The sequence below is a fragment of the Thioclava sp. genome (assembly GCF_048263065.1).
Lineage (GTDB): Bacteria > Pseudomonadota > Alphaproteobacteria > Rhodobacterales > Rhodobacteraceae > Thioclava.
Genome location: NZ_JBLXEM010000008.1, coordinates 53,892 through 109,923, shown reverse-complemented (window position 1 = coordinate 109,923; position 56,032 = coordinate 53,892). Strand labels below are relative to the sequence as shown.

Genomic DNA, 56,032 nt, shown 5'->3' with positions numbered 1-56,032 from the left:
AAAAGGTGAAAATCGAGCCAGCCACCACTCCCGGCAGCGCGAGAGGCAGCAACACCATGCGAAAGCTCTGCCGCGGCGTTGCGCCAAGATCGGAGGCGGCCTCAGTGAGATCCTTGGAGACCCGTTCCAACGCCGCCTGCATGGGAATGATCATGTAGGGCAGCCAGATATAGAGAAACACGAGGAAGGTGCCGATATAGCTGACCGACAAGGAGTTTCCGCCGATCACGGGCAGGGACAGAAACCCGTCCAGCAGCCAAGTCAGATGCAGCTTGGCGAAGATCCAGTTCAGGATGCCTTCCTTGGCAAGCACGAGTTTCCAAGCGTAAACCTTGACCAGATAGCTTGACCAGAGCGGCAGCATGACGCCGACATAAAACAGCGCCTTCCATTTGCCCTTCGCATAGCGGGCGGCAAAATAGGCGATAGGAAAGGCCAGGATCGCAGCGGCGATGGTGACAGATGCGGCCATCGCCACTGTGCGCAGGATGATGTCGAGATTGTAGGGCCGCAGCAGCTCGCCATAGGTTTTCAGCGTGAACTCATGAACCACGACGCCCGAAAACTCGTCGATAGAAAAGAAGCTCTGGATCAAAAGGGCAATGAGCGCGCCAATATAGACGATCCCAAGCCACAGCGTGATCGGCAGCACCAACAGAAAGACGAACATGCGGGGGTGGCGGATAATCCAGTCCACCGCGCGCGCCAGCGGCCCGGAGCGCGGGGCGAAAAGCGCCGCATTTGAGCTAAGATCGCTCATGCTTCTCGCTCCATCAGATGCACCCGCGCAGGATCCCAGGAAATCCGTGCCGCCTCGCCCACATCAGGGGTATCTTCGCGCGCCGGGATCAGGGCCGTCAGGCTTTGCCCCGCAAGATCAAGCGAAAGCTTGGTCACCCGGCCGTGAAAGAACCGGCCCGTGACCGTCGCCTCTCGGCCGGCAGGATCAAGGACCACATCCTCGGGGCGCAGCGAGGCCCATTGGCCCACACCCCCGACTCCCGCAAGATCGGCGGGGAGCACGTTGGAGGAGCCGACGAAATCGGCCACAAAGCGCGTATTGGGGCAGCGATAGATGTCTTCGGAGGTGCCGATTTGCTGGATTTTTCCCTCAGCGAAGACGGCCACACGGTCGGCCATCGACAGGGCCTCATCTTGGTCGTGGGTGACGAAGACAAAGGTCAGCCCCAGCGCACGTTGCAACTTGCGCAGCTCTTCCTGCATCTGTTCGCGCAGCTTCAGATCGAGCGCGCCCAAAGGCTCGTCCAGCAACACCACGCGCGGCTTATTGATCAGCGCGCGCGCCAGCGCGACACGCTGACGTTGGCCGCCCGACAACTCTCCGGCGCGGCGGTGGCCATAGCCGCCCAGCTCGACAAGTTCCAAGGCCTCTTCGGCGGCGCGGTGCCGCTCGGCCTTGCCCACGCCCTTGACCCGCAACCCGAAGGCCACATTTTCGCGCACGTTCATATGCGGAAACAGCGCGTAGTTCTGAAACACGGTATTCACGTTGCGCAGATAGGGCGGCACGCCCTCCGCACGTTCACCGAAAATCTCGATTTGCCCGGCGGTCGGTTGTTCGAACCCCGCGATCAAGCGCAGGCAAGTCGTCTTGCCCGAACCGGACGGGCCGAGCATGGCGAAGAATTCTCCATCACGGATCGAAAGATCGACCTCGTCCACGGCTTTTACGGGTCCGAAATGGCGCGAAACGCCTTGGAAGGTCACGGCATCAGTCATCTTTGGTCTTTCGGGGGGAATGCGCCCGGACCCGAAAAGGGGTCGGATCCGGGCGGTTTATAGCGATCAGCGGCCGCCAATCACACCGATGTAGTCGGACACCCAGCGGTAGTAGGGCACACAGTTGTCTTGGCCGTCACAGTTCGACACCGGAGTTTGCCAGAACTTGATCTTGTCGAAATCGTCGAGACCGTTCTCGGAACAGCCTGCAGCGGTTTGCATCCCCGATCCGTCCGCACAAGCCTCGGGCACGGAGGGCACGGCGCCAAACCACACCGAGAGATCGGATTGCAGGTTCGAATTCAGCGAATGCTCCATGAACATGTAGGCGCAATTCGGATGTGCCGCCTCGGAATGGAGCATCAGCGTATCGGCCCAACCCGTTGCGCCCTCTTCGGGGATCACGGACGCGACCGGCAAGCCGTCGGCTTTCAGCAGATTGACCATGAAGGGCCATGAGGACGAGGCCACCATGCCCTCGTTCTTGAAATCATCGATCTGGATGAAGGCGTCATGCCAATAGCGCGATACCAGCGTGCGTTGGACGCGCAAAAGATCCAGCGCGGCGGCGTATTGGTCTTCGTTAAGCGCATAGGGGCTGGTGATACCTAGCTCGGGCTTGTGGGCCATCAGATACATCGCAGCATCCGCGATATAGATCGGCCCGTCATAGGCCTGCACGCGCCCCTTGTTGCTTTCGCCATCCGGGAGAGCCATCTCCTCGAACACGACGTTCCAGCTTTTGGGCGCCTCGCCAAACACCTCGGTGTTATACATCAGCACGTTCGGCCCCCACATGAAGGGCGTGCCGTAATGCGTGCCCTTGACGGTGTGCCACGGGGCGTCCTTCAGGCGATCATCGACGCGCGACCAGCTTGGGATCAGATCGATATTGACCGGCTGCACACGAGCGCCTGCAATCAGGCGCAGTGAGGCGTCACCCGATGCGGTCACCAGATCGAAGCCCCCTTCGTTCATCAATGCGACCATTTCGTCCGAGGTGTTGGCGGTCTTGATTTCGACCTTGCAGCTTGTCGCCTCTTCAAACTTGGTGACCCAGTCGAAGGCCGGATCGGTTTCGCCGCGCTCGATATAGCCCGGCCATGCGACGATGGAGACGCTACCTTCCCCCGCGCCCAGTTCGCTCAGCATATCGGCGGCCTGCAGCGGAAGCGTTGTGGCAGCGGTGAGTGCAAGGCCAGATACGCAGCCTTTGAAAATCTGTTTCATCATGACTTTCCCTGTTGCAACGAGAGTTGGAACTCTCTTGCGCACGAGCCTGTGAAACTCCGTGAGCTTTCACAAATTCAATTCTCAGGTTTTAGCTATCGGAAAAACTGATACCTAGAAATCATCGCGTGTTTTTATGAACTTGCGCTGCAAGAACAAATTCGCGCGCCACACGCGAAAGGGGGGCGCCTTTTCTCCAGACGATTCCAACCTGCACAACTGGCAGGCTTCCCGATACATCTCTGGACACAATACGGTCACCTTCAAGAGACCAGCGGCGATAAACCATCTCCGGCAAAAGCGCGATTCCCGCGCCCGTCGCCACCAATGAGCGCACCGCCTCTACAGAGCGGGTTCGAAAGGCCACACGCGGGCGCGCCCCAAAGGCCGACAGCAACTTGCGCGTCGCTTCTTCGACCTCGTCGATCCTCAACATGATCATCGGCTCACCCGTGAGATCCTCGATCGAGACGGAGGGCCGCGTCGTCAACTCGTGTCCGTTGGGCAGCCAAAGCTGGTAGGGCGAGGTATCGATGATCTCGGTCTGCAGCGCCATGCGGTCGCGCATGTTGCTCGTCACCATCACCGCCACGTCCAACTCTCCGCCGACCAAGAGATGCTCGAGATAATCGCCTGAATCTTCCGATGCCGTCACCTCAACCTGCGGATTGGCACGCCGGAACCGGGCGAGAATATCCGATAGCACATAGCCCGCCACCAGCGAGGTCACCCCGACATGCAGCGTCCCGGTCAGGTCGTCACTCTCCTGCGTCAGGGCGTGGCGGGCATCGGCGACCCCCGCGAGAATGCCCGTGGCATGGCGCAGAAACTGATGCCCCTTATGGGTGATCTCTAGCCCGCGCGCGTGCCGCGTGAACAATGGCACACCGAGATCGGCCTCCAACTCGCGGATCGCTTCGGTGACCGCGGATTGTGAGATCGCAAGCGTCTGCGCGGCGCCCGACACGGTGCCGGTCTCGGCGACCGCGATAAAGTAGCGAAGCTGTTTAAGTGAAAATGCCATCTCACGTTCTTAGCGTGTCAATCAAAGCGATGTCTATCGCGCGCGGAATTGCTTGATAGATTGCACATCGCTGACTTGGCGCACGAGTTTTGATGTAAAACCGGCGACGTTAGATAAGGCCTTTGACCCGTCGCCCCGCCGTGATGGCACGCAATTGCACTCTCTGGGCGCAATGCTGCCTTGGTGACAAGACCAGCCAATGATCTTGTCGCCCAATCCCTCCTTTGCAGGTCGCCGGGGCCGAAGCGTTCGGGGAAGAGGGTGGCGGTGGGAGCGTCGTGTGCGAGGGGCTGAAGGCGGCGCGTTGCTACCTCCTAGTAAGGCCTTTTGAAGTCGATGATTACGAACAGGCGTTCGACCCGGTCGTTCTGATGAAGCAGATCAAAGACAAGCACTGAAAACAGCCAATATCTCAGCTGAATTAGGTCGGCGATTTGCGGGTTTTTTGTTTGCTGTTTGCGTATCTAGAATTTGCATACTTATACCATCGGAATACATGTTTTTCCAGCCTTCGCGAAGCGACATCACGGTATCATCCTGAAATTCAATGATTTTATTGGGCAATTCTAGGCGCTGACGGCGCCATGCGCACAAGCTTATGCCCCACTGGCACTGAACCCGCATCCGCCTCCTGAGCGCGAGGGGACAGGAACGTCACGTCGCAAACCTTGAGTCTGCGACGAGGTTAGTCCGCACGCCAACCGGTTTTAAGCGCATCAAACTGCTGGCGCAGGTGGCGCGCGATCTGGGCGTATTGTGGGGCCATCGGACTGGATTTGCGCCAGACAAGGCCGATGGTGCGTTTGGGGCGTGGCGCGGGCAGGCGCGCAACTGAGACGTCCGCGGCGCGCATCTCGGTCCGCACGGCCATTTCCGGGATCAGGGTGATCCCGATTCCCGCCCCGACCATCTGAACAAGTGTGCTGAGCGAACTACCCTCCATCAGGTCTTGGGTGCCAAGGCGCGAGGCCTTGCAAAACGACAATGCTTGGTCGCGGAAACAATGCCCCTCTTCCAACAACAACAGGCGCATTTCCAACAGTCCCTCGCGGCTGGGCACGGGTTTATCGGCATCCGCGCGCGGGCGCACCAACGCGAATTCCTCATCGAAAATCGGCTCTTCGTGCAAACTTGTCTCGGAAACCGGCAGGGCGACGACAGCGATATCCATGCGCCCCTCATTCAGGTTAGCGATGAGGGTTTGCGTAATTGCCTCACGCGGGCGGATGTCGAGGTCAGGATACTGCGCGCCCAACTGACGGATCAGATCGGGCAAAAGATAGGGCGCGACGGTGGGAATCACCCCGATCCGCAACCGCCCGCTGAGCGGCCCATGCGCCGCGCGCGCCAAATCGCCCAACTCATCCACCGAGCGCAAGATGAGACGCGCGCGCTTTGCCAAAGCCTCACCCAGACCCGTCAACCGGATCTGGCGCGCCCCGCGCTCAACCAAAGGCGCGCCGAGGATCTCCTCCAGCTCTTTGATCTGAAACGAAAGTGCTGGCTGCGAAATCGCGCAAGACTCGGCAGCACGCCCGAAATGGCCATGACGCGCGAGGGCCTCAAAATAGCGCAGATGTTTCAGCGTCACCGGAATCATAAGCCAGCCTTATATCACACATTAGGAAATCAAAATTTTAATTATGATAAAGCCTGCTATGTTGAAAGCAGAAATTTGGGTTTGATCGGGGCTGCAGGACGCAACCCAGATCTGGCAGGTCAGGGCGCATTGTAGGCCCCCTGCCCACGACACGCGCAAAGGGAGAGCGATCATGGACGGAAATGATGTGAACACGGCTGGCAAATGCCCGGTGATGCATGGCGGCAATACCGCGATGGGGTCGAATGTGATGGATTGGTGGCCCAATGCGCTGAACCTCGACATTCTGCACCAGCATGACACCAAGACCGACCCGATGGGGCGCGATTTCGATTACAGCGAGAGCGTTAAGACGCTTGATTTTGACGCGCTCAAGGCGGATATGCACGCGCTGCTGAGAGACAGTCAAACGTGGTGGCCCGCCGATTGGGGCCATTACGGCGGCTTGATGATCCGTCTGGCGTGGCACGCTGCGGGCTCGTATCGGCTGGCCGATGGTCGCGGTGGCGCAGGCTCGGGCAACCAGCGGTTCGCGCCGCTCAACTCATGGCCCGACAATGCAAGTCTGGATAAGGCACGCCGCCTGCTCTGGCCGCTCAAGAAGAAATACGGCAACAAGGTCAGTTGGGCAGATCTGATCGTTCTGGCGGGCAATGTCGCCTATGAAAGCATGGGGTTGAAAACCTTCGGCTTTGGCTTTGGGCGCAAGGATATCTGGCATCCCGAGATCGACACCTATTGGGGCGCCGAGAAGGAATGGCTCGCGCCGTCTGATGCGCGTTATGGCGATGTCGATACGCCCGACACGATGGAAAACCCGCTGGCTGCGGTGCAGATGGGGCTGATTTACGTCAACCCAGAAGGCGTAAACGGCGTTCCCGACCCGATGAAAACTGCTGCCCAAGTGCGCGAAACATTTAAGCGCATGGCGATGAATGATGAGGAAACCGCGGCGCTGACCGCAGGCGGGCATACGGTGGGCAAATGTCACGGCAATGGCGATGCAGCCAAGCTGGGGGCAGAACCCGAGGCAGCCGATGTGGCCCAGCAGGGTCTTGGCTGGTTCAACCCCGCAATGGACGGCAAAGCGACCAACGCCATCACCGGCGGCCCGGAAGGCGCGTGGACAACCAATCCGCTGGAATTCGACATGGGCTATTTCGACATGCTCTTCGGGCATGAATGGGAAATCACCAAAAGCCCCGCAGGCGCCTATCAGTGGAAGCCCGTCGATATCGCCGAGGCCGATATGCCGGTCGATACCACCGATCCGACCCAGCGCCGGATGCCGATGATGACCGATGCCGATATGGCGATGAAAGTGGACCCGATATATAATGAGATTTGCCATAAATTCATGGCCGATCCCGAGTATTTCAAAGACACGTTTGCGCGCGGCTGGTTCAAGCTGACCCATCGCGATATGGGACCGAGGGCGCGCTATATCGGGCCGTGGGTGCCAAGCGAAGACCTGATCTGGCAAGACCCGGTTCCCGCCGGTTCGACGGATTGGGACGTGGACGCGGTTAAGGCAAAGATCGCGCAGAGCGGGCTAAGCATTGCTGAGATGGTCTCGACCGCTTGGGACAGTGCGCGCACCTATCGCGGCTCGGATATGCGTGGCGGAGCCAATGGCGCGCGCATCCGTCTTGCCCCGCAAAAGGATTGGGAAGGCAACGAGCCTGCCCGCCTTGTCAAGGTGCTGGGCGTGCTTGAACCGATCGCGGCGGCGGCTGGCGCGTCCATCGCGGATGTGATCGTGCTGGCGGGCAATGTCGGGCTTGAGCAGGCGATCAAGGCCGCAGGCTTTGACATCGCGGTGCCCTTCGCACCGGGCCGAGGCGATTGCACTGATGAGATGACCGATGCCGATAGCTTCGACGTGCTTGAACCGTTGGCCGATGGCTTTCGCAACTGGCTCAAGAAAGACTACATCGTCAGCCCCGAAGAGATGATGCTGGATCGTGCGCAACTGATGGGTCTTACCGCGCCGGAAATGACGGTGCTGGTGGGCGGAATGCGCGCGCTTGGCACCAATCACGGCGGCAGCAATCATGGCGTCTTTACGGACCGCAAAGGCCAGTTGACGACCGATTTCTTCGTCAACCTGACCGACATGGCCAATAGCTGGCATCTGGTGGAAAACGGCAGCTATGAGATCCGCGACCGCAAGACTGGCGCGGTGAAATGGACCGCCAGCCGCGTCGATCTCGTCTTTGGATCGAACTCGATCCTGCGCGCATACGCCGAGGTTTATGCCCAAGACGATAACCACGAGAAATTCGTGCGTGATTTCGTCGCGGCCTGGAACAAGGTGATGATGGCAGATCGCTTTGATCTGGCGGGTTAAGCCCCCTCACCTCTCAAAGGTGATCTAAAAACCAAAGCGGCGCGTGGCCCCCCTGCCCCGCGCCGCTTTTTATCTCGCGACCTTAGCCAACGCGTTGCTGTTGCGCTGGCTTGCAGGCGCTATCCAGAAACGCCACCAGCTCATCGCCGTGCGGGCGCAGGGTTTCGCGCAGATCGTGATCACCCGTCACCGCTAAAAGCTGCGCCGCGGGCTGAGCGGCTTGCAGGCGCAACGCGTCATTGAACGCCACGCTGGTATCCTCGCGCCCATGCACCAAAAGCACCGGACATTTGACTTGGGTGATGGTGTTGATCGGCGCGATGTCATCAAACCGCGCGCCGATCACGCGTTCAACATGGCGCAAGATATAGCTGCCAATCACCGTAAACGGGATGTGATACTGCGCCAACCATGCGCGCATCACCTCGCGCGGATGAGCAAAGGCGGACAGGCTGATCACAGCGCGAATATCATCGTGATGCGCGGCATACAGCAGCACGGCCCCGGCCCCCACCGAGTGGCCCAATAGCGCGATGTCGTCGGGATCAATCTCGGGGCGGGTGCGCAGATAGGCCAGCCCTGCGCCGATATCCTCGGCAAAACGCGGCATCGAGGTAAATCGCTCATCATCGCTTTCACCATGGCAGCGCGCATCCACAAACAATACCGCATAGCCCGCCGCCCGCAGCGGGGGCGCGATTTGCAACATCATCGACGCATTCGCCCCCCATCCGTGCATCACCAACACCGCCGGATGGGGCCCGGGTGTGTCGGGTAGAACCAGCCATGCAAACAGCGACTTTCCATTCGGTCCCGCAAGGCAAATGTCTTGCGTGTTTTGGGCCGTCAACCCCACGTCTGCGGGTGTAACCTCATGAGCCAAACGAGGCGCCGCCAGCCCGCGCAGCAGCGTCCAATGCACCAGCCAACGCGCGCCTAAAAAAATGACAAGCGCAAGCGCCAGATAGGTCAGAGTCGCAGTTGTCACGGGTATCACCAATCGCACAGAGGAAACGTGGACTTGATCTAGGGGGCAGGCATGTGCCGGACAAGGCAGCAAGGCGCATGGGCGACAACAAGACGCGGCCCCGCGCTGCGTTAGCTGAGCGCGTCTTTGATGCGATAGTGAAGCAGCGCCATCGGCAGCGACAGACGGCGCAGCGGACCCAGTTCAAACCGCTTCGGCATGCGCTGAAAGAAGTCGGGCAGCTCGGTGGGTTGACCCAGCGCCAGCCGCGCCATCTGATCGCCGCTCCACGAGCCCATCGCCACCCCATTTCCGTGATAGGCAAAGGCGGCATAGGTGTTATCTCCCTGCCCCAACGCGCCCACAAACGGCACCAGATCGCGCGCCATACAGATCAGGCCTGACCAGAAATGAGGCGCTTCAACGCCACGCCACGTGGGGAACATTGCATCGAAATGGGCGCGCGTGGCGGTGCGATGGGCGTGCTGGCTGGCCTGCGTCAAGCGCACAGCGCCGCGCATCCCAAACAGCATCCGCCGATCCGGCATCAGGCGGAAATAATGCAGCAGGTTGCGGGAATCATAAGCCATCAAATCGCTCGACCAACCCTGCGCGGCGATCTCATCATCAGATAACGGGCGCGTCACGATTACGGACGATTGCATCGGCAAGAACCGCGATCGCATCCAGCCCGGCACCGCATCCGAGGAATAACCGTTGGTCGCAATCAGTAGATGACGCGCGCGCAAGGTGCCATGATTGGTGCGCAAAACATGATGATCGCCCTCGCGCGCAATCGACAGAACTGCGCTATCGGCATGGATCGTCCCGCCGCACGCCTGCACCGCATGCGCCAACCCTAACGCATATTTGCGCGGATTAAGCGCAAAACCCAGATCAAGTCGCAAGCCGCCATGCATCCCCTGCGCGTTCAACCCTATGCCCGCCAGATCGCCGGGTGCGATCAGATCGGCCTGAACGCCGTAAGTCGCGCTGATTTTCGCGGCCTCGGCGCGCATCTGCGCAAACAATTTGGGGCTGTGAGCCAGTTGCAGTTCACCTTGTGAGTGGCGATCAACCGACAGTTCAAGCGCCGCGATACGATCTGAGACCTGCTCAATCGCGGCGCGTTCGGCGGCGAAAAAGCGCGTCAATTCCTGCGCACCGTAACGTGCGCCAATCTGCGCGCTACTGGCCTTGGCCCCGCCCACACAGCAAAACCCGCCATTACGCCCCGAGGCGCCCCAACCCGGCGGGTGAGCATCCAGAACGGCGACATCGCCCCCCGCCTCAGCCAGACGCAAGGCCGCTGACAGGCCGGTAAAGCCCGCGCCGATCACGGCGAACTCGACCGTGGCTTCTCCCTCAAGACGCGGATAGCTGGCCGTGTCGGGTGCGGTTTGCACCCAATAACAGCCTTCGAGCGAGCTGGCGCTGTAGGCTGCGGGTTCGTAAATCCGCCCAGCGATTGATGCGTCGCTCACACCCGCTCGCCCTCTTGCTCTTCGCGTTGCTGTTTCAAGATAGCGCGTTTGGACACCAGCGAGGCGCTGACCACACCCACCGCGACAACCGTGATCATCAGGGTTGAAAGCGCGTTGATTTCCGGCGAAACACCAAGGCGCACGGCCGAGAAGATCTTGATCGGCAGCGTGGTCGAGGACGGGCCCGTGGTGAACGAAGCAATCACCAGATCATCAAGCGACAGCGTGAAGGCCAGCAGCCAGCCCGAAATTACCGCAGGTAGGATGATCGGCAGCGTGACCAGCCGGAAGGTGGTCAAGGCCGAGGCCCCCAGATCAAGCGACGCCTCTTCAAGCGAGCGATCAAAGGTCAGCAGACGCGAGGACACCACGACCGATACATAGCACATCGAGAACGTCGTATGCGCCAGCATGATCGTGAAGATACCGCGATCAAGACCGATGGCGATGAACAGCAACAGCAGCGACAGGCCGGTGATCACATCGGGCATCACCAGCGGCGCGTAGATCATGCCCGAAAACAGCGTGCGCCCCGGAAACCGCCCCATCCGTACCAATGTGATCGCCGCCATCGTGCCCAGCACCGTGGCCAACGTTGACGAGCTGACAGCGACCTTCAGCGTCACCCAAGCCGCATCAAGAAAGGGCTGATCATGCATCAGCGCGACATACCATTTGGTCGAGAACCCGGCCCAGACCGTCACCAGTTTCGAGGCGTTGAAACTGTAGAAAATCAGGATCAGCATCGGCAGATAGAGAAAGGCGAAACCAAGCGACAGCGAGGTAACGTTGAACCAGCTCAGACGTTTGTTCATGACTCTGCCTCCTGCTGTTTTTGCTGGTTGCGCTGGAACAGCACGATGGGGACGATCAGCAGCACAAGCAGCACCACCGCCACCGCCGAGGCCACCGGCCAGTCGCGGTTGGAGAAGAACTCATCCCACAAGACCTTACCAATCATCAGCGTTTTCGACCCGCCCAGAAGCTGCGGGATCACATATTCCCCAAGTGCCGGAATGAAGACGAGAAAACACCCCGCAATCACGCCCGGGCGCGACATCGGCAGCGTCACCAGCCAAAAGGCCGACAACCGCGAGGCCCCCAGATCGACCGCCGCCTCATTGAGCGATTCATCCATCTTATCGAGCGCCGCATAGATCGGTAGAATCATGAAGGGCAGATAGGTGTAAACGATCCCGATATAGACCGCCTTCGAGGTGTTCATAATGTGCAGCGGCGACGATATAACGCCAAGCCACATCAGAAACTGATTAAGCAGCCCCTCATCGGACAAAATCCCCATCCACGCATAGACACGGATCAGGAACGAGGTCCAGAACGGCAAAATGATTAGCATCAGCAGCGTCGGGCGCCATTCATCAGGTACACGCGCCATACCGTAAGCAATCGGATAAGCGACGATCAGGGTAAACAGCGTCGACAGCGCCGCGATTTTCAAGCTCGACAGATAGGCTTTCCAATACAGATCGTCCTGCGTGAGGAAGGCAAAATTGTCAAAGCTGAGCTTACTGAGAAAGTCTTTGAACCCAGCCCAGCCTTGCGCCAGATCCAGCGTCGGCGTGTAGGGCGGAATCGCAATGGCCGTGGTCGACAGCGAGATTTTAACCACGATCAGGAAGGGCACCAAGAACAGTGCCGTTAGCCACAAATAGGGCACAGAGATCAGCAGGAGTCGGCGCAGGTTCATATGTTTTCCCCTACTTCGTCAACACAACGCCAGCGGTACGCGTCCAGCTAAGCCAGACCTCATCCTCCCAAGTGAAGGCGCGCCGCTCAAGCCTGCGCGAATTGGTCATCGTGGCCGAGATCAGCTTGCCGCTGGCCAGTTGCACACGGTAGGTCGAGATATTGCCCAGATAGGCGATGTCGATGATCTTACCGAAAGCATGGTTGGCGCGGTCGGGGTCGGGCTGATGGCTGACGGTGATCTTCTCGGGGCGGATCGCATAAAATACCTTCGACCCCTCAGCCACCGGGGTTGTCGCGACCGCCTGCACCGGGTCTTGCCCCTCGGCATAAGCGATAGAAATGGCACCTGCAGGGCCGCCCGGAACCGGTGTGGCATTGCCCTCAATGATATTAACGTCGCCGATGAAATCCGCGACATAGACCGAGTTCGGCTGTTCGTAGATTTCGGCGGGCGTCGCGATTTGCATGATCTCGCCCGCATTCATCACCGCGACGCGCGAGGCGACGGTCATGGCCTCTTCCTGATCATGGGTGACGATCACAAAGGTCGTGCCCGTGCGTTCCTGAATATCCATCAACTCAAACTGTGTGTCTTGGCGCAGCTTTTTATCCAGCGCGCCCAGCGGCTCATCCAGCAGCAGCAGCTTGGGCGCCTTGGCAAGGCTGCGCGCCAGCGCGACCCGCTGCCGCTGACCGCCCGAAATCTGGTGCGGCTTGCGTTTGGCGAATTTCTCCAGCCGCGTGAGGCGCAGCATTTCGCTTACGCGTTCCTCAATGCGATCCTTCGGGGCATTTTCGCGTTTCAGACCAAAGGCGATGTTTTCCCAAACCGAGAGATGGGGGAACAGCGCGTAGCTTTGAAACATCATGTTAACCGCGCGCTTATTGGGCGGCACCTTCGCAACATCGTGCCCGTCGATGGTGATCTTGCCCTCGGTCGGCGTCTCAAACCCGGCCAGCATCCGCATCAAGGTGGTCTTGCCACAGCCCGACGGCCCGAGCAGCGCGAAGAATTCTTTTTCGTAGATATTGAGGTTGATATTGTCGATGGCGGTGAAGTCACCGAACCGTTTGGTGATAGAGCGACATTCGATCAGCGGCTTGGCCTCGGGGTCGTTCCAGGGGTCAAAAACGATTTGCGGCTTTACCTGCGCCATGCGGACCTCGGTGAGTTTGAAGGGGGGAAACGAAAGCCGCGCCGGAACATGTCCGACGCGGCAAGGCAGTGGGTGGCTCAGGTGCCCGATTTCACCTTGGTCCACAGGCGCGTCACGATGCGCTGAACTTTCGGCGGATAGGCTGTGACGGTGTAAAGATTGTCCATCGTCGCCTGATCCGGGTAGATCGCCGGATCATCAAGAACCGCCTTGTCCAAATATTTCTGCGATTCCTTGTTGCCGTTGGCGTAGTTCACATAGTTCGACGCAGCGGCAATGTTTTGCGGGTCCATCATAAAGTTGAGGAACTTCAGCGCGCCCTCGGAATTGGGGGCATCAGCGGGGATCGCCATTTGGTCAAACCACATCAGCGCGCCCTCTTTGGGGATGTGATAGGCGATGTGGACGCCGTTATCGGCCTCATCAGCGCGATCACGCGCCTGCAGGATGTCACCCGACCAGCCAAAGGCCACACAGATGTCGCCATTAGCCAGCGAGTTGATATATTCTGAGCTGTTGAATTTCTGAATATAGGGACGAATGGCGGCCAGCACCGGCTCGGCCTTGGCGATCACTTCGGGGTCTTTGGAGTTCGGGTCTTCGCCCAGATAGCGCAGCGCAGCCGGGATCATCTCGGTCGGCGCATCCAGCATCATCACACCGCATTTTTGCAGCTTTGAGATGTTCTTGGGATCGAAAACCAGCGCAAGGCTGTCAACGGGCGCATCATCGCCCATGATCTCTTTGACCTTGTCGATGTTGATGCCAAGCCCGGTCGTGCCCCACATGTAGTTGATCGAATATTCGTTGCCGGGGTCATATTGCGCGGTGCGCTCTTTGATTTTGTCCCAAAGGTATTTCGAGTTGGGCAGCTTGGAATAGTCGAGCTTTTGGAACACGCCCGCCTGAATCTGGCGTTCAATGAACGAGCCGGTGGGCACCACGACATCATAGCCCGAATTGCCCGACAGCAGTTTGGTTTCCAGCACCTCGTTGGAATCAAACACGTCATAGATCAGCTTGATGCCGGTCTCGTCTTCGAACTTCTTCAGCAGCGACTCGTCGATATAGTCGGACCAGTTATAGACGCGCACCTCTTCGGCGGCTGCCATCGTGCCACACATCGCAAGAAGGGCGGCTGGTATGAACGTTTTGAGCATCTTCATTCCCTATTGGTTATTCTTTACATGACAGCCTTGCGGCATTATTTGATCAAATCAAGCATCTTTCTACGTAAAGGCTCATTCTTCTCCAATGATGCCCCAATTTTTCTAGGAACAGGTCCGTTTTCGGGCAGTTGGCAAATGCGAGGGTGGCAGGTGATAGGTATCGAAACAGAAAAACGACCTGCGCATCTGAACATCTATGACGCGTTGCGCAACATGATTCTATGTGGTGATCTCGCCCCGGGCCAGCCTGTCACGATCCAAGGCTTGGCCGAAATTTTGGGCGGTTCCACCACCCCCGTGCGTGAGGCTATCCGGCGATTAACCTCGCAAGGGGCGTTGCATTTTCAGGGCAACCGGCGGGTGTCGGTTCCCGTGCTTACCCTGCCCCAGATTGACGAACTGCAGTTCGCGCGCATGGCGCTAGAGCCGGAACTGGCTCGCATTGCAGTGAAAAACGTCACCCCGGCGTTGATTTCAGATCTTTGCGCAATCGACGCGACATTGGATATGGCAATCGAGCGCGGCGATGTGAAACGCTATCTGCAATCGAATTGCCGCTTTCACATGACCCTCTATCGCGCAGCGCAATCTGACATCTTGCTGCCTGCTGTGGACAGTTTCTGGCTGCGCTCCTCACCCTCGCTTCGGGTGATTTGCGGCCGCTATGGCACCCAGCACCTACCGGACAAACACCAAGAAACCATCGCCGCACTACGCGCGAATGATGGCGCGGCAGTGGCGCGTGCAATCGCGCAGGATATCGCGCAGGGTATGGATAATATCCGCGCAGTTTTACTTGATAGCAAAGCCACGACCGCGCCCGAAGCGTCGAAGGTTTCTTGACCTCGCAAATTTGATCATATTATCTAAACGCAGACCGTCGCGTCGCGAGTCGTTGTGACCCGCCTGCCCTTTCCCCTGCCAAAGGATGCTCCCATGTCGGAAAACCATCTGCCTACCGCCGAGTTGCAAGCGCTCGATGCCGCCCACCATTTGCATCCGTTCACTGAAGGCGATGAGCTCAATACAAAGGGCGCGCGCATCATCACGCGCGCCAAAGGTGTTTATCTGACCGATAGCGACGGCATTGAAATCCTCGACGGGATGGCCGGGCTATGGTGCGTCAATATCGGCTACGGACGCGAGGAAATGGCCGAAGTGGCCGCGCGCCAGATGCGCCAGCTTTCGTTCTACAACACCTTCTTCCAAACCAGCCACCCGCCCGCGATTCATCTGGCCGCCAAGCTGGCCGAGATCGTTCCGGGCGATCTGAACCATGTGTTCTTCAACGGCTCGGGGTCAGATTCCAACGACACCAACCTGCGCATGGTGCGGGTTTACTGGGCGCTCAAGGGCAAGCCGGAAAAGAGCGTCGTGATCTCGCGCTGGAATGGTTACCATGGCTCGACGATGGGCGCTGCCAGCCTTGGCGGCATGAAGGGGATGCACAAGCAGGGTGGCCTGCCAATCCCGGGCATCGCCCATATCAACCAGCCTGACTGGTGGTCCGAGGGCGGCGACATGACCCCCGAAGAGTTCGGACTGCAACGCGCCCACGAGCTTGAGGAAAAGATCCTCGAAATCGGCGAGGATAAGGTCGCAGCCTTTATCGCGGAACCCGTGCAAGGCGCGGGCGGCGTGATCATCCCTCCCGATAGCTATTGGCCCGAAATCCGCCGTATCCTTGATAAATACGGCATCCTGTTCATCGCCGACGAGGTGATCTGCGGCTTTGGGCGCACTGGAAACTGGTTCGGTAGCCAGACCTTCGATCTGCGCCCCGACATCATGACCATCGCCAAGGGCCTGTCCTCGGGCTATCTGCCGATTGGCGGCTCGATGGTGTCTGATGCGGTCGCCAGCATGGTCAATAGCGATGAATTTGCACATGGCTACACCTATTCCGCCCACCCGGTCTCTGCGGCAGTCGCGCTGGAAAACCTGCGCATTATGGAAGACGAAAAGATCGTCGACACCGTGCGCAGCGATACCGGCCCTTATCTCAAGGCGAAATGGGAGGCGCTGGCCAATCATCCGATGGTCGGCGAGGCCAAGATCGTGGGCATGATGGCCTCGATCGCGCTGACGCCGGACAAGGCGAGCCGAGCTAAATTTGCCGCCAAGGAAGGCACGGTCGGCTTGATCTGCCGCGAGCGTTGTTTTGCCAATAACCTTGTGATGCGCCATGTCGGGGACCGGATGATCATCTCGCCGCCGCTGGTGATTTCACGTGCCGAGATCGACATGCTGATCGAACGCGCGCGCAAGGCGTTGGATGAAACCTATGAAAAAGTGCAGGCGCAAGGCATGTGGGAGGTCGCGCAGGCCTGAGCTTTGCAAATCGCTTGAAACATGAACCGCGTGCCCAATTTTGCGGCGCGCGGTTTTCTTTTCGCTTTTAGCCGCCGATCAGCATCAGTAGCCCCAACCCCAGCCCCACCAACAGCACCAGCGACAGCGTCACAGTCGCAATCACCCGCGGCCCCGCCGCTGCCACCGCGCGCGCATCGACCCCCAGCCCCAGCGCGGCCATCGCGATCACCGTAAAGATCGAGGCTGCCTGCTCCATCGGAGCAAGTGCAACTTGCGGAATCGCTCCGAACGAGCGCAGCGCAATCATCGCCAGAAAGCCCAGAATAAAGAGCGGCGGCATAAAGTGTTTACGCGTAGATGGCGGTGCTAGATCAGAGGTGTCGCGCATCCGGCGCCCCTCGGCTGGCAGCCCCGCTGCGAGCAGGGACAGCACCACCGTAATCGGCCCCAACATCAGCACGCGCACCAGTTTCACCAGCGTCCCGATCTGGATCGCCGCCGTCCCCATCGGCGCGGCAGCCGCCAACACCTGCGGCACCGCATAGACCGTCAGCCCAGACAAAACGCCGTAGTGAAAGGCGGGCAATGTCAGCGCATGGCCGAGAAACGGCAGACCAAGCACGACCGCGACGCCCAGCACAGCAGTAAACGCGATGGAGGCGCTCACATCATCGCTATCGGCCTCAATCACCGGCGCAACGGCGGCGATCGCGGAGTTGCCGCAAATGCCGTTGCCGCAAGCGATCAGGAGCGCCATGCGCGCAGGCAACCCAAGCGCGCGCCCCAGCAGGTAAGAGCCGGGCACAACCAGCGCCACCACCGCCACGATGCCGATCAACAGTTCGGGGCCGACCGCCAGCAACGTCTGCGCGCTTACTGAAGCCCCAAGAAGAACAATGGCGATTTCCAGCACGGTCTTCGCCGAGTACCGAATGCCTGCGCCGAACCGTGCACCGGGTGCCCATAACGTGCGCAGCACTGCGCCAAACAGAATCGCCAGCACCAGCGGCTCTAGCCATTGCGCGCCAAAGAGCGCGCTCTCAAACCCTCCGCCCAGCACCGCCAGCGCGCCAACGCCCGCACTCAAGACCACACCGGGGCCAAGAATGCGCAATTGCACATGGGGGTGGCGCAGCATTTGGGGCATGGAAAGATCGAGGGCCATCGGAGGAGTCCTTTTATCGACGGGCGTATAGCTTGGTCTGGCCTAAATCGCGCGGTTACACTCATTGTTCAAACAAAATGTTTTTGTTATTATGATCGAAATTTCTGATTAATGAGGCCATGATGACCCCCGAACAACTGCGCGTCTTTGTCACCGTTGCCGAGATGGAGCACATGACCCGCGCCGCGCAGGTCTTGAACATGACGCAATCGACAGCCTCGGCTGCGATTGCCGCGCTTGAAAATCGCCATGAGGTCAAGCTCTTTGACCGGGTTGGGCGCGGCATTGCGCTCACGCAAGAGGGGCGCGCCTTTCTGCCCGAGGCGCGCGCGGTGCTGGCTCGGCTTGCGGAAGCCGAGGCGGCGCTGGCCGAGACTCGTGGCTTGGCGCGCGGCCACATCCGCATGATCGCAAGCCAGACCATTGCGGGCTACTGGCTGCCGCCCCATCTGGCGACGTTTCGCGCGCGCTTCCCGGGTATCACCTTTACGCTGGCGATCGGCAATAGCGAGGAAGCCGCCGCGCAATTGCGCGCGGGTCGCTATGATCTAGCCTTTGTCGAGGGAGAGATTGACGAGGCGCAACTGGTGCGCCGTCAGGTCGGCGCGGACCGGCTGCGCCTTGTCTGCGCGCACCCTGCCCCCGAGCAGCCCGTGCGCCAAGCGAGCCTTGTGGCACAGCCTTGGGTGCTGCGTGAGGAAGGCTCGGGCACGCGATCGAACGCGCAGGCTGCGATGGCGGGGCTTGGGGTGTCATCTGAGATGGCCGAGGCGGCACTGGTCCTGCCCTCAAACGAGGCGGTGATGAGCGCGGTTGAAGCGGGTGCAGGGCTGACGATTCTGTCGGCGCATGTCATCGCGCGCTCGCTTGCCACGGGGGCGCTGCATGATTGGGGCGTGACGCTGCCACCGCGCGCTTTTTACGCTTTGCGCCATCGCGACCACCACATCAGCCGGGCGATGCGTGCCTTTAGCGACCATCTGGAAAACCAAGAAATCTAGGGGCTAACCCGACAACCCCGCCTGCACGCGCGGTTGAGAATGGGCGTGCAAAACGCCCTCCAGCTTAGCCTCGATTTCTGACGGATAGGTAGGCTTGGGACAAACCGAAGCCTTGGGATAGCGCGCGAGCAATTCTGCTGGATCGGCATGACCCGAATGAAACACCAGCGCCACGCCTGCGTCGCGTAAGCGGTCGGCCAGCTCATACACTTCGCCATCCGCAAGCATGACATCAAGAATCGCCGCGTCGGGCAGATCTTGGGCGATTTGCATCAATGCGGCGCGCGTTGTGGCACAGGGGCCCAGAACGTGCGCGCCCAAATCCTCAATCATCATTTGCAGATCAAGAGCGACGATCGCCTCGTCTTCGGCAATCAGCACTTTGCAGCGTTTACATTCGCTGCCGATGTCAATCTGACGCGCTACTGTCAAAATCGGTCCTATCGTTTCACAATTCGGAGACGCCGACCCTGACGTCAATATATTTCCAATGTTCATATCATCGAACCCGGATGTGAATATTTCGTTCCCTGCAAGCGTCATATTTCGGTCATACGCGCGGTTAAGCGCCGTTTTTGATGCCAATTTGACACAGCTAACACGCTGCAAAGCCTGAGCAACCGCGCGCCGGGCCTGCCGAACAATGAAAGACGGGGGTAATGGTACCGCCTCCCCGGCTTGAACGGGGGACCTCTGGATCCACAATCCAGCGCTCTAACCAACTGAGCTAAGGCGGCATTGGCGGCGGGGATAGACCGAGTGCGCGAAGATTGCAAGCCCGGTTTTTGCGGAAAATGCGTGCGGGGCTTGCGAGATTGCGCGCGCGGCGTTACCTGAGATTTCCGTTCCGCAGACGAGGAGTAATCGCATGGGCATCGACAAACAAAGCGACACCGCCGCCAATATCCAGATCGGGCCGACCTCTTTGGGGATGGTGCGGCTATATGTCGAAGGCGATGGCATTGAATTGCCACTGGATTTCGACCCCGATGAGGCCGAGGAAATCGCCGAGGAACTGCAAGCCGCCGCGCAAGCCGCGCGCGAGATGTCAAACAAAGGCAAGCGCTAAAGGCCGACGATCCCCGGATCGCACAGGCGTTGCAACCGCCGCGCGCTGGCGCGTGCGAAATCAAGCGTGATTGTGCGCCGCCGAGCGGGCGCGAGTTTGTGAAACGGGGCCTCGCGGATCATCTCGGCACCGTAGCCGTCGGCGACGAACAAGCCCGTCCCCTCGGGCAGCAGATCGGTCGGAAAATTGCTATCTACCGCCCAGAAATAGCGATCACACCACTCCAGATAGCCTTGCCACTTCTTGTCGGCGCGAAAATCCGCGCGGCTAGATTTACATTCGACAATCCAAATTTCGCCCTTATGACCCAGCGCCATCAGATCGGCGCGCAGGCGGGGCCGCAACTTCATCTCGGGCAGGCTGTCATAGCGTAGATCGGCCAGCGCGCGCGCCATGCCACGCGCGAGAACCTGACCGGGCGCCAGATCGGAAAGGGGCGTTTGCATCATCATTGCACCAAGATGAACAAACAATGAACATTTGTCCAGACTCGCCGCCTGCGGCAGACCTAGCTGATCAGCACCCAGCCCAAAAGCAGCACCACACAGCCGCGCAGAATCGCCGAGCCTAGGCCTGCCCCGCGCGCGATGACTGCAGCCTGCGCCAGCCCATCGGGGGGTATCATGAGCAACAGATCCTCCGATAGCGTGCGAAACATTTCAGCGGCAAAAAGCGCCGCGACCAGCAACACATAGAGGACGTAGTCGATTGCGCGCGCATGGCCCGCCACCAGCACCGGCAGCAACAAAAACGCGGCTAGGACTTCATAACGCAGCGTCTCAACGCGCCAGATCCGCTCAAATACCGCACCAATTCCGGCACGCGCGGGCGCGGCCTGTGCTGTCTCAATCTCGCTCATGTCAAAATCCTGTTCGCTAAACTTGAAGGCACGAGGGTAAGGCGCAAAATCACCGTGCCAAAGCGCCAAGGTGTCGCAGTGGCACGCCTCCGCTGACCGTGCGCGCATGCCCCCTTGTCGGATCGCGTGCGCGCGCCTATCTGTGGGAGCGACGGTTACTGCTCGATGCGTGATAGACCCTTTTCCAGTGGCCTATACCATTCCTGAGGGGGCTGGCTCTGTCGTGGCCCTGGCCTCGTTAACTGGCGCCCACCTGACATTTCAGGTCTCCGGGAACTCTCGTCTCCACGGTTGCTGCGGTTTCCGTCACCCAAATGCGCAGCAAAAAGCCCCGCCGGATCGGTCGGGGCTTTAGCATATTTGAGCGCTTGCGCGAGCGGTCAGCGCGGGCGCTTGATTTGCTGATCTAACTTGCGCCGTGTGCGCCCCTCTTCAACCGGGACTGGAATGGCCAAGCGTTGCGCGGCCTGCATCGTGGGAATCGCGTCGCGCTTGCCCCCCGATGATCCCTCATCATCAGACCCCATACGCATCACCGCAATCGAGAACTGCACGCCCGAAAACACAACCGTGTTGAACACAACCAACAGCGCCACCGCGATATAGCCAATGTCGGAGGTAGAAATCAGGTGCCACAGATTGCCAACATTGAACCAAAGCAACATGCCCACGAAGGCAAGCGCGATGAAAAAGCCGAAGATGACATTCTTGATATAAAGGCGGACGAGTTCAGGCATGTTTCATTCCCTTTGCTAACCCTAAGAGTAGCGCAGATTTGATCAATTCATAGAGGGAACTCGTGTAAATCCCCTTAATCGGCGGCAAATAGCCCGTGGCATGTGGTCGCAAATCGCGCGCGAAACGGCCTTAGAACGCTTCGGGGCGCAGCGCATGGGCCATGTGATCCAGAACCGCATTCACGAATTTCGGCTCTTTTCCATCGGGGAAGAAGGCGCGCGCAACATCGACATACTCAGTAATCACAACCTTGGGGGGCGTTGCCGGCGTCACAAGTTCTGCCCCGGCGGCACGAAACAGCGCGCGCAACACCGGGTCGATGCGATCAATCGGCCATTTCGCCACCAAGGCCAGATCCGTCGCTTTATCGATCTTACCTTGCCACGTCACCGCATCGTCAATCAGGCGGCGAAACAGGTTGGTATCGCCCTCGGCCATCTCGCCCTGATCTTCGTAGGTCGCGCCAAAGCGGTGGTTTTCAAACTCGACGCGCACGCGATCTGCGCCCTGCCCCGCAGCCTCCATCTGAAACAGCGCCTGCACGGCATAGAGCCGCGAGGCAGATTTCATCTGGCGCTTTTCTTCCAGCGTAGGTTTGCGCGGCTTCGGGGTGTCTTGGGCGCTGTCTTCAGTCATGCGTTGCTCGATCCGTCTGGCTCGCCGGCGATGCGAAAGGACTCGGCGGGTTTGAACCCGATGCCCTTCGTCCGGCGCGCCCATTTGCGCGACAATGAGATGAGATGCAAGGCCGCAGCCGCAGCACCGCCACCTTTGTTTTGATCTTCCGGGTCGGCGCGCACGGCCGCCTGATCGTAGTTTTCGACCGTCAGGATGCCATTGCCGATGCAGATTCCTTCAAGCCCAAGCAGCGTCAGCCCGCGTGAACTATCGTTGCAGACCGTGTCGTAATGCGTGGTCTCGCCCCGGATCACGCAGCCCAGTGCGACAAAGCCGTCATAATCGGCCATGCGCGCAGCCATTGCGATCGCCGTAGGGATCTCCAGAGCGCCGGGCACTTCAATCAGATCGACATACGCGCCCGCCTGCTTGGCCATGGCGCGCGCGCCCGCGACCAGATTATCGGCGATGTCCTTGTAGTAAGGCGCCACGACGATCAACAGGCGCGGCGCGCCGTCAAATGTTGGCAGATCAAGGATGTGATGAGTTTCGCTAGACGCCATATTTCAGCCCTCCGTAATCGGGCGCGTGCCCACGATGCGCAGCCCGTAAGCGTCAAGGCCGACATATTTCGTTTGCGGGTTATCGGTCAGCAAAATCAGGTCATGCAGCCCCATCGACGACAGGATCTGCGAGCCAAGCCCGATCTGCTTGATGGTGCGGGGCCCCTGCTCTTCTTCGCGCAAAAGCTTGGCAGACGGGTCGCGGAACAGGCAAACCGCACCGCGCCCCTCGCGCGCAACGATCTCCATCGCGCGGCGCACCTCGTCTGACGGGCCTGGACCGATGCCCAGCACGTCATCCAGCACATTCAGCGAATGGGTGCGCACGAGCACCGGGTCAGGCGTGGTGATGTCGCCCTTGACCAGCACGATGTGATCCACGCCCTCGGCCTGATCGGTAAAGACGCGCATTTCCCAATCGCCACCGTGGCTGGAGGTGACAGGCTGGCGCGCCACTTCGCGCACCAGATTGTCGTGACGACGCCGATACGCGATCAGGTCTGAAATTGTGCCGATTTTGAGGCCGTGTTTCTGGCCAAACTTAATCAGCTCCGGCAGGCGCGACATGTGGCCGTCATCGCCCATAATCTCGCAGATCACACCGGCGGGTTTCAACCCCGCCAGACGTGCGACATCGACCGCCGCCTCGGTATGACCAGCCCGCACCAACACTCCGCCTTCGCGCGCGCGCAGCGGGAACACATGGCCCGGCGTGGCCAGATCCTGCGCACCCTTTGCAGGGTCAATCGCAACGGCAACGGTCTGAGCGCGGTCAAAGGCTGAGATACCGGTCGTAATGCCCTCGCGCGCCTCGATACTGACGGTGAACGCGGTCTCGTGGCGCATAGAGTTGGCGCGCACCATCGGGGGCAGTCCCAGTTGATCGACCCGTTCTGCCGTCAGCGGCAGACAGATCAGACCGCGCCCGAACGTGGCCATGAATTTCACCGCCTCGGGGGTGCATTTTTCGGCGGGAATATACAGATCGCCCTCGTTCTCGCGATCCTCATGATCGACCAGGATCACCATGCGACCCGCACGGGCCTCTGCGATGATTTCCTCGGTGGGCGAGATTGCGGCGCGCAGGCTTTCCTCCACTGCGCCGGGAACATCATGGGTGCCGGATTTATCCACTGGTTTGGGCGTTGTCATGCCTGCCACTCCTGAAGCCGCGCGACATAGCGCGCAAGCGTGTCAATTTCTAGATTGATGCGGTCACCGGCCTTGGCCTGACCCCAGTTCGTGACCTGCTTGGTATGGGGAATGATGTTCACGCCGAAGCTGTCGCCATCAACCTCATTGACGGTCAGCGAGGTGCCATTGAGCGCAACCGAGCCCTTGGGCGCGATATATTTTGCCAGCCCGGGCGGCGCGCGAAACGTAAACCGCGTGCTGTCGCCCTCATCCACCATCGCCTCGATCAGCGCCAAGCCATCGACATGGCCCGAGACGATATGCCCGCCGAGTTCATCACCGACCTTCAGCGCGCGTTCAAGATTGATCTTTTTACCTACCTGCCAGCCGCCGCTGCTGTCGTTGCCGCCCCCGCCGATATTGGTTTTGCTCTGGCTCTCAGCCGAGATCTCCACGTCGAACCAGTTCTGCGGCGCGCTGCCCGTGGCGATCACGGTCAGGCAACAACCATCACAGGCGATCGAGGCACCGATCTCGATGCCCGCCACGTCATATTGCGTGCCGATGCGCGCGCGCAGATCGCCGCGCTGCTCCAGCTCCAACACCTCGCCTATATCGGTCACGATCCCGGTAAACATCGGTCTCTCCCCTCAGATTGCGGCTTTCAACTAGCCCGCGCGCGGCCCCGCTGCAAGGTTGCGCACGCACAGATGCCCTGCAGCAATTAACCGCATCATCGCTTTTATGCCCAAATATTGCCGTAACACGCCGCGAAAATACGGGATTATCCGTGACATCATAGTGAGAATGCGCGATTGCCTACGGAACGCTAAGGACTCGACTGACGATGATCGACGCGACGGACCGCCACTTCCTGCTGCTGCAAGGGCCACACGGACCCTTCTTTCACCAACTGGGCAAGATGCTGCGCGCGGCGGGGTCCACCGTGTGGCGTGTTAGTTTCAACAAGGGCGATGAAAACTTCTGGTTCGATCGTGACACGTTGATCCGCTATAAGGGAGCGCCTGAAGACTGGGCTGCGCATTGCTCCAAGCTGATTGCAGAAAAGGGCATCACCGATCTGGTGCTTTACGGCGACACGCGTCCGATCCACGCACAGGCAATAGCTACGGCGCGCGATGCGGGCGTTACCGTGCATGTGTTTGAAGAGGGGTATTTGCGCCCCTACTGGGTCAGCTATGAACGCGGCGGTTCGAACGGTCATTCGCGTTTGATGGAGATGGGCGTAGCGCAAATGCGCGCGGCTTTGGCGCAGATGGAAATCGAGTTTCCCGATGCCCCGCCGCGCTGGGGCGATACCCGTCACCACATTTTCTACGGCGCGCTCTACCATTTCTTCGTGATGGCGCGAAACGGCCCCTATCGCAAGTTCCGCCCCCATCGCAGCCTCTCGGTTATTGCGGAATTCCGACTCTGGCTCAACCGGCTGATGTTGCTGCCCGTTCACATGATGGAACGCAAGATCGCCACCGCGCGCGTAAAATATGGCGGCTTTCCCTATCATCTGGTGCTGTTACAACTCGAACATGACGCAAGCTTTCAGATGCATTCGCACTTCAGCTCGCAAACCGAGTTCATTGAAACCGTGATGGAAGGCTTTGCCAAAGGTGCGCCGCGCCATCATCATCTCGTGTTCAAGGCCCATCCACTGGAAGATGGCCGCGCCCCGATCCGCGCCGCGATTTTGAATGCCGCAGACCGGCTAGGCCTGCGCGAACGGGTGCATTTCGTACGCGGCGGCAAGCTGGCGGGGCTGTTGTCGCAGGCGCGCTCGGCAGTGACGGTGAATTCCACGGCAGCGCAACAGGCGCTCTGGCGGGGCCTGCCGGTGAAGTGTTTCGGCCGCGCGGTATTTGACAAGCCGGAATTCACCTCGGCGCAACCGATTGCGGCGTTCTTTACTGCCCCGACCCGCCCCGATGCGCGCGCCTATCGCGATTATCGCCACTATCTGCTTGAAACCAGTCAGGTGCCCGGCGGTTTCTATTCGGCGCGGGGGCGGCGTGCATTGCTGCGTCAGGTCGTTGACATGATCCTCGCCGCCGAAGACCCCTATGATGCCCTATCGCAAGGCAAAGCGGCAGCTCGGCAACAGTTGCGGGTGGTCGAATAGTTTAACTGGTTTTTTTTCAGCTTTTTGAGTAGCGTGGCTGCAAAACAACAAGGCAGCATCCCGAAAGAGGAGCTCGAGCAGTGACAGGACATACAACCAGAAGGGCCGTCTTGACGGGCCTTTCCGCAACGCTTTTTACAGCATCTTGTAGTTTGCCGCGTCCCGGCCCCAATAAGCGGGAAATTTTTGCCGGATCCGTGATGCGCAAAGGCGATGCCTTTGTCGTCAAGGTAAATGATTTTGTGACCCGTGAAACGGCTGTGCAACCCTCCCTTGGGTTCTCGTCAAGCTTCATCAATGCCGGGCCGATCGGGTCTGACACCATTCGTCCAGGCGACACGCTCAGCCTGACGATTTGGGAAAACGTCGATGATGGTCTGCTGGCGGGCCAAGGGACGAACGCCACGCAGCTGCAACAGGTGCAGGTCGATGGCGCAGGCTATATTTTTGTCCCCTATGCCGGTCGGATCAAGGCCTCAGGCAACACGCCCGATGGGCTGCGCCGCATCATCACCTCGAAACTCGACGCGCAAACACCCGATCCGCAGGTGCTCGTCACCCGCACGGCGGGCGATGGCGCGACCGTTTCAGTGATGGGCTCGATTAACGGCCAAGGCGTGTACGCGATCGAACGGCCCACGCGCACGCTCTCGGCGATGATCGCGCGCGCAGGTGGCGTTTCGATCCCCGCCGAGGTAGCGCGGGTTACTGTTAAGCGGGGCAGTCTTGCAGAATCGGTCTGGCTTAAGGATCTATACGACAACCCGAAAATGGACATCGCACTGCGCGCCAATGACGTGATCTTGGTCGAAAAAGACCAGCGCGCGTTTACCGCCCTTGGCGCAACGGGCAGTCAAGCACGCGTCCCGTTCGAGACGCAAACGCTCTCGGCGCTTGAAGCAATCGCGACGGTCGGTGGCTTGCAATCCAACCTTGCCGATCCGACAGGCGTCTTCGTGCTGCGCAATGAACCGGCTGATATTGCTATGAAAGTTCTGGGGCGCAGCGATTTGACCGGTGATCAGCGCATGATCTATGTGCTCAATCTGACCGAGCCAAATGGCATGTTCATGGCACGTGATTTCGCGATCCGCGACGGCGATACGGTCTATGTCACTGAGGCACCCTTCGTGCAGTGGCAGAAAACACTGTCCGCGCTAACGGCACCGCTTGGCACGGCCTCAACGATCAATAGTCTCGCCGGGAACTGATGGGCACATCCCACTATTCAATAGCCGCCGGGCAAATATCCCGGCGGCTGTTCTTTTACAACGGCGGCGTGCTGCGCCAGAAGCGCCTGCGCGCAATTTTGCGCGCGTCAGGCTATCAACTGCGCATCGGATTTCCCACGCCCGACGATCAAGTCATGGTCTGGGGCCGCTCGCCCTATGCGGCGCGTGGAGAAGCAGTTGCTGCGAAATACGGCGCGGGACTGGTCCGGCTTGAGGATGCGTTTTTACGTTCGATCCATCCCGGTCGCTCGGGCGAGCCACCACTTGGCCTGCTGATTGATCCCGAGGGAGTCCACTTTGACAGCGCCACGCCATCGCGGATAGAGCGCCTCCTTGCGACCGCGCCCCTTGATGACAATGCTATTTTACAACGTGCACGCGATGGAATTGCCCGCCTTCAGGCATCAAACCTATCAAAATACAACAATTTCGACCCTGACCTACCAGCCCCTATCCCCGGTTATGTGTTGGTGATCGATCAGACGCGCGGCGATGCCTCGATCATCCATGGGGGCGGTTCCGACGCGATGTTTCGCGAAATGCTTGCGGTCGCGCGGATCGAAAACCCGGGTGCGCCGATCCTTATCAAGACCCATCCCGAAAGTCGTGACGGGCATCGAGCGGGCCATTTTGATGCCCAAAGCGGCGACGCCAATACACAGATATGCGACGCCCCTATGTCGCCTTGGGCGCTACTTGAAGGCGCGATCGCGGTTTATACCGTGTCATCCTTGATGGGCTATGAGGCGATTTTGGCCGGGCATAAACCGCGCGTCTTCGGCCAGCCATTCTATGCCGGCTGGGGCTTGACGCAGGATGAAAACCCTGTCGCGCGCCGTGAACGCAAACTGACGCGCGCACAGATTTTCGCGGTTTCCCATATCCTTACACCAACATGGTTTAGCCCCTGCAAAGGACGTATTTGCAGTTTTGAGGAAGCCGTAGATCACCTTGAGGCCGAGGTGCGTGCCTGGCGCGAAGATCGTGCGGGCTATGACATGGGCGCAATGTCTTTGTGGAAGCGTACACATTTGCGCCAGTTCTTTGGACGTCACGGCCCGGTGCGCTTTGGCACATCCGCTGCCCAGTATCGCCCCTATCTTTGCTGGGCCTCGCGGTTAAGCGACGCGCAAGCAGAGCGCCCAATAAAGCTGGAAGACGGCTTCTTGCGCTCACGCGGGCTTGGCGCCGATCTTATCGCGCCAATTTCGCTGATCCGGGATCACAAAGGAATTTATTATGACGCGACACAGCCAAGCGACCTTGAAGCCCTTATCGCGCGGGAACCTCCACCCGGCGGGCGGGTGCGCGCCGAACGACTGATTGCGCGCCTGCGCGAGACGAGATTGTCTAAATACAACCTTGGCGGCGATATCCCGGAACTCCCCGAGGGGCGTCTGATTTTGGTGCCCGGTCAGGTCGAAGACGATGCCTCTATCCGCTTTGGAGCGGGTGCGATTTGCACAAATGCGATGTTGCTGGCGAAAGTACGGGCGGAAAACCCCAACGCAGTTGTTCTTTTCAAACCTCACCCAGATGTTGAGGCCGGGCTCCGTCCTGGCCTTCTGAGCGAGGAAGACGCGCTGGAATTTGCCAACGTCGTCTTGCACAAATGCGATCCCATCAGCTTGATCGACGCCGTGGATGAGGTTTGGACGATGACGTCACTTCTGGGCTTTGAGGCGCTGCTGCGCGGCAAGGTCGTCACTACAACTGGCGCACCATTCTACGCAGGCTGGGGGCTAACGCGCGATTTTGGGGACGTCCCTGCGCGTCGCACCGCGCGCCCAGACTTAGTGCAACTTGTCTATGCCGCGCTGATCGCCTATCCGCGCTATCGCGACCCGGTTAGTGGTCTGCCTTGCTCGGTCGAGGTTGCGGTCGAACGTTTGGCGACAGGGTCATTGCCGCGCCCCGGTCCGCTCAACCGGAGCCTCGCGAAACTGCAGGGGCTCTTTGCTTCTTATGCTTGGATGTGGCGCAGCCAACGGTGATACAGATCGCCACCGATCAGGTGGCTTTCCGCCAGACGGAACCGTGGCGCATCACTGAGATGATCAAGCCCAAGCGCGCCCAAGCCCGCCCGTCCCTCTGATCCCAAAGCAACCCCAGCAGTGTAACCGATTAACTCATCGATCAGCCCCGCGCGCAACAACGCTGCACCAAAAGCCCCGCCGCCTTCGCAAAATACCCGCGTGAGGCCACGCTCACCGAGGGACGCCATCGCCGTATTAAGATCAAGCTGTTGTTCGGTAAGAGAAATCTCAATTAACTCCGCCCCGACCTCACGCCAGAAACTGCGTGCATCGATCGGCGCATCCGGCCCGTGCAGCACCCAAAGCGGTGCCTGATCAAGCGAGCCCGCGAGCACCTTGCGCGGCAGATCAAGCGCCTTGCTTACCACCACACGCACAGGCATGCGCTTGGGTTGAAAGTGGCGGACGGTCAACAGTGGATCATCGGCGCGCGCCGTTCCGCCGCCCACCATGACCGCATCGAACTGCGCACGCAGCGCATGCACATGTTGACGCGCCTGTGGGCCAGTAATCCATTGGCTTTCACCGCTGGCTGTCGCGATCCGACCGTCAAAACTTGTGGCCAGCTTTAGCGCAATCCAAGGACGGGCCTTGGCGATCCGGGTTAAAAAACCGGCTTGTGCCGCGCGGGCTTGCGCCTCAAGAACGCCCTCGCTGACCGTGATACCTGCTGCGCGCAGCTTGGCGTGACCTGCCCCTTTCACACGCGGATCTGGGTCTTCCAGTGCAGTGACGACGCGCGCAACTTTCGCCGCGATCAGGGCCTCGGCGCAGGGCGGGGTCTTGCCGTGATGGGCGCATGGTTCAAGCGTGACATAGACGGTCGCGCCTTGCGCCGCAGTGCCCGCCTGTGCCAGCGCGCGAATTTCGGCATGGGGGCGACCGCCGGGCTGTGTCCATCCGCGCCCGACAATACGACCCTCTTTCACGAGCACGCAACCGACGGCCGGGTTTGGCCAGACATTGCCCAAACCCCGCTTCGCAAGTCCAAGCGCAAGGCGCATGAACCGAGCGTCGGCCTCGCTCACTCGCCGTCACCACCGATCGGCGGGCGCAGTTCGGAGACGAATTTATCGAAATCGTCCGCTTCTTGGAAGTTCTTGTAAACGCTAGCGAATCGCACATAGGCAACAGTGTCGATCCGGGCCAGCGTTTCCATCACGATCTCACCGATGACCTTGGAAGAAATATCGGTTTCGCCCATGCTTTCCAACCGACGTACGATGCCCGAAATCATCTGATCAATGCGTTCGGGGTCTACCGGGCGTTTCTGCATCGCGATCCGGATCGAGCGTTCCAGCTTGTCGCGATCGAAATCTTCGCGCTTGCCAGAGGTCTTGATGACCACCAGATCGCGCAGTTGCACACGTTCGTAGGTCGTAAACCGTCCACCACAGGCCGGACAAAACCGGCGCCGACGAATGGCAACATAGTCCTCAGCAGGACGCGAGTCCTTCACCTGAGTATCAGCATTTCCGCAAAATGGGCAGCGCATCGCGTCCCCCTTATTCTGTCCTGCCACTATCTAGGGTCTTTACGCCCCGCTTATCCACTAGACCTTAGCGCAGCCCCGAAGATTTGGGTAGAAAAAATGTGAACTCTCTAGATATGGCGGCAGGATGTGGCCGGGCGGACTCAGCGCAACAGGGCCACCACCTCACGGTGATGCGGGGCGGCTCTATGTTCGAAAAGGTAAATTCCTTGCCATGTTCCAAGCATTAGTCGGCCAGAAATGACGAGAATCTGCAAGTTGACGGGCAGTAGCGCAGACTTGATGTGGGCGGGCATATCGTCTGGTCCCTCATAGGTGTGGGTCAGATAAGCCATCGTTGGATCGCTTGTAGGCGGCACAAGGCGATGGAAGAATTCTGTCAGATCGCTGCGCACTTCGGGATCGGCGTTTTCTTGGATCAGCAAGCTGGCTGAGGTGTGTTGTACCATCAATGTCAGCAAGGCCTCGTCACACGTGTTGTGCGAAACCCAAGCAGCGACGTCGCGGGTGAACTCATATAAACCCGGCCCGCGCGTCGCGATCTCAAAACGGGTGTGCATCAGCCAGCCTTGGCGACAGCCTTGGGTTTTGGGGCGGGGCGCGCTTGCGTGCGATCCGTCGCAAGGATCGCCAGACATTCAGGATTGATATCCATTGTCTTGCGCTCAATCGCCCAGCGCGCATCGAGCGCCGAAGCGGTAAGGCCCTTTTTCACCGTCGCTTTTGGCGTGGTCGTGCCGTCACCAACACCCGACACCAGAGTGTAACGCTCATTGCCCTCATCAAGCACGTAAAGGAAACAGGTGCCCTCTTGATCCATACGCGGCGCGCCGGCGGGGGATGTGCCGTCCATCTGGCAAGCGGCAAGAAGGAAGGGGGCAACAAACAAAAAACGTGTCATGAACGGGCTCCGTCTGGATTTTGGCAAGCGTAGCAGCGGCGTGGGCATTGCGAAAGACGGATCATGCCACTCCGCTTAGGGCATGTGCATCAGCCCGTCCATCTTGCAACCAAACTGCGCGAGATCAGCGTCAAGATCATGTTTATGGGCCTTAAAGCGCTTATCATGAGCGGACATTTCATCTTGGCTTGGCAGCTTACCCGTTGCCCGCTGCGCCTTGGTTTCAAGCTCAAGCTTGGCGGCTGTGTCGCGATGTTTTCTCTCAAAAACGACGCGAGCCTGTGCCCAGTTTGTAGCCGCCTCATCTTTGGACGTGGCCTTGCAAGTAAACAGGTAGATCAAGCCCGCTGGCTTGTCGGGGATGTAGAACTGCTTTTTTGCCTCAGCTTGCGCGATGCCCGCGAGCGATGTGCAAGCCAGCGAAACGGCAACCATCAGAGATTTCATCTCACCCTCGAGAACTGAAAACGCCCCCTCACGGGGGCGCAATTCTTATTGATCCAAGAACGAGCGCAGTTTGCGCGAGCGCGAGGGGTGCTTGAGCTTGCGCAACGCTTTCGCCTCGATCTGGCGAATGCGTTCGCGGGTCACGCTGAACTGCTGGCCGACCTCTTCCAGCGTGTGATCCGTGTTCATACCGATACCAAAACGCATCCGCAAAACACGTTCCTCACGCGGGGTAAGGCTGGCAAGAACGCGGGTCGTGGTTTCCTTCAGGTTTTCCTGAATCGCGGAATCCAACGGCAGAACGGCGTTCTTGTCTTCGATGAAATCACCAAGCTGGCTGTCTTCCTCGTCGCCGATCGGCGTTTCAAGGGAGATCGGTTCCTTGGCGATCTTCATCACCTTGCGGACCTTTTCCAGCGGCATTTGCAGCTTTTCGGCCAATTCTTCGGGCGTCGGTTCGCGGCCGATTTCATGCAGCATCTGACGTCCGGTGCGCACCAGCTTATTGATCGTTTCGATCATATGGACGGGAATACGGATCGTGCGCGCCTGATCAGCGATAGAACGCGTGATCGCCTGACGGATCCACCACGTCGCATAGGTGGAGAATTTATAGCCGCGACGATATTCGAACTTATCGACGGCTTTCATCAGGCCGATGTTACCTTCTTGAATGAGATCAAGGAATTGCAGGCCACGGTTGGTGTATTTCTTGGCGATCGAAATCACGAGACGCAGGTTCGCCTCGACCATTTCTTTCTTGGCCTGACGGGCCTCTTTTTCGCCCTTTTGCACTTGGTTCACGATGCGGCGGAATTCGGAAATGTCGACGCCGACATATTGCCCGACCTGCGCCATCTCGGCGCGCAGTTCCTCTACCTTTTCAGGCGAGCGTTCGAACAGCATTTGCCAGCCGCGACCGGATTTCTCCTGCATCCGCTCGACCCAAGTCGGATCAAGTTCGTAGCCGCGATATTCCTCAATGAATTCGCGACGGTTGATGCGGGCTTGGTCAGCAATTTTAACCATGCCAGAGTCGATCGACATGATCTTGCGGTTGATGCCGTAAAGCTGGTCGATCAGCGCCTCGATGCGGTTGTTGTGCAGGTGCATCGCGTTCACCAGCTCGACAATCTCAGAGCGTAGCTTTTGATAGGCGGCCTCGGCGTTCACCGAGAATGAACCATCCTCATTCAGCGTTGCCGACATCCGCAGATCCTGCATCTCGGCCAGCTCGCCATAATGATTTGCGATGATTTCGAGCGTTTCAAGGACACTCGGCTTCAGCGCGGCTTCCATCGCGGCAAGCGACAGGTTTGCGCCCTCATCCTCGTCGTCATCATCATCTTGGATCGGATTGCCATCGGCATCCAATTCTTGCCCAGAGGTTTTTTCCTCTTGTGAGGGGGCGGCACCATCTACCACGGGCGCGGCGGCGGTGCCCTCTTCCTCTTCGTCAAGCGAATTGCCGAAGGTGGTTTCAAGGTCGATCACATCACGCAGCAAAATTTCTTCGTTCAGAAGTTCGTCGCGCCAGATCGTGATGGCCTGAAAGGTCAGCGGGCTTTCGCACAGGCCCGCGATCATCGTGTTGCGACCCGCCTCAATGCGCTTGGCAATCGCGATTTCGCCCTCACGCGATAGCAGCTCGACCGAGCCCATCTCGCGCAGATACATCCGCACCGGATCATCGGTGCGATCCAGCGCTTCGGTGCTTGTGGTGGAAACAGCGACTTCACGCGATCCCGCGTCGGTCGTCGCGACCTCCCCACCGCTGCCCGCAGTCTGGTTTTCTTCTTCCTCGGCCTCGTCGGCCTCGATCACGTTGATCCCCATTTCGGAGAGCATCGACATCACATCTTCAATCTGATCGCCTGAAACATGTTCAGGCGGCATCACCTTGTTGAGCTGGTCGTAAGTGATAAAGCCACGTTCACGCGCCTCGGCAATCATCCGTTTCACGGCGGCTTGGCTCATGTCAAAAGAGGTGGCGTCGTCGCTTTGCGCGTCGGATTTTGTGTCGTCGGTGTCTTTGGCGGCCATTTGGGCTCCTCGGTCAGGGCTTGCGTGCACTCAAGCTATGACGAAAGCGAATCATATTTCATCTATGTAGCGAATCGTTGCGGCGAATCACAGGGGCGCGAGACATCTGGACAGAAAGTTGATGACCACTGTGACAGCAATGATTCGGTTTTAAGTGGTCAGAGCGTGCAAACCCCTGACCGTTCAGTGTTTCTTGCGCCAGATTTGCCCGTCAATCATGGCTTGTAACTGCGCTGAAAGGGCAGCGCGGTCTTCGCCAGTATCCGAGTTATCCTCCAGTTTCGATTTCTCAGCCTGATGGCGCAGCGTTGCAGCTTGTGCAAGTCGCCACGTTACGCCCTCATCGGCCAAACCCTCCAAATCCTCCATAGCATCGGCGATCTCATCGCGCATCGCACGCACGGCTGCCAGCTTGGCCAGTTCCTCGGCCAGACACATCCGCGCCAATTCGATATCGTCGGCTTTGACGATCGGGGGGGCAGATCGCAGGTGGGGCAGCGCGAGCAGTTTTTCAAGGTCACGCCCCGCCTGCGCGCGCAGTTTTTCTGAAATCTCTTCGGGCGGGGTCAAAGCGTGACCCAGCATGAGGTGGCGCAAACGATCATGCGTTGGATCGCGCAGATCAACCGATTCAAGCTGCGCCTCGAACGGGGCGATCAAGGCGGGATGGATCGTGCAAATGCCAAGGATCATCGCCGCGCGCAGATGTTCTGACACATCATCCCCTGTCGCCCCCAGCAACGAGGCGCGCGTCTCGGGCAGGGCATTGGGCGGGGGCGTGAAACGCCCCTTGCCGCGCGCGCCGGGTTTGAAATCAGAGCGCCGCTGGCCGCCCTGCCCCGCACCCGCCCCGCCGCGCTGGCCCGTGCCAAACAGTTCCCAGCGCAGGCGTTTGATTTCCTCACCGTAATGGGACCGGATTGAGGGGTCGGCGATGCGCTTGATCGCCGCGCGCAGCGATTTATCCAGCGCCGCGCGTCGCTCGGGGCTGTCAAACACCTTGCCCTCGATCTCGCGCTGCCACAGCAGGGACACCATCGGCTTGGCCTCGGCCAGCACCTTTTCCATCGCGCCCTTGCCTTGGCGCTGGATCAGATCATCGGGGTCTAGCCCCGCCGGCATCACCGCAAAGCGCAGCGCCTTGCCCGCTTCTAGCAGCGGCAGGGCCAGATCAACCACCCGCAGCGCCGCGCGCATCCCCGCCGTGTCGCCATCCAGCGCAATGATCGGCTCGTCATGAATGCGCCACATCAGGCGTAGCTGGTCTTCGGTCACCGCCGTGCCAAGCGGGGCCACGGCGCCGCCAAAGCCCGCCTCGACCATCGCGATCACGTCCATATAGCCCTCGCACACCACCAACGGCGCGCCCTTACCGCACGCCTCGCGCGCAGGCCCGTGGTTATACAGCGAGCGTCCCTTGTCGAACAAAGATGTTTCAGGACCGTTAAGATATTTCGCCCGCGCGTTCGGGTCCATCGCGCGCCCGCCAAGGCTAATCGCGCGCCCCCGCCCATCGCGGATCGGAAAGATGATGCGACCGCGAAACCGGTCATAGGGCGCACCGCCATCATCGGGCTTGGCGCAAACCCCGGCTTCAACGATCAGATCAGGGGTGAACCCCTTGGCCGTGAGCGCCTGAAACAGAGCTTGGCGCTGATCAGGGGCAAAGCCTATCTCGAAGAGCTTTTGCGCCTGTTCGTCCAACCGCCGCCCCGCCAGATAATCGCGCGCCCCCTGCCCTGCGGCGGTGGACAGCATCAGCCGGTAGTGCTGCACCGTGGCCTCCATCACCTCGGCGAGCTGCGCGCGGCGATCCGATTTCTCCTGCGCCTTGGGATCGCGCGCAGGCATCGTCATCCCGGCCTCGCGCGCGAGAATCTCGACCGCCTCCATGAAGCCGACATTTTCGGTTTCGCGAATGAAAGACAGCGCATCGCCCTTCGCATGACAGCCAAAGCAATAGTAATAGCCCTTGCGATCATCGACGTGGAAGCTGGCAGATTTTTCCTGATGGAACGGGCATGGCGCCCACATGTCACCCTTGCCCTGATTGGACTTGCGCATATCCCAAATGACTTTGCGCCCCACGACCTGAGCGATCGAGGTGCGGGTGCGCAATTCGTCTAGAAATCCGGGTGGCAGGCTCATGCCCCCTATATTGGGCGGCGCGCGGGCGGAGTCGAGAGGGGGAATGAGAGAACCCCGCCGCCGATTCGCGAATTGGGGTCATCAGAGCGGCAATTCGCGCCACATTTCGGGAACTTACCCCTCGAAACCTTTCCAAGAGGTAAAAGAATTTGCGTCGATTGTATGTATTTCAGAAACCATGACGCCCCGCGGCGCCGGTTCCCCCCGCAACCGGCGACAATCGCTACACCTTTGCCTCATCCTCGCCTTATTTCCGCCCGAAGCGTTAGTCAGTTTAGTCCCTTGAATACGTCCGTCTTACGAGATCGGGCGACGCGCCCATTGTTGGGCAAGGAGTAATAATGATGAAGATGCGTATGTCTGAAGTGTTTGCGAAAGAAGTGGTCGGACGAAAGTCTCGGCTGCGCCGGTTCTATCGTGAAGAAGATGGCTCGCTCATCGTTATGAGTTTGTTCCTGCTTGTCGCGATGATGATCATAACAGGGATCGCGATTGATCTTGAACGTGGGGAAGAACGGCGCACCGTGATTCAGGCCACTCTTGACCGCGCCACACTTGCTGCGGCCGATCTTGACCAAGCTATGGCCCCCGCAGAGGTGGTCAAAGATTACATGAAAAAAGCGGGACTGTCCTATCTTGACGTCGTTCCTGTCGTGGAAGAGGGCGCGCATGGCGAATATCGTCGCGTCACCGCACAGGTAGTCGACAATATGCCCACAATGTTTGGCGCGATTACGCACATTAACTCGCTGACATCCAACAGCAAATCCCAAGCTCAGGAATCCATCGGCAACGTCGAAGTCTCGATGGTGCTCGATATCTCGGGTTCGATGGGTGACCGCGTGTCGGGAAGCAAGACCCGCATGGACATGCTCAAACCTGCAGCGACGAACTTTGTCACGAAAGTTTTCGATCAGGTCCAACCCGAAGGGGCACCCGAAGGTCGGCTTTCAGTGTCGATCGTGCCCTACAACCAACAGGTGACGCTGGGCTCGACCCTAGGGGGAATTTACAATCTTAGCACTGATCACACGAAAAACACCTGTGTGGATGTGCAGACGCTTGGCTTTAATGCACTGTCGATTTCACCTACCGCGACGCTGCAGCGCACGATGTTTGGCGATAGTTTCGACTATTGGGGGAATAATTTCAGCCTAAGTTCCACCACGGGCATCAACAATTGCCCGAACAGCTCTTACGCCTCTGTCTTGGCTTTCGAGGATGACGAGGATCATGTGATCGATAAAATCGACGATTTGGAACCGGGCGGTGACACTGCGATTGACGTCGGAGCGCGTTGGGGGCTGGCACTTCTAGATCCTTCGGCCCGGCCGGTCACGCAGGAGTTGATCGACAAGGACAAAATCGGCTCGGCTCAGTCCGTACATCCGATGGATTATGCCGTCGACGGCGCACCAGCGGACGAAACCGCGCTTAAAATTCTGGTACTTTTGACAGATGGTCAGAACACGCGCTCGTTCTCGACCAAGATGGCCTATCGTCAAGGGGCGTCAGGGTTCTACTCAGCCCGTAGTAGTTCGTCTTTCTCGACATCAAATGACGATTACTACGCGTTGTATTGGCATTCCAGTGAGCGCGAAGCCTCTGGCAAAGATGACTATTACAGCTTCGCTACCGGTGACTGGGTCAAGGAGAACGAGACAGGATATTGGTATTACAAAAATGGATGGAGATTTAAGAACGCGGATGCCGAATCCATCACATGGCAGACAATCTGGGGTAAAAACTACACCCTGCAATACTTCGTTCAAAAGTTCCTATATCCGGCGCGTAAAGCGGAGAATAACAACACTTCACAGTCAGACATCTACGATGAGATGGCGATCCAATCGCAGTTTTCGACGAAAGACACGAACCTGAACGATATTTGCACCTTAGCCAAATCAAAAGGTATCCGCATCTTTACTCTCGCGGTGGACGCCCCAGACAGTGGCGCGGCAGTTCTAAGCAGTTGTGCAACAGGTCCGGGCTACGCCTATGAGGTCACGTCCGACGATATGACCGACGCGTTCAGCTCAATCGCCTCGTCGATCAATGCGCTGCGTTTGACCAACTGATACCTGACTGGGCCGCGCAACCGGCCCAGTCCCTCCTTCCAAACCCAATGCGGACAAATACAATGACCAGCACCAGCCCAGTCAAGAAACACCGTGTCCGCCCCGGCGCGCGCACGCGGTTTCGCCACGACGAAAGTGGCGCGGTCACCATTCCCTCGTTGTTCTGGATCGTCTTTCTGTTCTTCATTCTCCTCAGCACGATTGAGATGTCAGTGATGTTCATGAAGAAGACACTGCTTGAGCAACGCGTCGCTATGACCTCGCGCGTGATGCAGCTTGGGCTAGATGGCAAACCTGACGAAGAAATCCTGAAGACATCAATCTGTAGCAATCTCACCTTCCTATATGATTGCAAGAACAACCTTACCGTTGAGACGTTCTCGATTGATCAATCCGACTGGAGCTCTACGCTGGATGGCAAGGCTGTAAATTGCCAGATCAGCAAAGACAGCACCGACCCTCTACCGGCCAAGAACGTCGAATACGGGGCGGATGATCAGATGATGATTATGCGTGTCTGTTTACGCGTGAAGCCGATAATTCCGGCATCTCCTTTTGCCAAGGCGCTGACGGCGGCCTGGCCGTGGGGGGATCAATACGCACTGGTTACCACCACGGCATATGTAAACGAGCCGCGTGTAGGAGGTTGAGCATGAGTTATATCAGCAAAAACTGTGATCGCGCGAAACGCAGGGGCCTTATGAGGTTCCGCCGTGACGAAACCGGTTCAGTCGCGGTCGAAGGTATCTTCAGTACGCTTTTGCTATTTGGCTGGCTGCTTGCTTCATTTCAAATATATGAAGCCTTTAGCATCCGCGCTGACGCCACTCGCTCCACCTATATGATTGCCGATATGCTTTCGCGCCAGCGGTCTACGATCGGACCGAAATATGTGAACGGGCTGCAAAAGGTTTTCAATTATCTCACGAACGCCAAAACGGACAACCAAACTTGGCTGCGCGTCACCTTTTTTAAATGCAAGGCCGAAGACGACGATCCTGAAAATGCCTATTGCGATGGCGTCAATAAGAAGTTCACGCTGATCGAAGATGCTGATAACAATCCGGCTTCCTATGCGACGCCGGGCGCCGACGACATCACCTTGGCACAGCCCTATACGCAAGCAGGGTTGGACGCGATCTCTGATCGCCTTCCTGTTATGGCTGTTGGCGACATGGCAGTGATTACCGAGACAATCTATCGTTTTAAACCCTTTCTCCACATCAGCGACGTCAGCTTGACTCACACCACAACCGACAATGATGGCAATAAGACCGTTGGCGCGTTGGTGCATAAGCAGGGGCTGTATACAGGCCTCCCCTTCGCGACCTTCGTTGTAACCCGCCCACGCGAGCCAAAGCTCGTTTGGAACGAAGATAGCTAAACGCGCGCCCAAGTCTGTGCGCGCATCCAGAGGATCTGTGCCAAGGCGCGGAATTGCGGCCCTGTCACGCGCTCTTATCTAATACGGTGTTAGCGACCTGCGTCTTGCGGGTCGCCCGACCAGGGAGAGCGCTTATGTCGATCAGACCCGTCTTGGAAACCCGCCAATCGCAACCCTTCGTTGAGGGGGCCGGTGTGCATCTGCACCGCGCATTTGGCTTTACCAACCCGACCGAGGCCGATCCGTTCCTGCTGTTTGACGATTTCCGCGGCGATGACCCGGCGGATTATCAGGCGGGTTTCCCGTGGCATCCCCATCGCGGGATTGAAACGATCACCTATGTTTTGGCCGGTGAGGTCGAGCATGGCGACAGCCTTGGCAATCGCGGAACGCTGGGCGCAGGCTCGGTGCAGTGGATGACCGCTGGCTCGGGGATTTTGCATCAGGAAATGCCGCGCGGGAACGTGGCTGGGCAAATGCATGGCTTTCAGCTTTGGGCCAACCTACCCTCTGATCTCAAGATGACCGCGCCGCGCTATCAAGATATTTCCGGCAGCGACATCCCCGAGGTGACCGATGATGATGGCACGGTTGCACGCATCATCACCGGGCAATTCTGGGGCCAGCGTGGCCCGGTCGATGGCATCGCCGCCGATCCGCAATATCTCGACATTACCATCCCGCCGGGCGTGAAAAAGCGTCTGCGCGTTGATACGTATCGCCAAACCTTTGCCTATGTATTCGAGGGCGCGGCGGCGTTTGCCGAGGCTTCCGCCCCTCAAGGCGTGTTGTTGGAGAAAGAGGTCGGCGGTCAAGATGTCAACATCCGCGATATGTCGGGCAATCGTACCTTGGTACGCTTTGGCACAGGCGATGAGATCGTCGTGCAGGCGGGCGAAGAGGGCGTGCGGTTTCTGCTGATCTCGGGCGCGCCGATCCGCGAGCCGGTGGCTTGGCACGGGCCGATCGTGATGAACACCCGCGCTGAGCTACAAACCGCAATGGCGGAGTTGCGCAATAACACGTTCATCAAGCCCGCGCATTAAGCGGGCTTGGCGCGGCGGATCGGGGGGCTACCCTTTGACCGCCGCAACAGCCTCAAGAATAGCCGTAGCAATATAGTCAAGATCCGGGCGGGCCAGACGCGCAGGCAAACGCGTGTCGCAAGCGCGCATCAACATCGCGCGGGTTTTTGGCAAGTCGGGCTGCGCGCCCAAGAATTCCCAGTTCCAGAATGCGCGCGCGTTGTCCTCGCTCAGCCCAAAGACCTGCACGCCCACACCGCGCGCCTTGGCCTCGGCCTGCAACTTGCGCGCCTCGTCATCCGACCACTCCCCAACAAGGTTGAATTGCAGCGAATCCGGTGCGCGGGTTTCAGGTGCCAGCGCAGGCGGCACATCCAGCCAATCGCTACCATTGAGCTGCTCGGCCACATAATCGTGGTTCGCGCGCCCGTCATTGACACGGCGTTCCACCTGCGACAATTGCGGACGGATCACGGCTGCCGATAGGTTCTGCATCCGGCAATTATACAGCGGCAGTTTATTTTGCCAGTGCACAAAGCTGTTTTGCAATCCGGGGTGCTTTTTCCAGTTATGTTCGTAAGCACCCGACATGATCACCGCGCGCGCAGCCAGTTCGGGATCATCGGTCAGCAAAATACCGCCCTCGCCCGCATTCACCAACTTATAAGATTGAAAAGACAGGCAGCCGATCTGGCCAATCGTGCCAATCTTGCGCCCATGCCAAAGCGTGCCAAGCGAATGCGCCGCATCCTCAATCACCGGGATATGACGCGCCTCGGCCATCTCCATGATCACATCCATATCCGAAGTGTGACCGCGCATATGACTGATCAGCACCGCGTCGATGCTGTCGTCAAATTTGGCGCGGAAATCGTCCAGATCAATGCGGTAATTGCTGCCCACCTCGACCAGAACCGGCACGCAATCGGCATGCACGATCGCCGAGGGCACGGCGGCAAAGGTAAAGGCCGGCACCAACACCCGCGCTCCACGCGGCAAATCCAGCGCCTTAAGTGACAGGAACAAAGCCTGACTGCACGACGACACCGCCAAAGCGTATTTCACGCCCATCATCTTAGCGAATTCAGCCTCAAGCAGCGCAACGGGGGCATCTTGCGAAGTGTAGCGAAACAAATCCCCGCTGCTCAGCAACCGTTCAATCTCGACGCGCGCGGCGTCGGGGATGGGTTCGGCATCATAGCAATTGGGGGCGATCTGTCCGTCACGCGGCATGGCAAGAAATCCTGAAACTGACTTTCAGCCTTTCTTTACACAGCGGGCGCAAATTAGGGAAATGAAACTTTCATGACCACGTGAGCATGCGCGATGCCTCGCCCAAATACGATTTGCGATCAGTGCACTATGCGCAACGATTCTAACGCGGGTTTATTTGGGCAGTCAGCGGGCAACGCATTTGGGGCAGGTCCGCGCTCAGACAGCAGCGCCAGACAGAACTCACTCCGCCCGCAGGTGCGACAAGCGGTGACCATAGCGGCGACATCGGCTCGCGTCAGATCGCCTTCCTGCACCCCCTTGGTAAGGTTCACGCCCATCCGGCGCGCCATCCCGCGCGTGATCCAGAAATGCAGATCAAGATTGCTTTCAATACCCATCGGTTTCCTCCTTATGATCCGATTTTCAACGCCCGTTCGGCGGCAACTTCGGCGCGCAACTGCTTAATCATCAAACGGTTTTCGCAATAAGGCGGGGGGGCAGCCACTGAAGGCTTATATTCAGGATCATGCTCGGACAGCCATAGCGTGCAGGCCTTCGGTTGCGTGCAGCCAGTGCAGCGCACCAGTGCGTCTTTCCAATCTTCCCCCGACATACGGCCCTGCGCCATCTCGGCGGTCAGATCGACCCGCATCACCTGTGCCATCCTATTCATCATCGCGGCATGGCGGTTCAGACTTCGAGCATTGGACACGACACATCTCCCGAGATTTTAGGGCGAATTTTGCCCTTTGTGGCGCGTATCAGCTATGATTCAGATCAAACGAGCACCCCAAGCGGGAAATGCCACCCCACAAGACAGCCTATGCGGGTCGTGACACGCCGACATCTTGCGCCAACGCGGCTGCGGCAGCGGAGATGCGCGCGCGGTTTTCAGCCAAAGGCAGTGCCGCCTCCGATTGCAGCGCAGCCCGAAGCGCCTCTTGCGCGGCGGGTTTAGCAAACTGTTCAGGCGCCATCTTTGCCAGCGCGCCCAGCACAACTTGCAGGCGCAAAGCCACCTCGAACAGCCCCGCCCCATCGCGCGCAATCGCTGAAAACGCATCTTCGATCAACTGCTCCGGCGGAATACTGCGCGCATAAACGCGATCATGGCGCAACGCAAACTCGGCTGCCGGATCCCAACTGGCTAGCACGCGGGTCAGACGGCCCAAAATATCAATGCCGGTACCCGGATCATTGACGGCTGGCGAGAGCGCGCGCGACGCGATCTCGGCCAAGGCGATGAGGCCAAATTGCGGATCCTGCTCAAAGTCGCGCGCGTGATCGACGGCAAAGCTGTCGAGAATCGCTTCCTCCATCTGGGTGCGCGTTTGTGCATCCACAGGCAGCCCGTCACACACAACCAGATCAGCGGCAGGATGCACAAAATTGCCCGGCGGTGCGCACAGCCAGATCCGGCAATCATGAGCTTGCGCAATCTCTTGCAACTGCGAAATATCAACGTGCTGAACATTTCCAGTACGCCGCGATTTCACCGGCCAAACACCCGTGGGCGGTGCCTCCCAAGGCTGAGCGCCCAAATACGGGTCCGCAGAGCGGTTTTTGAGCGCGTTCGCAGCCGAGTCCTCAACGCGCGAAATCACATCGCCAAGCCGCCCGAATTCGCTGAGATGCTGTACCCAGCGCAACAGTGAGACCACCACGATCGCTACGACGCCAATCGTCACCACCAGAAGCAAAAACCGCCCCGAGGCCCCGTAAATCTGCGTCTGCAGCGCGATAAGCCCCACCAGCGCGAACACAAACGAGCCGATAAAACTGGCCAACACATTTTGCGTGATCCGGTCGGTCTGCATCAGTTTGATCGCGCGCGGCGTCGCACTGGTTTGCGCCGAACCAAAGGCGGTGATCATGATTTGCAGCGAAAACGTCGTGACCGTCAGCATGGCCGTGGCCATGATCGTCAGGATCGGCTCGACCGAATCCGCCCCCATTTTAAGACCGAACTCGTCGGGGATCATATGGCCAAACCACGCCGAACTGAGGGCCGTCAGAATACCGAGCACCCCAAACGCGGTCACGCGCACCCAAATCTCGCGCAAGATGATCCGCAACCGCCAACGCAAATTGGATAAGCTCAGCATCCGTCCCCCTTTATCAGCGCCGTCATCCCGCGCTTTGAGAACGCAAGCCCGTAACGCCCTTGATAGTTCCCGCGCGCAGCTCTTTCACAGTCATTTTCACGATATCAAGGCGTAGCGCATTGGCCGGGTGCGTACCCAAAACCGTCTCTTCGGGATCTGGCAAGCGACGAAAGAACGCCGCACCCTTTAGCGGATCATAACCCGCATCCCATGTGATGATCGTGCCCAGCCTGTCGGCCTCCAGCTCGTAATCCTTGGCGAACAACCGGCTGCCCATTTCCGCGCCCGCCTTGCGCGCCTTGGCAACGGTCTGCGGATCCGCCCCCTGCGATTGCACCATCATACCCAAAAGCTGCGCGCCCTTCACTGCATCGCGCTCGCGCGCCGAGATATGACCCGCGATATGATGGGCCGCCTCATGGCCCAGCACAAAGGCCAGTTCATCGGGGTTCCGCACCTCGGCAATCATCGCCAGGGTCACACCGATCACCGGACGCCCGCGGCGATCCTCGGTCTGAAAGGCGTTTGCGGGCGCATCAAGGCGATCATCAATCACCAGCCGGTAGTCGCAATTGCGCAAGTTTGAGCGCGCGCGGCACTCGGCCTCGATCACTGGCTCCATCCGGCGCGCCACAGTGACAAGCTGATCCACCGCACGTTCAGCCTCCGCCTGCACTTGCGCGGAAATCGGGGGTTCGGGCGCGGGTTCCGTGGCCGGTACGCTCGTCACGCAGCCCGCCAGCGCGGCCAAAAGCAGCAAGGGAATCAGGCGGACAAAGGACGGCACGGCCATGGCAATCACATCACGCTAAGAGTTTCATCGTCAGGCGCAGCTTATAGCCTTGCGCGGGGGGCGCCATCCCCAACCCGCCGCGCGCGTCTTTTTCGCTTCCGGCCCGGCACGCGGCGCGCTAGCATGAGGCATGTTTACCATTGAACACGAATTCGACGCCACCGTGATCACCCTTGTAGATGAGGGAACGGACCCGCGCGACTATCTGCAAGAGGATGTCACCATCTCATCCTTTGAAGATTGCGTCGTCGTCGAACAGCTCGACGAGCAAACAGATCAGGTGCAAACCATCACATTTTCACATGCTCAATTGCGCGAACTGGCGGCGGCATTGAACCTGCCTGAAGGTGTGTATCGCGTGCGCCCAAGCGGTGACACGACGGAACCGGCGAAAGACTAGGCGCGCTCAATCAAGGCGAAACACCTTATCGCGCGCGGTTTGCCCGCGAATCAAAGTCAGGCGCGTTTTGGCGACACCCAGCGCCCTTGCCAGCAGTTTTTGCACCGCGGCGTTGGCTTTGCCATCTTCAGGGACCACGGTGACATAGGCGCGCAAGCCAGTCTCTGCCACGCGAATCTCATTGCGCGACGCTTTCGGCGTAACCCGCAGCGCAATTTCAGTGCCGGGAATAGCGAGATGGGACAAATCACTCATAGGCTCAACACCATAGCGGCTGCGCGCCGCTACGCAAGAAAGCCGCGCGGGCACGGTTGCAATCTGGCCCGCTCCGTCCGATATCAAGCCAAATCAGTGGAGAGTTCGATGAACGAAACGCAAAAGGTGAACCCCGCCAAGCGCAATCAGGCCGCGCTGGATTTCTTGCTGTCGCGCCGCTCGCGCCCGGCGAAAACGCTGGTCGCCCCAGCCCCCGATGCCGCGCAGCTAAGCGAGATTTTACAAGCCGCCGCGCGCACCCCCGATCACGGCAAGCTCGAGCCGTGGCGGTTCATCGTGATAACGCGCGCCGCCGCGCAACGCTTGGGGCGCGAGGCGGAAACGCGCGCCACAGCCCAAGGCCAGCCTGAAGACAAGGTCGCCAAGGCGAGCAAGCAGTTCTTTGACAGCCAGCTTTGCGTGGCGGTGATTTCCTCGCCCAAAGCCAGCGAGAAGGTGCCCGAAATCGAGCAACTCCTGTCAGTTGGCGCGGTATGTCTGTCGCTGTTGAACGGGGCGTTGGCTGCGGGTTGGGGGGGCAATTGGCTTACCGGTTGGGCCGCGCATGACACCGCGTTTGGCCAAGATTTGCTAGGCCTGAAATCGGGCGAGTTCGTCGCGGGTTTCGTGCATTTGGGCACCGAAGGCGTAACGCCGCCTGATCGCCCGCGCCCTGATCTTGAGGCGATCACAAATTGGATTTCCGAATGATTATTGCGAGTTACATCAAAGCCTGGGGCGACCTTTTACGTCCCGGCGCGATGAAGATCGTCGGCATCGGTGTGGCCCTGTCGCTTGGGCTTTTGATCGCGATTTACGTCGCAATGGTCTGGCTGATCGGCTGGCTAGTGCCCGATAGCTTCTCACTGCCACTCATTGGGGAAATCGGCCATATCGACACCGCGCTGTCGATCGTCTCGGCCGGGATCATGCTGTTTGCCTCGATGTTCCTGATGGTGCCCGTCGCCTCGGCCTTCACCGGGTTTTTCCTCGAGGACGTGGCGGAATTGGTCGAGAATGAGCACTACCCAACGCTCCCCCCAGTGCGCAAACTCAGCCTAAGCGAAAGCTTTGCCGATACGCTGCGCTTTTTCGGGGTGATCGTGGGCGCAAACCTGATCGCATTGGCGATCTACCCCTTCGTGATCCCACTGGCACCGTTTTTGTTTTTCGCTCTCAACGGCTATTTACTCGGGCGTGAGTACTTCCAAATGGCCGCGCAGCGCCGAATGGAACGCGAGGCCGCGCGCGCGCTGTATCAGCGCCACAAAATGACAGTCTGGATGGCAGGTGCATTGATGGCGGTGCCGCTGTCCATTCCGATCCTGAATCTATTCGTGCCAGTGCTGGGCGCTGCTGGGTTCACGCATTTGTTTCATGCCGTCACCGGCCACCGGGATGTGACAAAATCAACCTTTTGAGGGACTAGAACCGGGAATTGACCCGTAGGAATAGACCTTTTCTGCGGTTTTCTCGGCTACATTCCCTCTTTGACGCCTGAACGGGTCAACCACCGGCTTGCCGGATAGGCGATCACAAACACAGCCAGCATCGCGAACCAGAATTTGTGGAGCGCGGCGGTGATATCCGCGCCCTGCAATGCAATGTGCCCTTGGCAACCGAGACTGCGAAGGGCGCGTGAAACCAGATAAGAAGCGGCCCGCTAAACAGCCCGCAAATCGGCCTGACCCGAACCATGATCGCCATTTTCGGCTAGCCGCAGCGCATTTGCATCCGCAGAAACAGGAACGAGGCGACACCCAAAGCCAGCACCGCCCAACTTAGGAGTGTGAACCATTGCGGGATCATCGAGATTCCTTCCGGCTCCCCGAAAAACTCGCAGATCCGCCACCTATTTCAACACCTTAGCGGCGCAAGCGATTGAAAAAGTCGATATCCTCAAGCGTGATCATGCCCGATAGCAATACCGTCGCAAGTATCGCCCACAATACCACTGTGACCGCCGTGGTGATTTTTACCTTGGCTCCCAGATGTGCCTCATGGGGCGCGCCCGCCTGCGTGCCCGGCACGATCTGATCGACATCGCCCTGTGTCTTCAGCCGGATCGGCAACACCACGAAAAACACCAGAAACCAGATCACGGCGAATAGGATGATCCCGCCCGTGAGGTTCATCAGACCTGCTCCAGTTCGACGAGGCAGCCGTTGAAATCCTTGGGATGCAGGAACAGCACCGGTTTGCCATGCGCACCGATCTTGGGCTCGCCCGTCCCCAGCACCCGCGCGCCTTGCGCACGCAGCTTGTCGCGCGCGGCCAGAATATCCTCGACCTCATAGCAGATGTGATGGATGCCACCGGCGGGGTTCTTGTCGAGAAACCCTTGGATCGGGGAATTTTCTCCCAGCGGATAAAGCAACTCAATCTTGGTATTGGGCAGTTCGATGAAAACCACCGTCACGCCGTGATCGGGTTCATCCTGAGGCGCTCCGACCTGCGCGCCCAGCGTGTCACGATATTGCGTCGAGGCGGCCTCGAGATCGGGCACAGCAATGGCAACATGGTTTAAACGTCCGATCATTTGGGCCTCCCTGGCAAGCGGATCGGCCTTAGGGGTAAAGGCGCACGCGCCTGTGTGCAAGCTTGGCGCGTCGTCGTTAACCCTGTGTTAGGCAGTTTACCCCCTACTGTAAGGGAACCGACGAATCTAATTGGGTGATAAAATGGCAGACGATCTTACGACATTCATTGTTCCACGCAGCGCAACACCTGAGCGTCCTTTGATGGGGCTAACTGTTTTGCTTGTCGAAGACAGCCGCTTTGCATCAGAGGCGGTGCGGCTTTTGTGTTTGCGATCGGGCGCGCGTATTCGGCGCGCCGATTGTTTGGCCTCGGCGCATCGCCATTTGCAATGTTATCGCCCCAGCGTCGTGATCGTCGATATGGGCCTTCCCGACGGCTCTGGCTGTGATCTGATCGCAGAGATTCGCCAAATGGTGCCCGCAGTGCCGGTCGTTCTGGGCATTTCGGGCGATAGTGGGCTGCGCGCGGACGCGATGGCGGCGGGCGCAGATGGATTTCTGGACAAGCCAGTCGAAAGCCTCGCGCAGTTTCAACAGGCTATCCTGAATGCAATGCCCGCGGATGAACGACCGCAAGGGTTGCGCGCGCTTAGCGATAGCGTTGTCGAACCCGACCAGATCGCGCTACGCGACGATCTGCAACATATTTCCGAAGTCCTGCGTGAGGGTCGCAAAAGTCAGGTCATGCCCTATGCGGCGCATTTCCTGGCGGGTGTCGCGCTGTCCGCCCATGACCGGGCGCTTGGCGATGCGGCGGCGCGACTGGCACGTATCGGCGGCCCATCGCACGAAGATTTTTCCCATGTTAGCGGGCTGGTAGCGGCGCGACTTGCCTCGGGGGATGCATTCTGATCGCCTTCCCGTCGCGCCCGATGCGAACGTATTGCCACGCAATCGCACCACCGCTTTCCCATTTCTGCCTTAGTTGCGCGCAAGAAATGGCATCAGACCGACTGCCAAGGGAAAGCGGTAATGAGCAAACGGATGATTAAACTGATTGAAAACCAACGCGTCGTGCAAGCTGCGCATTGGACGGCATTTTCGCTTGGCGCCCTCGCGCTAGCTGCCTCGATCACAGCGACGGCCTTAAACGCGGTGTTCTCCTGACCTCCGCGCAATCTGCCGCACAGCTTTCTAGGAACCGCTGCCCCCATCATCGCGTTGCCTCGTCAATCGAACCTACATCGAATGACGGAGGAAACCCGATGACATCGATCTATGACGCGATCAAAGCCGACCACGACCATCACCGTGACTTGATGGCGAAAATTGCAAAAACCGAAGGCGCGAGCGAGGATCGTAAGAAAGCATGGGACGCGTTTTATTATGACATCAAATCCCACGCCGCCGCTGAAGAAGAGACATTTTATTCCAAGCTGATGAGCAAAACTTGGGGCCAGGATGCGGCACGTCATTCGGTCGAAGAACATGCCGAGCTGGATAATCTGCTGGATGAACTGAACGAGATGGACATGGCCTCGTCCGGCTGGCTCAACAAATTCAACAAGTTGCAGCATGATTACAATCACCACATGGACGAGGAGGAAGATGAAATCTTTGCCCGCGCCAAAGAGGTGATCGACGCGTCCGAAATCGAAGGCTACGGCGAAAAATTCCGCGCGCGAAAAGAGAGAGAGCGCGAGATTGTGGATAAGAAGCGCGAAGAACAGCTTGAAGATTGATCCGCGCCATTGACTGAGCGCGGTGAGGAGGCGCTGCCCCCGCTGGCTGTGCCAGCCCCCCCCCGGAGTATTTTCGGCCAGATGAAAGCAAATGAAAAAAGGCCCCGCTCGACTTGGAGCAGGGCCTTTCTTGTTCAGGAAGCGTGCGGTTCAGTCCTCTTTCGGGAGAACTCGTAGTCGCAACTCGCGCAACTGTTCGTTCATCGGCTCGCTCGGCGCACCCATCATCAAATCTTCAGCGCGCTGGTTCATCGGGAACATGATGACTTCGCGGATATTGGCGGTATCGGCCAAGATCATGACGATCCGGTCGATCCCAGCGGCGCAACCACCGTGGGGCGGAGCGCCGTATTTGAACGCCTTGACCATCCCGCCAAAGCGCTTCTCGACTTCCGAGGCCGGATAGCCCGCAATCTCGAACGCCTTATACATCGTCTCAAGCTTGTGGTTACGGATTGCGCCAGACAGAATTTCATAGCCGTTGCAGGCCAAGTCATACTGATAGCCCAGCACGTCAAGCGGGTTACCGTTGAGCGCGTCGATCCCGCCTTGGGGCATCGAGAACGGGTTGTGGCTGAAGTCGATCTTGCCCGCGTCATCGGCCTCATACATCGGGAAATCGACGATCCAGGCGAATTTATGCACCGATTTGTCGGTCAGCCCGAGTTCCTCGCCAATCACATTGCGCGCACGCCCGGCGACGCCTTCAAAGCTGGACGGATTGCCGCCCAAGAAGAAGGCTGCGTCGCCGACGCCAAGGCCAAGCTGCTTTCGGATCGCCTCGGTGCGTTCGGGGCCGATGTTTTTCGCCAACGGCCCTGCTCCTTCAAGCGAACCATCCTCGGCCTTGCGCCAAAAAATATACCCCATGCCCGGCAGGCCTTGTTCCTGCGCGAATTTGTTCATCCGGTCGCAGAATTTGCGCGAGCCTCCTGTGGGGGCGGGAATCGCACGGATTTGCGTGCCGTCTTGTTCCAGCAGCTTGGCGAAGATCGCGAAACCCGAGCCAGCGAAATGCTCGGACACGATCTGCATCTCGATCGGGTTGCGCAAATCGGGCTTATCCGAGCCATATTTGAGCAGCGACTCCGCGTAAGGGATGCGCGGCCAATTCGGATCGACCTTACGCTCGGGATCGAATTCTTCGAACACGCCCTCCAGCACCGGCTGGATCACGGCGAAAATGTCTTCCTGCTCGACAAAGCTCATCTCGACATCGAGCTGGTAGAAATCAGTGGGCGAGCGGTCAGCGCGCGGGTCTTCATCGCGAAAACACGGTGCGATCTGGAAATATTTATCGAAACCCGCAACCATGATCAGCTGTTTGAACTGCTGGGGCGCTTGCGGGAGCGCGTAGAATTTGCCGGGATGCAAGCGCGAGGGCACGAGGAAATCGCGCGCGCCTTCCGGCGAACTGGCGGTAATGATCGGCGTCTGGAATTCGTTAAACCCTTGATCCCACATCCGCTGACGCATCGAGCGCACCACGTTGGAGCGCAAGACCATGCTGTCATGCAGGTTCTCGCGGCGCAGATCGAGAAAGCGATAGGCCAGACGGGTTTCTTCGGGATAGTCCTGCTCGCCAAAGACTGGCAGCGGCAGCTCGTCCGCCTCGCCCAGCACTTCGATGTCGCGAACGTAAACCTCGATCTCACCCGTCGGGATTTTGGAATTGATCAGGCTTGCATCGCGCAGTTTGACCGTGCCGTCGATGCGGATCACCCATTCCGAGCGCACTTTTTCAAGCGCTTTGAAGGCCGGCGAGTCGCCATCGCACAACACTTGCGTCATGCCGTAATGGTCGCGCAGGTCGACAAACAACACACCCCCGTGGTCGCGCACCCGGTGAACCCACCCGGCAAGTCGCACGGTTTCACCGGCATTGGCGGCGCTCAGATCGGCACAGGTCTGGCTGCGAAAGGCGTTCATGTCTAGTTTTCCTCGGCGTCATGGGCTTTTCCGTCGCGCCGATACACCGCGAGAGCGCCCGGAAGTCAAGCGCAACTCGCTGCGACGGACCCTATGCTGCCCTCGTCACAGGGGTTTGACTGGCAGACCAAACCACACCCTGCGTGCGGGAGCCTTAGAGCGCGCGGTAAGGTACATATAGAGCCCCGAGATCACAATAATCGACACATAGCCGTCCACCGCATAATGCCAGCCAAGATAGACCGACAGCACGGCATAGAAAGTGACGTACAACACGCTGAATGCCCGCGCGCCCCAAACAAACGCAGTTGCGAGGATCGGCTTGAGCGTCAGCCGATGCGAGAGATCACGACCAAGCCGGGCAATATAAAGCCCGATGACCGTTGCCATACCGACATGGACCGAGGGAAAGGCCGAAATTCCCGAGCCGAGCATTTCGCTTTCGCCAGTATAGGCACGCCACAAGGACAGCTTCGTCGCGAGCAGACTGCGCGCATCGTCGCGCTGTACCAACGCCAGTGCCCCGCGATGCGCATCAGCCGGACCGCCCGGGAAAAGATCAGTGAAGATCGGCCCGTAAGACATAACCATTAAGGCAAGGACATTCCCAAGCCCGACCCAGCACAGCATCCACAAAATGGTAAAGGTCCGCCGACGCGTCTTATCGCTGTCAAAGGCCACCAGCAGCACCGGCAAGAAGCTTGCGAGAAATACCCATGTGTTGAAATAGAGCCCGAGCAGACGGCTGGTATGCTCGGGCGAGAGCCAAAGCAGAAGATCGCGCGGCGTATGTCCAAAATGCAGCATAAGATCAAGTTTCGTCAGCGCGTTATCGGCCCAGAAAGGCTCGACAAGCGACATCCGGTTCTTCACCAGAGCGAACATGAAGGTGAAGAGCGAACACATCATGATGGACAACAGCACCGACGTTCTTTGCTGCCAGAGACGACGCCGTATGGGGCCGATCAAGGTGATCGGCGCGATGATAATTAGCAACGCCCACCATGGCAAAAGCACTTTGACCAGCTGAAAGAATGACTCAAAGGCGACCCCGATACCCTCAACAAGGTCAATCGGATTTGCGCCGACATAGGCTAGAAAGATATTTCCGGCGATCAAATAAAGCCCAGTCCCAAGCGCCAAGACCCGCACATCACTAAATACCTCGACAATCGGCGTCCAGCGGCTTGCCTCCCCGCCAATGACTTCCACCTGTTCCATGTCCATTTTTATCCTAGATCTGCCCTTGCCCACACCCAAAGCGCCGTGCCTGCAAATATTTGCAGCCTGTTTGCAACTGGCCGGAGTGCCCCGTAGCGACAAGACTGTAGGGCGAATATGGTGTGAATATGGCACGATCAGGGGGCTTTCTGGGCTTGCGCGCGGGCCATAGCCGAATATAACCCGCACCAATTTGCGCGTCCCTCTACTTGGGGCGCGCGCGTTAGCCTGCGCCGAATCATCAAAGGGGAATCCCATGCCGAAGAGAACCGACATCAAGTCCATCCTCATCATCGGTGCCGGGCCTATTGTGATCGGGCAGGCCTGCGAGTTCGACTATTCCGGCGCTCAGGCCTGCAAGGCGCTGCGCGAAGAGGGCTACCGGGTGATCTTGGTGAACTCTAACCCGGCTACGATCATGACCGATCCGGGCCTCGCCGATGCGACCTATATCGAGCCGATCACTCCTGAAATCGTCGCCAAGATCATCGAGGACGAGCGCCCCGACGCGCTGCTACCCACGATGGGCGGGCAAACGGGGCTGAACACCTCGCTGGCGCTGGCCGATATGGGCGTGCTGGAAAAGTTCGGCGTCGAGCTGATCGGCGCGAACCGCGATGCCATCGAAATGGCCGAGGATCGCAAGCTGTTTCGCGAGGCGATGGACCGCATCGGCATCGAAAACCCCAAGGCCACGATCATCGCCGCGCCCAAGCTGCCTAATGGCCGCTATGACATCAACGCCGGCGTTGCCGAGGCGATGGGCGAGTTGGAAAATATCGGCCTGCCCGCAATCATTCGCCCCGCCTTTACGCTGGGCGGCACCGGTGGCGGCGTGGCCTATAACCGCGATGATTACGAGGCGATCTGCCGCTCGGGGCTGGATGCCTCGCCGATGGCGCAGATCCTCGTCGATGAATCGCTGCTGGGCTGGAAAGAATTTGAGATGGAGGTCGTGCGCGACCGTGCCGATAACGCGATCATCGTCTGTGCGATTGAAAACGTCGATCCGATGGGCGTGCATACCGGCGATTCGATCACCGTCGCCCCAGCCCTGACGCTGACGGATAAAGAATACCAGATTATGCGCAACGGCTCGATCGCCGTGCTGCGCGAGATCGGCGTCGAAACCGGCGGCTCGAACGTGCAATGGGCGATCAACCCCGAAGATGGCCGCATGGTCGTGATTGAAATGAACCCGCGGGTGTCTCGGTCTTCCGCGCTGGCCTCCAAGGCGACCGGTTTCCCGATTGCCAAGATCGCAGCGAAACTGGCGGTCGGTTACACGCTGGACGAGCTGGACAACGACATCACCGGTGTCACGCCCGCCAGCTTTGAGCCCACGATTGACTATGTCGTCACGAAAATCCCGCGTTTCGCGTTTGAGAAATTCCCCGGCTCCAAGGCCGAACTCACCACTGCAATGAAATCGGTGGGCGAGGTGATGGCGGTTGGCCGGACCTTCCACGAGTCGATGCAAAAGGCGCTGTCCTCGATGGAAACGGGGCTGAGCGGCTTTGATGAGATCGACATTCCCGGCGCACCCGAAAAGGCCGCTGTGATCAAGGCGATCTCGGCGCAAACGCCCGACCGTATCCGGCTGATCGCGCAGGCGATGCGCCACGGGCTGAGCGATGACGAAATCCAGCACGCAACCGCCTATGACCCGTGGTTCCTAGCCCGCATCCGTGAAATCATGGACGCCGAGGCCGAGATCCGCAAACAAGGCTTGCCGCTGGATGAAAGAGGCCTGCGTGCGCTTAAGATGATGGGCTTTAGCGACGCACGTTTGGCTACACTTACGGGGCGCGACGAGGCACAGGTGCGCCGCGCGCGTCGCAATCTAGGGGTGCAGGCCGCGTTCAAACGCATCGACACCTGCGCCGCCGAGTTTGAGGCCCAGACGCCTTATATGTATTCCACCTACGAAGTCCCCGCGATGGGCGATGTGGAATGTGAAGCGCGCCCGAGTGATCGCAAAAAGGTGGTCATTCTGGGCGGTGGCCCGAACCGGATCGGCCAAGGGATCGAGTTTGATTACTGCTGCTGTCACGCCTGTTTTGCGCTGACCGATGCGGGCTATGAAACGATCATGATCAACTGCAACCCCGAGACGGTCAGCACCGATTATGACACCTCGGATCGGCTGTATTTCGAACCGCTCACGCTGGAACATGTCCTTGAAATTCTGCGGGTAGAGCAAGACAACGGCACGCTGCACGGCGTGATCGTGCAGTTTGGCGGGCAGACGCCGCTCAAGCTCGCTAACGCCTTGGAGGCCGAGGGAATCCCGATTTTGGGCACCACGCCCGACGCGATTGATCTGGCCGAAGACCGCGAACGGTTCCAGAAGCTGCTTAACGATCTTGATCTCAAGCAGCCGGTGAACGGGACCGCGCATTCCGACGCGGAAGCCTTTGAAATTGCAGGGCGAGTTGGCTATCCGCTGGTGATCCGCCCGTCTTATGTTTTGGGCGGGCGCGCGATGGAAATCGTGCGCGATCTGGACCAACTCAAGCGCTATATCACCAATGCCGTGGTCGTCTCGGGCGACAGCCCCGTGCTGCTTGACAGCTACCTGTCCGGCGCGATCGAGGTTGACGTTGACGCACTCTGCGACGGCGAGACCGTGCATGTCGCAGGCATCATGCAGCACATCGAAGAGGCGGGCGTGCACTCGGGCGATTCTGCCTGCTCGCTGCCGCCCTATTCGCTTGATGCCGCGACCGTAGCCGAGCTAAAGGCGCAGACCGAAAAGATGGCGCTGGCGCTGGGTGTGGTCGGCTTGATGAACGTGCAATTCGCGATCAAGGATGGCGTGATTTACGTCCTTGAGGTCAACCCGCGTGCCTCGCGCACCGTGCCATTCGTGGCTAAGGCGACCGATAGCGCGATTGCCTCGATTGCGGCGCGTCTGATGGCGGGCGAAAAGATGGCGGCCTTCCCGGCGCGTGCGCCCTACCCCGCAGGCGTTGGCCCCGACACACCGTTGCCCTTTGCCGATCCGCTGACGCTGGCCGATCCGATCACGCCGTGGTTCTCGGTCAAAGAGGCCGTGATGCCGTTTGCGCGCTTCCCCGG

At 59.0% G+C, this 56,032-nt stretch carries 56 protein-coding genes, 1 tRNA gene and 1 other RNA gene (2 of these 58 only partly in view); 20 read left to right on the top strand and 38 right to left on the bottom strand.

Features of this window, described 5'->3' with window-relative positions; all coding sequences use genetic code 11:
* The 5 genes from ACN0SD_RS12920 to ACN0SD_RS12900 all read right to left on the bottom strand — a co-directional run.
* Positions 1 to 760, bottom strand: the 5' portion of a protein-coding gene (locus tag ACN0SD_RS12920; RefSeq protein WP_417808645.1) for an ABC transporter permease. The gene continues 194 nt to the left of window position 1, outside the view; only the first 760 of its 954 coding nucleotides appear in the window; it begins with the start codon at positions 758 to 760; its stop codon lies beyond the left edge, outside the window.
* Positions 757 to 1,740 (bottom strand): ABC transporter ATP-binding protein, encoded by a 984-nt coding sequence (locus ACN0SD_RS12915; protein ID WP_417808644.1) that lies wholly within the window; start codon positions 1,738 to 1,740, stop codon positions 757 to 759. The genes ACN0SD_RS12920 and ACN0SD_RS12915 overlap by 4 nt, the downstream gene beginning before the upstream one ends.
* Positions 1,741 to 1,806: 66 nt before the next feature.
* On the bottom strand, positions 1,807 to 2,970 hold the full coding sequence (locus ACN0SD_RS12910) for an ABC transporter substrate-binding protein (RefSeq protein WP_417808643.1): 1,164 nt from the start codon (positions 2,968 to 2,970) through the stop codon (positions 1,807 to 1,809).
* Between the two features lie 121 nt (positions 2,971 to 3,091).
* Positions 3,092 to 3,994 (bottom strand): LysR family transcriptional regulator, encoded by a 903-nt coding sequence (locus ACN0SD_RS12905; RefSeq protein WP_368393276.1) that lies wholly within the window; start codon positions 3,992 to 3,994, stop codon positions 3,092 to 3,094.
* Between the two features lie 685 nt (positions 3,995 to 4,679).
* Positions 4,680 to 5,594 carry a LysR substrate-binding domain-containing protein gene (locus tag ACN0SD_RS12900; protein ID WP_417808642.1) on the bottom strand — a complete coding sequence of 305 codons (915 nt, stop codon included), beginning with the start codon at positions 5,592 to 5,594 and terminating at the stop codon, positions 4,680 to 4,682.
* 172 nt (positions 5,595 to 5,766) lie between these two features.
* On the opposite strand from ACN0SD_RS12900, the gene katG reads away from it, so the two are divergent.
* The gene (gene katG, locus ACN0SD_RS12895; RefSeq protein ID WP_417808641.1) at positions 5,767 to 7,944 is read left to right on the top strand and encodes a catalase/peroxidase HPI; all 2,178 of its coding nucleotides are present in this window, start codon (positions 5,767 to 5,769) and stop codon (positions 7,942 to 7,944) included.
* 82 nt (positions 7,945 to 8,026) lie between these two features.
* Here katG and ACN0SD_RS12890 read toward each other — a convergent pair whose 3' ends face one another.
* From ACN0SD_RS12890 to ACN0SD_RS12865, 6 genes are all read right to left on the bottom strand, one after another.
* Positions 8,027 to 8,932, bottom strand: a complete 906-nt coding sequence (locus tag ACN0SD_RS12890; protein WP_417808640.1) for an alpha/beta hydrolase — start codon at positions 8,930 to 8,932, stop codon at positions 8,027 to 8,029.
* A 110-nt stretch (positions 8,933 to 9,042) separates the two neighbouring features.
* Positions 9,043 to 10,395: an NAD(P)/FAD-dependent oxidoreductase gene (locus tag ACN0SD_RS12885; protein ID WP_417808639.1), complete on the bottom strand. Its 1,353-nt coding sequence runs from the start codon at positions 10,393 to 10,395 to the stop codon at positions 9,043 to 9,045.
* Positions 10,392 to 11,210 carry an ABC transporter permease subunit gene (locus ACN0SD_RS12880; RefSeq protein ID WP_417808638.1) on the bottom strand — a complete coding sequence of 273 codons (819 nt, stop codon included), beginning with the start codon at positions 11,208 to 11,210 and terminating at the stop codon, positions 10,392 to 10,394. Before ACN0SD_RS12880 ends, ACN0SD_RS12885 begins: the two co-directional genes overlap by 4 nt.
* Positions 11,207 to 12,097 carry an ABC transporter permease subunit gene (locus tag ACN0SD_RS12875; protein ID WP_417808655.1) on the bottom strand — a complete coding sequence of 297 codons (891 nt, stop codon included), beginning with the start codon at positions 12,095 to 12,097 and terminating at the stop codon, positions 11,207 to 11,209. The genes ACN0SD_RS12880 and ACN0SD_RS12875 overlap by 4 nt, the downstream gene beginning before the upstream one ends.
* Before the next feature lie 16 nt (positions 12,098 to 12,113).
* Positions 12,114 to 13,262, bottom strand: a complete 1,149-nt coding sequence (locus ACN0SD_RS12870) for an ABC transporter ATP-binding protein (protein WP_417808637.1) — start codon at positions 13,260 to 13,262, stop codon at positions 12,114 to 12,116.
* Positions 13,263 to 13,339: 77 nt separating this feature from the next.
* Entirely contained in the window at positions 13,340 to 14,422 is a 1,083-nt protein-coding gene (locus tag ACN0SD_RS12865) for a polyamine ABC transporter substrate-binding protein (protein WP_417808636.1), read from the bottom strand.
* Between the two features lie 159 nt (positions 14,423 to 14,581).
* On the opposite strand from ACN0SD_RS12865, the gene ACN0SD_RS12860 reads away from it, so the two are divergent.
* Both ACN0SD_RS12860 and ACN0SD_RS12855 read left to right on the top strand, forming a co-directional pair.
* On the top strand, positions 14,582 to 15,274 hold the full coding sequence (locus ACN0SD_RS12860) for a GntR family transcriptional regulator (RefSeq protein ID WP_417808635.1): 693 nt from the start codon (positions 14,582 to 14,584) through the stop codon (positions 15,272 to 15,274).
* Between the two features lie 93 nt (positions 15,275 to 15,367).
* Positions 15,368 to 16,762: an aspartate aminotransferase family protein gene (locus ACN0SD_RS12855; RefSeq protein ID WP_417808634.1), complete on the top strand. Its 1,395-nt coding sequence runs from the start codon at positions 15,368 to 15,370 to the stop codon at positions 16,760 to 16,762.
* A 67-nt stretch (positions 16,763 to 16,829) separates the two neighbouring features.
* Here ACN0SD_RS12855 and ACN0SD_RS12850 read toward each other — a convergent pair whose 3' ends face one another.
* Complete coding sequence (locus tag ACN0SD_RS12850) at positions 16,830 to 17,909, bottom strand: YeiH family protein (protein ID WP_417808633.1); 1,080 nt, start codon at positions 17,907 to 17,909, stop codon at positions 16,830 to 16,832.
* A gap of 122 nt (positions 17,910 to 18,031) precedes the next feature.
* On the opposite strand from ACN0SD_RS12850, the gene ACN0SD_RS12845 reads away from it, so the two are divergent.
* Positions 18,032 to 18,910, top strand: coding sequence for a LysR family transcriptional regulator (locus tag ACN0SD_RS12845; RefSeq protein WP_417808632.1), 879 nt, complete (start codon positions 18,032 to 18,034; stop codon positions 18,908 to 18,910).
* Between the two features lie 3 nt (positions 18,911 to 18,913).
* Here ACN0SD_RS12845 and ACN0SD_RS12840 read toward each other — a convergent pair whose 3' ends face one another.
* Positions 18,914 to 19,342 (bottom strand): response regulator, encoded by a 429-nt coding sequence (locus ACN0SD_RS12840; protein ID WP_417808631.1) that lies wholly within the window; start codon positions 19,340 to 19,342, stop codon positions 18,914 to 18,916.
* A gap of 228 nt (positions 19,343 to 19,570) precedes the next feature.
* A tRNA-His gene (locus tag ACN0SD_RS12835) sits at positions 19,571 to 19,647 on the bottom strand.
* Positions 19,648 to 19,778: 131 nt separating this feature from the next.
* Between ACN0SD_RS12835 and ACN0SD_RS12830 the strand changes: the two genes are divergently transcribed.
* Positions 19,779 to 19,979 carry a DUF6324 family protein gene (locus ACN0SD_RS12830; RefSeq protein WP_417808630.1) on the top strand — a complete coding sequence of 67 codons (201 nt, stop codon included), beginning with the start codon at positions 19,779 to 19,781 and terminating at the stop codon, positions 19,977 to 19,979.
* Here the strand turns inward: ACN0SD_RS12830 and ACN0SD_RS12825 are convergent.
* Both ACN0SD_RS12825 and ACN0SD_RS12820 read right to left on the bottom strand, forming a co-directional pair.
* Positions 19,976 to 20,428 carry an MmcB family DNA repair protein gene (locus ACN0SD_RS12825; RefSeq protein ID WP_417808629.1) on the bottom strand — a complete coding sequence of 151 codons (453 nt, stop codon included), beginning with the start codon at positions 20,426 to 20,428 and terminating at the stop codon, positions 19,976 to 19,978. The genes ACN0SD_RS12830 and ACN0SD_RS12825 overlap by 4 nt on opposite strands.
* A 59-nt stretch (positions 20,429 to 20,487) precedes the next feature.
* The gene (locus tag ACN0SD_RS12820) at positions 20,488 to 20,838 is read right to left on the bottom strand and encodes a hypothetical protein (protein ID WP_417808628.1); all 351 of its coding nucleotides are present in this window, start codon (positions 20,836 to 20,838) and stop codon (positions 20,488 to 20,490) included.
* A gap of 152 nt (positions 20,839 to 20,990) precedes the next feature.
* Here ACN0SD_RS12820 and ssrS point away from each other — a divergent pair.
* Positions 20,991 to 21,145: non-coding RNA, 6S RNA (gene ssrS / locus ACN0SD_RS12815), on the top strand.
* A gap of 73 nt (positions 21,146 to 21,218) precedes the next feature.
* Here the strand turns inward: ssrS and ACN0SD_RS12810 are convergent.
* The 5 genes from ACN0SD_RS12810 to ACN0SD_RS12790 form a co-directional block, all read right to left on the bottom strand.
* Entirely contained in the window at positions 21,219 to 21,575 is a 357-nt protein-coding gene (locus ACN0SD_RS12810) for a hypothetical protein (protein WP_417808627.1), read from the bottom strand.
* Between the two features lie 130 nt (positions 21,576 to 21,705).
* A complete protein-coding gene (nusB, locus tag ACN0SD_RS12805) occupies positions 21,706 to 22,212 on the bottom strand; it encodes a transcription antitermination factor NusB (RefSeq protein ID WP_417808626.1) in 507 nt (168 codons plus the stop codon).
* Positions 22,209 to 22,757, bottom strand: coding sequence for a 6,7-dimethyl-8-ribityllumazine synthase (locus tag ACN0SD_RS12800; protein ID WP_417808625.1), 549 nt, complete (start codon positions 22,755 to 22,757; stop codon positions 22,209 to 22,211). The genes nusB and ACN0SD_RS12800 overlap by 4 nt, the downstream gene beginning before the upstream one ends.
* A 3-nt stretch (positions 22,758 to 22,760) precedes the next feature.
* Positions 22,761 to 23,909, bottom strand: coding sequence for a 3,4-dihydroxy-2-butanone-4-phosphate synthase (gene ribB, locus ACN0SD_RS12795; protein ID WP_417808624.1), 1,149 nt, complete (start codon positions 23,907 to 23,909; stop codon positions 22,761 to 22,763).
* Positions 23,906 to 24,529: a riboflavin synthase gene (locus ACN0SD_RS12790; protein WP_417808623.1), complete on the bottom strand. Its 624-nt coding sequence runs from the start codon at positions 24,527 to 24,529 to the stop codon at positions 23,906 to 23,908. Before ACN0SD_RS12790 ends, ribB begins: the two co-directional genes overlap by 4 nt.
* A gap of 209 nt (positions 24,530 to 24,738) precedes the next feature.
* Here ACN0SD_RS12790 and ACN0SD_RS12785 point away from each other — a divergent pair, with 209 nt between their 5' ends.
* The 3 genes from ACN0SD_RS12785 to ACN0SD_RS12775 all read left to right on the top strand — a co-directional run bounded on the left by ACN0SD_RS12785 (position 24,739) and on the right by ACN0SD_RS12775 (position 29,251).
* On the top strand, positions 24,739 to 26,025 hold the full coding sequence (locus ACN0SD_RS12785) for a capsule biosynthesis protein (protein WP_417808622.1): 1,287 nt from the start codon (positions 24,739 to 24,741) through the stop codon (positions 26,023 to 26,025).
* A 200-nt stretch (positions 26,026 to 26,225) separates the two neighbouring features.
* Positions 26,226 to 27,236, top strand: coding sequence for a polysaccharide biosynthesis/export family protein (locus ACN0SD_RS12780; RefSeq protein ID WP_417808621.1), 1,011 nt, complete (start codon positions 26,226 to 26,228; stop codon positions 27,234 to 27,236).
* Complete coding sequence (locus tag ACN0SD_RS12775; protein WP_417808620.1) at positions 27,236 to 29,251, top strand: capsular polysaccharide biosynthesis protein; 2,016 nt, start codon at positions 27,236 to 27,238, stop codon at positions 29,249 to 29,251. Before ACN0SD_RS12780 ends, ACN0SD_RS12775 begins: the two co-directional genes overlap by 1 nt.
* Here ACN0SD_RS12775 and ribD read toward each other — a convergent pair.
* From ribD to dnaG, 7 genes are all read right to left on the bottom strand, one after another.
* Complete coding sequence (ribD, locus tag ACN0SD_RS12770; RefSeq protein WP_417808619.1) at positions 29,221 to 30,321, bottom strand: bifunctional diaminohydroxyphosphoribosylaminopyrimidine deaminase/5-amino-6-(5-phosphoribosylamino)uracil reductase RibD; 1,101 nt, start codon at positions 30,319 to 30,321, stop codon at positions 29,221 to 29,223. The genes ACN0SD_RS12775 and ribD overlap by 31 nt on opposite strands.
* A complete protein-coding gene (gene nrdR / locus ACN0SD_RS12765; RefSeq protein WP_417808618.1) occupies positions 30,318 to 30,788 on the bottom strand; it encodes a transcriptional regulator NrdR in 471 nt (156 codons plus the stop codon). The genes ribD and nrdR overlap by 4 nt, the downstream gene beginning before the upstream one ends.
* Before the next feature lie 140 nt (positions 30,789 to 30,928).
* Complete coding sequence (locus ACN0SD_RS12760; RefSeq protein ID WP_417808617.1) at positions 30,929 to 31,345, bottom strand: secondary thiamine-phosphate synthase enzyme YjbQ; 417 nt, start codon at positions 31,343 to 31,345, stop codon at positions 30,929 to 30,931.
* Complete coding sequence (locus tag ACN0SD_RS12755; protein ID WP_417808616.1) at positions 31,345 to 31,686, bottom strand: hypothetical protein; 342 nt, start codon at positions 31,684 to 31,686, stop codon at positions 31,345 to 31,347. Before ACN0SD_RS12755 ends, ACN0SD_RS12760 begins: the two co-directional genes overlap by 1 nt.
* Positions 31,687 to 31,761: 75 nt before the next feature.
* Positions 31,762 to 32,133, bottom strand: a complete 372-nt coding sequence (locus ACN0SD_RS12750) for a hypothetical protein (RefSeq protein ID WP_417808615.1) — start codon at positions 32,131 to 32,133, stop codon at positions 31,762 to 31,764.
* A 45-nt stretch (positions 32,134 to 32,178) separates the two neighbouring features.
* Positions 32,179 to 34,176: an RNA polymerase sigma factor RpoD gene (gene rpoD / locus ACN0SD_RS12745; RefSeq protein WP_417808614.1), complete on the bottom strand. Its 1,998-nt coding sequence runs from the start codon at positions 34,174 to 34,176 to the stop codon at positions 32,179 to 32,181.
* 183 nt (positions 34,177 to 34,359) lie between these two features.
* Positions 34,360 to 36,324 (bottom strand): DNA primase, encoded by a 1,965-nt coding sequence (gene dnaG, locus ACN0SD_RS12740; protein WP_417808613.1) that lies wholly within the window; start codon positions 36,322 to 36,324, stop codon positions 34,360 to 34,362.
* Positions 36,325 to 36,665: 341 nt separating this feature from the next.
* Between dnaG and ACN0SD_RS12735 the strand changes: the two genes are divergently transcribed.
* The 4 genes from ACN0SD_RS12735 to ACN0SD_RS12720 all read left to right on the top strand — a co-directional run bounded on the left by ACN0SD_RS12735 (position 36,666) and on the right by ACN0SD_RS12720 (position 40,832).
* A complete protein-coding gene (locus ACN0SD_RS12735) occupies positions 36,666 to 38,402 on the top strand; it encodes a TadE/TadG family type IV pilus assembly protein (RefSeq protein WP_417808612.1) in 1,737 nt (578 codons plus the stop codon).
* A gap of 62 nt (positions 38,403 to 38,464) precedes the next feature.
* Entirely contained in the window at positions 38,465 to 39,052 is a 588-nt protein-coding gene (locus ACN0SD_RS12730; protein WP_417808611.1) for a TadE/TadG family type IV pilus assembly protein, read from the top strand.
* A gap of 2 nt (positions 39,053 to 39,054) precedes the next feature.
* Positions 39,055 to 39,786: a TadE/TadG family type IV pilus assembly protein gene (locus ACN0SD_RS12725; RefSeq protein WP_417808610.1), complete on the top strand. Its 732-nt coding sequence runs from the start codon at positions 39,055 to 39,057 to the stop codon at positions 39,784 to 39,786.
* Between the two features lie 134 nt (positions 39,787 to 39,920).
* Positions 39,921 to 40,832, top strand: coding sequence for a pirin family protein (locus ACN0SD_RS12720; protein ID WP_417808609.1), 912 nt, complete (start codon positions 39,921 to 39,923; stop codon positions 40,830 to 40,832).
* 27 nt (positions 40,833 to 40,859) lie between these two features.
* On the opposite strand, the gene ACN0SD_RS12715 is transcribed toward ACN0SD_RS12720, so the two are convergent.
* From ACN0SD_RS12715 to ACN0SD_RS12695, 5 genes are all read right to left on the bottom strand, one after another.
* Positions 40,860 to 42,044, bottom strand: a complete 1,185-nt coding sequence (locus tag ACN0SD_RS12715; protein WP_417808608.1) for a DegT/DnrJ/EryC1/StrS family aminotransferase — start codon at positions 42,042 to 42,044, stop codon at positions 40,860 to 40,862.
* Between the two features lie 119 nt (positions 42,045 to 42,163).
* The gene (locus tag ACN0SD_RS12710) at positions 42,164 to 42,424 is read right to left on the bottom strand and encodes a DUF6455 family protein (RefSeq protein ID WP_417808607.1); all 261 of its coding nucleotides are present in this window, start codon (positions 42,422 to 42,424) and stop codon (positions 42,164 to 42,166) included.
* Positions 42,425 to 42,435: 11 nt separating this feature from the next.
* Complete coding sequence (locus ACN0SD_RS12705) at positions 42,436 to 42,738, bottom strand: DUF6455 family protein (RefSeq protein ID WP_417808606.1); 303 nt, start codon at positions 42,736 to 42,738, stop codon at positions 42,436 to 42,438.
* Between the two features lie 109 nt (positions 42,739 to 42,847).
* The gene (locus ACN0SD_RS12700) at positions 42,848 to 44,131 is read right to left on the bottom strand and encodes a DUF2254 domain-containing protein (protein ID WP_417808605.1); all 1,284 of its coding nucleotides are present in this window, start codon (positions 44,129 to 44,131) and stop codon (positions 42,848 to 42,850) included.
* 22 nt (positions 44,132 to 44,153) lie between these two features.
* Complete coding sequence (locus ACN0SD_RS12695) at positions 44,154 to 44,924, bottom strand: M48 family metallopeptidase (RefSeq protein WP_417808604.1); 771 nt, start codon at positions 44,922 to 44,924, stop codon at positions 44,154 to 44,156.
* Between the two features lie 130 nt (positions 44,925 to 45,054).
* On the opposite strand from ACN0SD_RS12695, the gene ACN0SD_RS12690 reads away from it, so the two are divergent.
* On the top strand, positions 45,055 to 45,324 hold the full coding sequence (locus ACN0SD_RS12690) for a hypothetical protein (protein ID WP_417808603.1): 270 nt from the start codon (positions 45,055 to 45,057) through the stop codon (positions 45,322 to 45,324).
* 6 nt (positions 45,325 to 45,330) lie between these two features.
* On the opposite strand, the gene ACN0SD_RS12685 is transcribed toward ACN0SD_RS12690, so the two are convergent.
* Positions 45,331 to 45,579 (bottom strand): DUF167 domain-containing protein, encoded by a 249-nt coding sequence (locus tag ACN0SD_RS12685; RefSeq protein WP_417808602.1) that lies wholly within the window; start codon positions 45,577 to 45,579, stop codon positions 45,331 to 45,333.
* Between the two features lie 108 nt (positions 45,580 to 45,687).
* Here ACN0SD_RS12685 and ACN0SD_RS12680 point away from each other — a divergent pair, with 108 nt between their 5' ends.
* Positions 45,688 to 46,290, top strand: coding sequence for a nitroreductase (locus tag ACN0SD_RS12680; RefSeq protein ID WP_417808600.1), 603 nt, complete (start codon positions 45,688 to 45,690; stop codon positions 46,288 to 46,290).
* Positions 46,287 to 47,000, top strand: a complete 714-nt coding sequence (locus ACN0SD_RS12675) for an EI24 domain-containing protein (RefSeq protein ID WP_417808599.1) — start codon at positions 46,287 to 46,289, stop codon at positions 46,998 to 47,000. The genes ACN0SD_RS12680 and ACN0SD_RS12675 overlap by 4 nt, the downstream gene beginning before the upstream one ends.
* Positions 47,001 to 47,444: 444 nt before the next feature.
* Here ACN0SD_RS12675 and ACN0SD_RS12670 read toward each other — a convergent pair whose 3' ends face one another.
* Positions 47,445 to 47,714, bottom strand: coding sequence for a DUF1467 family protein (locus ACN0SD_RS12670; protein WP_417808598.1), 270 nt, complete (start codon positions 47,712 to 47,714; stop codon positions 47,445 to 47,447).
* A complete protein-coding gene (gene mce, locus ACN0SD_RS12665; protein ID WP_417808597.1) occupies positions 47,714 to 48,118 on the bottom strand; it encodes a methylmalonyl-CoA epimerase in 405 nt (134 codons plus the stop codon). Before mce ends, ACN0SD_RS12670 begins: the two co-directional genes overlap by 1 nt.
* 142 nt (positions 48,119 to 48,260) lie before the next feature.
* Here mce and ACN0SD_RS12660 point away from each other — a divergent pair, with 142 nt between their 5' ends.
* The 3 genes from ACN0SD_RS12660 (at position 48,261) to ACN0SD_RS12650 (ending at position 49,801) form a co-directional block, all read left to right on the top strand.
* Positions 48,261 to 48,971 carry a response regulator gene (locus ACN0SD_RS12660; RefSeq protein WP_417808596.1) on the top strand — a complete coding sequence of 237 codons (711 nt, stop codon included), beginning with the start codon at positions 48,261 to 48,263 and terminating at the stop codon, positions 48,969 to 48,971.
* 132 nt (positions 48,972 to 49,103) lie between these two features.
* Positions 49,104 to 49,226, top strand: a complete 123-nt coding sequence (locus tag ACN0SD_RS12655; RefSeq protein ID WP_417808595.1) for a hypothetical protein — start codon at positions 49,104 to 49,106, stop codon at positions 49,224 to 49,226.
* 98 nt (positions 49,227 to 49,324) lie between these two features.
* Complete coding sequence (locus ACN0SD_RS12650; RefSeq protein ID WP_417808594.1) at positions 49,325 to 49,801, top strand: hemerythrin domain-containing protein; 477 nt, start codon at positions 49,325 to 49,327, stop codon at positions 49,799 to 49,801.
* 150 nt (positions 49,802 to 49,951) lie between these two features.
* On the opposite strand, the gene aspS is transcribed toward ACN0SD_RS12650, so the two are convergent.
* Both aspS and ACN0SD_RS12640 read right to left on the bottom strand, forming a co-directional pair.
* Entirely contained in the window at positions 49,952 to 51,730 is a 1,779-nt protein-coding gene (gene aspS / locus ACN0SD_RS12645) for an aspartate--tRNA ligase (RefSeq protein WP_417808593.1), read from the bottom strand.
* A gap of 105 nt (positions 51,731 to 51,835) precedes the next feature.
* On the bottom strand, positions 51,836 to 52,951 hold the full coding sequence (locus ACN0SD_RS12640) for a phosphatase PAP2 family protein (RefSeq protein WP_417808592.1): 1,116 nt from the start codon (positions 52,949 to 52,951) through the stop codon (positions 51,836 to 51,838).
* Between the two features lie 256 nt (positions 52,952 to 53,207).
* Between ACN0SD_RS12640 and carB the strand changes: the two genes are divergently transcribed.
* Positions 53,208 to 56,032, top strand: the 5' portion of a protein-coding gene (gene carB, locus ACN0SD_RS12635) for a carbamoyl-phosphate synthase large subunit (RefSeq protein ID WP_417808591.1). 505 nt of this gene lie beyond the right edge of the window; the window shows 2,825 of its 3,330 coding nt (coding positions 1–2,825); its start codon is at positions 53,208 to 53,210; its stop codon lies beyond the right edge, outside the window.

Bases quoted from the DNA above. Each gene is read 5' to 3' on its own strand.
- dnaG (WP_417808613.1), bottom strand. From the start codon at position 36,324: ATGAGCCTGCCACCCGGATTTCTAGACGAATTGCGCACCCGCACCTCG.
- ACN0SD_RS12710 (WP_417808607.1), bottom strand. From the start codon at position 42,424: ATGGGTATTGAAAGCAATCTTGATCTGCATTTCTGGATCACGCGCGGG.
- rpoD (WP_417808614.1), bottom strand. From the start codon at position 34,176: ATGGCCGCCAAAGACACCGACGACACAAAATCCGACGCGCAAAGCGAC.
- ACN0SD_RS12675 (WP_417808599.1), top strand. From the start codon at position 46,287: ATGATTATTGCGAGTTACATCAAAGCCTGGGGCGACCTTTTACGTCCC.
- ACN0SD_RS12700 (WP_417808605.1), bottom strand. From the start codon at position 44,131: ATGCTGAGCTTATCCAATTTGCGTTGGCGGTTGCGGATCATCTTGCGC.
- ACN0SD_RS12655 (WP_417808595.1), top strand. From the start codon at position 49,104: ATGATTAAACTGATTGAAAACCAACGCGTCGTGCAAGCTGCGCATTGG.
- ACN0SD_RS12695 (WP_417808604.1), bottom strand. From the start codon at position 44,924: ATGGCCGTGCCGTCCTTTGTCCGCCTGATTCCCTTGCTGCTTTTGGCC.
- ACN0SD_RS12830 (WP_417808630.1), top strand. From the start codon at position 19,779: ATGGGCATCGACAAACAAAGCGACACCGCCGCCAATATCCAGATCGGG.
- ACN0SD_RS12790 (WP_417808623.1), bottom strand. From the start codon at position 24,529: ATGTTTACCGGGATCGTGACCGATATAGGCGAGGTGTTGGAGCTGGAG.
- ACN0SD_RS12810 (WP_417808627.1), bottom strand. From the start codon at position 21,575: ATGCCTGAACTCGTCCGCCTTTATATCAAGAATGTCATCTTCGGCTTT.
- ACN0SD_RS12785 (WP_417808622.1), top strand. From the start codon at position 24,739: ATGATCGACGCGACGGACCGCCACTTCCTGCTGCTGCAAGGGCCACAC.
- aspS (WP_417808593.1), bottom strand. From the start codon at position 51,730: ATGAACGCCTTTCGCAGCCAGACCTGTGCCGATCTGAGCGCCGCCAAT.
- ACN0SD_RS12755 (WP_417808616.1), bottom strand. From the start codon at position 31,686: ATGACACGTTTTTTGTTTGTTGCCCCCTTCCTTCTTGCCGCTTGCCAG.
- katG (WP_417808641.1), top strand. From the start codon at position 5,767: ATGGACGGAAATGATGTGAACACGGCTGGCAAATGCCCGGTGATGCAT.
- ACN0SD_RS12715 (WP_417808608.1), bottom strand. From the start codon at position 42,044: ATGCCGCGTGACGGACAGATCGCCCCCAATTGCTATGATGCCGAACCC.
- ACN0SD_RS12680 (WP_417808600.1), top strand. From the start codon at position 45,688: ATGAACGAAACGCAAAAGGTGAACCCCGCCAAGCGCAATCAGGCCGCG.
- nusB (WP_417808626.1), bottom strand. From the start codon at position 22,212: ATGACTGAAGACAGCGCCCAAGACACCCCGAAGCCGCGCAAACCTACG.
- mce (WP_417808597.1), bottom strand. From the start codon at position 48,118: ATGATCGGACGTTTAAACCATGTTGCCATTGCTGTGCCCGATCTCGAG.
- ACN0SD_RS12820 (WP_417808628.1), bottom strand. From the start codon at position 20,838: ATGAGCGAGATTGAGACAGCACAGGCCGCGCCCGCGCGTGCCGGAATT.
- ACN0SD_RS12640 (WP_417808592.1), bottom strand. From the start codon at position 52,951: ATGGAACAGGTGGAAGTCATTGGCGGGGAGGCAAGCCGCTGGACGCCG.
- ACN0SD_RS12880 (WP_417808638.1), bottom strand. From the start codon at position 11,210: ATGAACAAACGTCTGAGCTGGTTCAACGTTACCTCGCTGTCGCTTGGT.
- ACN0SD_RS12850 (WP_417808633.1), bottom strand. From the start codon at position 17,909: ATGGCCCTCGATCTTTCCATGCCCCAAATGCTGCGCCACCCCCATGTG.
- ACN0SD_RS12735 (WP_417808612.1), top strand. From the start codon at position 36,666: ATGATGAAGATGCGTATGTCTGAAGTGTTTGCGAAAGAAGTGGTCGGA.
- ribB (WP_417808624.1), bottom strand. From the start codon at position 23,909: ATGACAACGCCCAAACCAGTGGATAAATCCGGCACCCATGATGTTCCC.
- ACN0SD_RS12750 (WP_417808615.1), bottom strand. From the start codon at position 32,133: ATGAAATCTCTGATGGTTGCCGTTTCGCTGGCTTGCACATCGCTCGCG.
- ACN0SD_RS12780 (WP_417808621.1), top strand. From the start codon at position 26,226: ATGCGCAAAGGCGATGCCTTTGTCGTCAAGGTAAATGATTTTGTGACC.
- ACN0SD_RS12915 (WP_417808644.1), bottom strand. From the start codon at position 1,740: ATGACTGATGCCGTGACCTTCCAAGGCGTTTCGCGCCATTTCGGACCC.
- ACN0SD_RS12910 (WP_417808643.1), bottom strand. From the start codon at position 2,970: ATGAAACAGATTTTCAAAGGCTGCGTATCTGGCCTTGCACTCACCGCT.
- ACN0SD_RS12870 (WP_417808637.1), bottom strand. From the start codon at position 13,262: ATGGCGCAGGTAAAGCCGCAAATCGTTTTTGACCCCTGGAACGACCCC.
- ACN0SD_RS12800 (WP_417808625.1), bottom strand. From the start codon at position 22,757: ATGGCGTCTAGCGAAACTCATCACATCCTTGATCTGCCAACATTTGAC.
- ACN0SD_RS12670 (WP_417808598.1), bottom strand. From the start codon at position 47,714: ATGAACCTCACGGGCGGGATCATCCTATTCGCCGTGATCTGGTTTCTG.
- ACN0SD_RS12905 (WP_368393276.1), bottom strand. From the start codon at position 3,994: ATGGCATTTTCACTTAAACAGCTTCGCTACTTTATCGCGGTCGCCGAG.
- ACN0SD_RS12690 (WP_417808603.1), top strand. From the start codon at position 45,055: ATGTTTACCATTGAACACGAATTCGACGCCACCGTGATCACCCTTGTA.
- ACN0SD_RS12825 (WP_417808629.1), bottom strand. From the start codon at position 20,428: ATGATGCAAACGCCCCTTTCCGATCTGGCGCCCGGTCAGGTTCTCGCG.
- ACN0SD_RS12775 (WP_417808620.1), top strand. From the start codon at position 27,236: ATGGGCACATCCCACTATTCAATAGCCGCCGGGCAAATATCCCGGCGG.
- ACN0SD_RS12760 (WP_417808617.1), bottom strand. From the start codon at position 31,345: ATGCACACCCGTTTTGAGATCGCGACGCGCGGGCCGGGTTTATATGAG.
- ACN0SD_RS12720 (WP_417808609.1), top strand. From the start codon at position 39,921: ATGTCGATCAGACCCGTCTTGGAAACCCGCCAATCGCAACCCTTCGTT.
- ACN0SD_RS12865 (WP_417808636.1), bottom strand. From the start codon at position 14,422: ATGCTCAAAACGTTCATACCAGCCGCCCTTCTTGCGATGTGTGGCACG.
- ACN0SD_RS12845 (WP_417808632.1), top strand. From the start codon at position 18,032: ATGACCCCCGAACAACTGCGCGTCTTTGTCACCGTTGCCGAGATGGAG.
- ACN0SD_RS12730 (WP_417808611.1), top strand. From the start codon at position 38,465: ATGACCAGCACCAGCCCAGTCAAGAAACACCGTGTCCGCCCCGGCGCG.
- ACN0SD_RS12685 (WP_417808602.1), bottom strand. From the start codon at position 45,579: ATGAGTGATTTGTCCCATCTCGCTATTCCCGGCACTGAAATTGCGCTG.
- ACN0SD_RS12650 (WP_417808594.1), top strand. From the start codon at position 49,325: ATGACATCGATCTATGACGCGATCAAAGCCGACCACGACCATCACCGT.
- ACN0SD_RS12660 (WP_417808596.1), top strand. From the start codon at position 48,261: ATGGCAGACGATCTTACGACATTCATTGTTCCACGCAGCGCAACACCT.
- ACN0SD_RS12855 (WP_417808634.1), top strand. From the start codon at position 15,368: ATGTCGGAAAACCATCTGCCTACCGCCGAGTTGCAAGCGCTCGATGCC.
- ACN0SD_RS12725 (WP_417808610.1), top strand. From the start codon at position 39,055: ATGAGTTATATCAGCAAAAACTGTGATCGCGCGAAACGCAGGGGCCTT.
- ACN0SD_RS12900 (WP_417808642.1), bottom strand. From the start codon at position 5,594: ATGATTCCGGTGACGCTGAAACATCTGCGCTATTTTGAGGCCCTCGCG.
- nrdR (WP_417808618.1), bottom strand. From the start codon at position 30,788: ATGCGCTGCCCATTTTGCGGAAATGCTGATACTCAGGTGAAGGACTCG.